The organism is Virgibacillus indicus (assembly GCF_002266285.1).
Classification (GTDB): domain Bacteria; phylum Bacillota; class Bacilli; order Bacillales; family Amphibacillaceae; genus Virgibacillus_K; species Virgibacillus_K indicus.
The window spans coordinates 1-57,120 of record NZ_NPMS01000010.1 but is presented as its reverse complement, the minus strand read 5'-3'; the positions used below and the strand labels follow the sequence as shown (position 1 = coordinate 57,120).

The following is a 57,120-nucleotide window of genomic DNA, read 5'->3' as shown; positions in this document are numbered from 1 at the left end:
GAAATGGATCCAGGTAATCGGCGGCTTCTGGAATTGAAGGAGAAACTGGAGAAATAAAATACTGTAGTTTAGACAAAAGGCAATTCTTAATCAAACGTTTGATTAAGAATTGCCTTTTTTGTGATATTTAATAGATAATCAATATGATATCATTAGGAAATACTGAAAATTCCTGTCATATATATAGATAGTAATTTTAATAAGCAGGGAGAGTATTTATGGAAGAATGGATTATGCAATTTATGGAGGAGTTTGGTTATTTCGGGATTTTTCTGTTAATAACATTGGAAAATCTATTTCCACCCATTCCTTCTGAGGTCATTCTGACTTTTGGGGGATTTATGACAACCCAAACTGAAATGGGGGTACTGGGAGTTGTAGCGGTATCGACAAAAGGGTCAGTATTCGGTGCGATCATACTTTATGGAATTGGGATGCTACTGGATGTCAGCAGGCTGGAGAGGATCGTAGAGAAGTATGGCCTTATTTTAAGATTGAAGAAAAAAGATATCCATAAAGCAGATGAGTGGTTTGATAAATACGGTGTCTGGACAGTATTTTTCTGTCGCTTCATTCCGTTAATCAGAAGCCTGATCTCATTGCCAGCAGGAATGTCAGGTATGAACTTTGTCACTTTTTTATTGCTGACGACACTTGGAACCTTGATCTGGAATGTGGTATTGGTAAGCATCGGTGCTGCGCTGGGTGATTCATGGGAAACGATTGTAGGTTATATGGATATTTATTCAAATGTGGTATATGCAATGCTGGGACTGCTGGCAATTGTATTTGTTGTTTTATATGTGAGAAAGAGGATCATAAAGAATAAATAACGAAGAGGGCTATCAACAGCCTTCATTTTCAAATCAATATTTAAATCTTCAAAAATAGGTCAAGATATCTCATGCTGGTGAATATTTGAGAGTGTGATACAGTGAAAAATAGTGACGAGAGGAAGACAGTTCTTGGGTCCCTCTCTTTATATTTGATATGACAGGAGAATACGATGGAAAAACAGCAGAAACAAGGATTAAAACCATTTATTTCGTTGGTTTTGTCTACAAATATCCCGAAAATGACATTGGTATTTGGATTAATAGGCAGTGTTATTACCATGCTTGTTGGTCTGGCCATCCCACTGCTGACAAAAGAATTGGTAGATGGATTTTCAATAGAGACATTAAGCACCACACTAATCATTATAATTTTTGTGGTGTTTATTTTACAAGCAGTTGTAGATGGGATTTCAACATATCTGCTAGCTGCAGTAGGGCAGAAAATTGTTGCGAGACTCCGGGAAATTATGTGGTTCAAGCTGATCCGTTTGCCGGTTAGCTTTTTTGATAAACATGCAAGCGGGGAATCAGTGAGTCGAGTTGTGAATGATACAGGAATTGTAAAAAATTTAATTTCACAGCATTTTCCGCAGTTTATTACTGGATTGATAACAATTATTGGGTCACTTGTTATTTTACTTATTATGGACTGGAAAATGACATTGCTAATGTTAATTGCGATACCGGTTACCTTCGCAATTATGATGCCGCTTGGACGCAGAATGGCAAAGGTTTCAAAAGGGCTGCAGGACGAAACGGCAACATTTACAGGAGAGATACAACAAACATTGGGAGAAGTGCGTCTAATGAAATCTTCAACTGCTGAACAAGTTGAAGAGGCTAAAGGATTGAACGGTATTAAGAAAATGTATGACTACGGATTAAAAGAGGCCAAAATCTTTGCATTAATTGGTCCATTTATGCAGACCGTTATGATGGTTGTCATTGTTGTTATCATTGGTTATGGGGGAATCCGCGTTGCCGAGGGTTCCATGTCAACAGGTTCACTTGTTGCATTTCTGCTGTACTTGTTCCAAATCATCTTTCCGGTTACGTCATTTGCAATGTTTTTTACTGAACTTCAAAAAGGAAAAGGCGCAACCGAAAGAATTATTGAGATATTGGAAGTGGAAGAAGAAACAGGTCAAGTTGGTATGGAAATGGATATTTCCAATCAGCCGATGCATGTTTCCAATGTTTCATTTTCTTATGAGGATGAGCTCGTTATTGAAAATGTTTCATTTGATGCACGCCCAGGAGAAAAGATTGCATTTGCCGGCCCAAGCGGTGGTGGGAAAACCACATTATTCGGGCTGATTGAAAGGTATTACGAACCAACCGAAGGGGAAATCCGAATCGGAGATACGTTAATCAATGAATTATCATTAAATTCCTGGCGCAGGCAAATTGGCTATGTTTCCCAGGAAAGTGCAATGATGGCTGGAACAATCCGCGAAAACCTGACATACGGGTTAAAAGATGCTGAAACTGTACCGGAAAGCAGGTTATGGGAAGTTGCTGAAATGGCATATGCAAATCAATTTATTAAAGCATTTCCAGAAGGGCTTGATACAAAGGTTGGAGAGCGGGGAGTTAAGCTCTCAGGTGGACAAAGACAGCGGATTAATATCGCACGGGCATTTTTGAGAGATCCTAAAATATTAATGCTGGATGAAGCAACGGCGAGCCTGGACAGTCAATCCGAGCATGCCGTTCAGGAGGCACTGACAAGATTAATGGAAGGACGCACTACTTTTGTAATTGCCCACAGGTTATCAACAATTGTTGACGCAGATAAAATTATATTTATTGAAAAGGGACAAATTACTGGAAGCGGAACGCATAAAGAATTGACGGAAACCCATGTTTTGTATCGTGAATTTGCTGAGCAGCAGCTGACTTAGTGTGAAGAGGTGGTTTTATGTCGGTAGGAAAAGTGATTAATGATGTTAGTCGAGCGCTTGTGGATTTACCTGGTATTGTTGGTGTTGTATTAGGCGGGTCAAGGGCAAGAGGCACAAACAGGCCTGATTCTGATATTGATATAGGTATCTATTATGATGTAGAAGATTTTGATGTAAGTGCAGTAGGTGAGGCAGCTTTAAAGCTGGATGATGAGCATCGGGACAATTTAGTTTCTTCATTAGGAGAATGGGGACCATGGATCAATGGAGGCGGCTGGCTGATTGTTGAAGGTTATCATGTAGACCTTATTTTTCGTGATGTACATCGAGTCGAGCAGGTAATTGAAGATGGTCTGCGAGGTCATGTATCTTCACATTATCATACTGGTCATCCACATGCATTCTTGAATGTGATGTACATGGGTGAAATTGCAATTAGTAAGATATTGACTGATCCAATGAATAAGCTCTCTGTATTAAAAGAAAAGGCAATGCCATATCCAAACACTTTGAAAAAGGCTATTGTTGAGTACTTTATGTTTGAGGCATCTTTTTCGAATATATTCGCAGATGATAATGTGGATAAAAATGATGCTTATTACGTTTCGGGCCACGTCTTTCGTTCAATTTCCTGTTTAAATCAGGTACTGTTTGCTCTAAATGAGGAATATTGCATCAATGAGAAGAAAGCTGTGGCGGTGGTGGATCGGTTCGAAGTTAAGCCCGCTGAATATAAGGATAGGATAGATGAAATCGTTTCATTGATTTCGGCAGATGAGGATGATACAAGAAAGGGTGTAAATTTACTGAAAGAGCTAGTTTCGGATATAGAAAGATTAGTGTAGATTATATCATCCTGCTTTCCATTATAAGGCAGGGTGATTTTCTATTGGGTTAAATAATGATGTCGTATAGAAAGACTCTGATGTGAGAAAATAACTTGTGAAAACTGGCTTTATAGATTCAAAAATTAGAGCAGAATGAAAGCCGGAAAGAAGTGAACATCTGTTGATTCAGCAAATTTTGGAATGGCTTAATTCTATCGGACTGACCGGATTATTTGCGGCAATGTTTTTAGAAGGGTCATCCTTGCCCTTTCCTGGTGTATTTGTCGTACTTTCATTTGGTTATATCCTTTCACCTGGTTATCTGGAGATTGCTGTAATTGCAGTAGGCATGAGTGTTTTTTACAGTATTGCCAGCCTTATCCCATTCTTTTTAGCAGCGAAACTGCAGGGACATCTTCCTAAAAGAATAAATAAAGGATTGGTAAAAGGACAGGCATATTTTAAACGGTATGGAATCTGGAGCATTGCAATATCACGGCCGTTCGGTATTGGAAATTATATTTCTTACGTAGCTGGTCTAAGCAAAGTGAATCCATTTAAATATTTTTTGCTGACCTTAATAGGTATCTATCCATGGTCATATGGCATGATGTTCCTGGGAGATTATTTTAATGGAAGTTACGAAGCGATAAAGCAATTCTTTAGAGAGCAAAGCATTTATGGCTATGCTGCTGCCTTTATTGTGATACTTATTGGACTTTTTTATATTGTGAGGAAATATAGGGCTGCTAAGGAAGAAACTAAATCAGGCGAATCACCTTAGGCATCATATTTGCGTTGCGGGTAATTCGCTGTTTTGTTTGTCGGGGAGGTATGAATATCTTAGAATAGCAGTAAGCAGAATTATAGAGGAGGATATATAGTGGATAAATTCATGGAGCGTGCGGTAGAACTGGCAGCTGAAAATGTACGTGAAGGCGGGCAGCCGTTTGGAGCGGTGCTTGTGAAAGATAATCATATTATAACTGAAGGTGTGAATGAGCTTCATAATAAATATGATGTAAGCGGTCATGCTGAACTATTGGCTATTCGCCGTGCCCAGGAGAAACTGCAAACGAATGATTTATCAGGGTATACCATGTACGCAAGCGGGGAACCTTGTCCAATGTGCTTAACATCGATGTATTTTGCTGGTATTGAAAAAATCTATTACTGCGCATCAGTTGAGGATGCGGTAGAAGCTGGACTAGGCAAATCAAAGGATATTTATGCTGATTTACAAAAAACAAGCGAAGAGCGTATGCTCCCGATGGTGCAAATGTCCTTAGAGAAGAATCAGGAAGATCCGATGAAGCTTTGGAAGGAAAGAAGATAGAAAGCCCAGCGGCATTAAGATCATATCAAGCCATTACTGAATCTTTTTTCTAAGTGAAACGTATAATTAAGTATAGAAAGATAAGAGGATGGTTTGAATATGAAATATGAGACAAAAGTATACGAAGAGCTGCATGATTGGCGAAATAAGGTTTTGAAAAAATCCGGCCTATTTAATCAGTTATCTAAAAAAGCACAAACAAAAATAAATGGAATGATACCAGAAAGAGCTCATAAAATCATCACAGATAGTATCAAGAATATGGTTAAGGCTACATTGGTTGGCTCAACCATTACGACTAAGAAATTACAGCCAGTTAAAGCAGGCTTGTCTGCCAGGGATGAACTGCTTAAAGAGAAATTAACTACCTATCGCAAAACAGCTGTAATTGAAGGAGCTGGAACAGGCGCAGGAGGGATTTTCCTTGGGCTTGCTGATTTCCCGCTTCTATTATCCATTAAAATGAAGTTTCTGTTCGAAGCTGCAGCAGTTTATGGATATGATACAAGTGAATATGAAGAAAGGCTGTTCCTTCTGCATATTTTCCAGTTGGCTTTTTCCAGTGATGAAAAACGAAAGGAAACATTTTATATTATAGAGAATTGGGAAGAAGAAAAAGGGAAACTGGCAGATATGGATTGGCGCGTGTTTCAGCAGGAGTACCGTGATTATATTGACTTGATAAAAATGCTGCAATTGGTCCCAGGATTTGGTGCAATTATTGGAGCATATGCAAACCATAATCTTATGGATACGCTTGGAGAGACGGCGATGAATGTCTACCGGATGCGTTTTTTGACGGTTCAGCCTAAGGATTATTAAGTAAAGATAACTGTTTTATAAGCTGCCTACCTTAAGAGGATATATCAGTGCTATATAAGCCGTTTCAAGTAAACATAAGGCATTGAACGTCACATAGCCAGGTACTATGAGCTGTTTTCAGCAAATATACGGCATCAAACGTCACATAGCCAAGTCCTATGAGCCATCTCAAGCAAACATAAGGCATGAAACGTCACATAGCATTGTAACTGTAATTCAATCGAACAAACATACATCAAAAAACCAATAAGCTACAAAATGAAAAATGCCATATGCTATTATCGCATATGGCATTTTACTACATTTTACTATATTATTTCAAAAAAACCCCAAGCTGTTCTATCCGCGAAATAGCCTCTTTAATCCGTTCTTCATCCATTAAAAGACCAACCCGAATATAACCTTCTCCGTATTCTCCAAAGCCATTTCCTGCTGCAACTGCAACATCCGCTTTTTCCAGGAGAAATTCAGTAAATTCTTCGCTTGTAAAGCCCGCAGGAACTGGCAACCATGCGAAAAATGATCCGCTTTGAGCTGTAACGTCCCATCCAATCCGCTTACATTCAGCCATTAAAACATTACGGCGCTGTTCATAAAGTTTCACGAGATCGTCCACACATGTCTGGTCAGCGGTCAGTGCCACAGCAGCCGCATGCTGCACAGCTGGAAATAAACCTACATAAAGGTGGTCCTGTATAAGGTTGATTGCTTCGATCATTTGTTTATTCCCAACAGCAAATCCAACTCGCCATCCGGCCATATTATATGTCTTGGACATTGTGTAAAGTTCAATGCCATTTTCCTTTGCACCTTCAGCCTGCATGTAGCTTACCGGTTTTTTCCCATCAAACCCAATTGCCCCATATGCAAAATCATGAACGATTTTTATACCGGATTTCTTCGCAAGTTGTATTGTTTCTTCAAAAAAACTCAATGAGGCTGTTGCACCGGTAGGGTTATTTGGGTAATTTAAATACATCAATTTAGCAAGCTGTTTTTGTTCTTCTGTTAGTTTCCTATAATCTGGGAGAAAGTTATTTTCAGCAAGCAACGGCATTATTTCATATTTTACGTTTGCCAAACCTGCACCAGATAAATAGTCGGGATAGCCTGGGTCAGGAAGAAGCATTAATTCACCTTCATTCATCAAGGCAAGGGGCAATTCAACAAGTCCAGCCTTTGCCCCAAAAAGAATAGCTACTTCTGTATCAGGGTCAATCTCTACATCATATTGCCGTTTATAAAAATCACTGGCAGCTTGCCTGAACTCAGGAGTTCCCCGAAAAGGAGAATATTTATGCATTTCAGGTTTTTCAGCGGCCTCCTGTACTGCTTTGACAATATGGGGAGGTGTTGGCTGATCAGGGTTTCCCTGCCCAAGATTAATAATATCTCTTCCCTCTGCAACCGCTGCAGTTACATTCTGTGCCAGTTTAGCAAAGAATTGTGGTGGTAAATTATTTAATCGATCTGAAAATTTCAATGTCTCAACCCCCTAGAATTTTAAACTAATTACATAAATCTTATAATCTTTTAGGAATTTTAGAAAGTGATAGCTATTCCCTTGTTTGAATGGAAATTCGTGACCTTGGAAGGATATTACGGATTCAGAAAGTAACCAAGCGTCATTCCAATTGGAAAGAGCTTGGTTATTTTCAGTAGTTATAATAGATCCTTACTTTTTATCCTTAATAACTTGCTGGCCAATTACACCAACTATTAAGATAATAAACGAAATGGTGCTGTAATCCTTAAATAAGGTGATAAAGGGTATATCCAGAAAATGAAATACCGCAGTAACAATTCTTCCCAGCAATAACACCAGTCCAATTACTGTCATCCAATCAAAAACGATCTTTAAAAAATTCATCCTGTTCTCCTGTGTGAGTACGGTGATAAAATTATTGTATTCAATATTTTAAACTTACATTTTAATTGTTATTCGCTTTGTTAGCAGGCGGATGCCCCATAGTATTACCCCAATTAAGATAATAGATCCTGCTGCAGAGACAGATACTGGCAAACTGATTGAGGAAAAAGGCAGCCAGTTTGATAATGGTTCTCCTAATTCAGTTCCCCATAGTAAGTCGGCAATAATAATTGAGACTAGTGAGATTGCAATAAATCCAAAGCCGATAACCCATCCGAATCGATAATATCCTGAACCAATCAGCCAACCAATAACGTAAAGGGTTAGTATATTCAAGGTGTACATAAGCAGTGATAATAACCAGCTGCTGCTATGAACCAATATGGATGAACTTAAAATTGCCTTTGGAACAAAAATACTGATGCTATTATCCGAACTTTCGATGCTATTGTCTGCCAGAGAGTTGTTAATTGTAACAGGTAAATTTGTTATTTCCAAGACTGCATATTCCAAACCAGTTAATACGGCTGCGATAATAGCAATTGCTGCTGCAATTCCCACCGCAGCCAGTGCTGCCCCAATAAAGTAATCTTTTCTGGTCACTCCATGATTAACATAGAAAGTCAGAAAGGCATAAGAGGAGATAATCCCGATAACAAGCATATATACTTTGGAAGAGCTATGGGAAAAGAATAAAAACTCTCCTAAAACACTGTCTGAATTTATGGAAACAACAATCATTACAATATGTGCAAGGAGAATAAAACTGATAAACCAAAGAGACCAGATGAATTGTACGGAAAACATATCGAAAGCAACTTTAGGGAAAATGGATTTTTGTTTCATACTAAACCTCCTCACTAGTTAAATGAATAAATAAGTCCTGAAGAGAAACTGGTCCAACCTCAAGTCCTCTTTGAAGTGCCTCTTGTTTGTCTTTCTCACTCAAATAACCATATACCATAACAGCCTTTGTATTTCCCAACTGTTGTTCATTCAATTGTGTCATACCACTGACAAAATCATCTACTTCCTCTGCAGCGCCGGTAATGGATGCACCTCTGGAAATAAGTGTTTCATATTCCTCGTGCAGCACAAATGCCCCTTTATCTATGATGATGACTTCATCAAATAAATAATCCATTTCGGAGACAAGATGTGTTGATAGGATCATGGTACGAGGGCGTTCCGCTTGATCTGCCAGTAATTCTTTATAAAATATTTCGCGGGTAGGTGCGTCCATCCCCAAATATGCTTCATCGAAAATGGTTATCGGTGCACGGCTGGCTAACCCCATTGTTACATTTAGCGCAGACTGCATGCCGCGAGATAATTTATTAACTGCCTTATCCAGTGGAAGTTTAAATCGTTTCACCAGATACTGTGCGTATTCGGCATCGAAATTTGGCCGGTATCTTTCAATGATTTCAAGCATGCCTTTCACCTTTTCACTTTCATCTTTATAATCCTTCTCATAGATTAAGTGAACGTTTTGCATGATATCAGCATTTTCAAATGGGTTCTCACCGGTAATTTTAATGGAACCTTTTGTTGATTCTCTGAAAGACGCCAGCAGTGAAAGAAGTGAAGTCTTTCCTGCTCCGTTTCTGCCAAGAAGCCCGTAAACTTTTCCGCCTTCAAGCATAAAAGAGAGATCTTTCAGTGCTTCATAATCATTATATTTTAGGGATAAATTATTTACTTCTACATCAAATTTCATGATAAATCACGTCCTCTTACTTTTTTAACCAGTTCAATGACTTCGCTTTCGGAGATTCCTAACTTATTTGCCTCTTGTACCAGACCCACCACATAATTATCTACAAAAGCTTCTTTTCGTTTTTGCATCAGCTTTTCTTTTGCCCCTTTCGCAACGAACATACCGACACCCCTCTTTTTATAAAGAATCTCCTCATCCACCAGTTGTGTGACACCTTTCGATACTGTGGCATGATTGATTTTATAAAAATTTACTAACTGAGTAGTTGAAGGTGCCTGATCACCTTCTTTCAATTGGTCATTTACAATTTGATCTTCAATACGTTCCCGTACCTGCATGAATATCGGTTTATTATCGTCAAATGCTCTATTCAACGGGGAATCACCACCTTACTGCTTTATACTGCATACTTATATGGTATTATGGTTATATACTTATGTGTATAACCATAACAGTTGATATTTTCTGTGTCAAGATATTTTCCCCAGGGAATAAAAATAAAGCCCCTTTTATGATTTGAAAGGGGCTTTAGTAAAATATTTTAGTCACAACCTGTGCCTTTAATGCTCGATATTACCTTAATATGGCTCCGCGTCACGGCCTTTTTCAACAGCCTGTTCTGGAGCTTTTTCACTATCCTTATTGCCAAGCGGATTTTTGGGAGACCCATCTTTTGGAGCATTTTCCAGCCCTTCACGCAGGCGGCGTCCATATTCTTCGTCTGCCTCTTTGGCAAGTACAACCATCTTATCCTGTAGTTCCTGGGCACACTCGGATAAATCTCCAACTAGATTGGTAATCAATTCATCACGCTCCCAGTCTTCAAATCTGCGATATGTTTCTCCTGCCTGTTTTGTATTGCTTTGACGGTCAATGGATTCTCGCACAAGATTTCCTTCAACCTTTGGAGTATATTCCTTGCTGACCTGCTCTGCTTCTTTTAACCCGCCTAAACTGGAAGGTTCGTAGTTAACATGTGGGTTTTGCCCTGGTGCCTTATCATTGGTATGACGTGATTGCCCACCTTCCTGGTTGGTTGCCACTCTTTTTTTTGCAGCATTAATTGGTAACTGCAAATAGTTGGCTCCTCCACGATATCGCTGTGTATCTGAATACGAAAATGTCCTGCCCTGAAGCATCTTGTCATCTGAGAAATCAAGACCATCAACGAGTACACCTGTCCCGAAAGCGGATTGTTCAACTTCTGTAAAGTAATTCTCCGGGTTTTTGTTCAGTACCATTTTTCCAACCGGCAGCCATGGAAACTGGTCTTCAGGCCATAGCTTTGTGTCATCCAGCGGGTCAAAGTCAAGTTCAGGATGCGGTCCATCCTCCATAATCTGAACAAACAATTCCCATTCCGGATAGTCACCCCGCTCAATTGCATCATACAAATCCTGTGTTGCATGGTTGAAATTAGTGGACTGGATTTCGTTTGCTTCTTTAACGGTTAAATTTTTAATACCTTGCTTTGGCTCCCAGTGGTATTTGACAAGTACTGCCTTTCCTTCATTATTTACCCATTTATACGCATTAACTCCAGAACCCTGCATCATTCGGTAGTTTGCGGGAATTCCCCATGGTGAATACATGAATGTAACCATGTGGAAAGACTCCGGTGAGTTCGCGCAAAAGTCAAAGAAACGCTCACTGTCCTGAATGTTTGTTACTGGGTCTGGCCTGAAAGCATGAATCATGTCTGGGAATTTCATCGCATCCCTGATAAAAAAGATTTTTATATTGTTTCCAACTAAATCCCAGTTTCCATCCTCCGTGTAAAATTTAACGGCAAAACCCCGAGGATCACGCAGTGTCTCAGGGGAATGATTGCCGTGAACAACTGTGGAAAATCGGACAAATACGGGAGTTTGCTTTCCTTTTTCCTGAAAGACCTTTGCCCTTGTATACTTTGATACAGGATCATCGCCCACTGTCCCGTATGTCTCGAAATAACCATGTGCTCCTGCCCCACGTGCATGAACAATCCGCTCAGGAACCTTCTCCCTGTCAAAATGACTTATTTTCTCAATATAATCATAGTTTTCAAGCATTGCTGGACCACGATTTCCGACAGTTCTTAAGTTCTGATTATTCGTGACGGGATGTCCCTGCCTTGTTGTTAATGTGTCTTCATTTTCTATGTTTGTTTGATGCTTTTCGTTGCCTGATGTATTTTTTCCCAACTCTGATCTCCTCTTTTCAGTAGATATTTTGCTCAGAAATTATTAAAATTGAGCCGTTACTATTCTGCCCAAATATCAAGATAATAACCCGGAAATATATATGATAAGTGAGATTTCTGAGATAGGGACTATCCGTTCATCCGGCAGAATATCTGTCCACTCATTCCAATGTCAGCCGGGATTAGTTATAATAAGAGATATCTAGTAAAAATGATACAACAGGGGTATGGATATGCGAGGGAATTTTAAATTAGCCATTATGCTTATTTTTACAATTACTTTAACAATGGGGTGCTCCGATCGTTCTGATACACATCAAGCTGCAGACGAATCTTCAGAAAATGTAGAGTTAACCATTTCTGCAGCTGCTAGTTTAAAGGATGCAATGGATGAGATTCAGAATAATTATGTAAAAGAACATTCGGAAGTGGCTCTCAGAATTAACTTCGGTGGTTCGGGTTCACTTAAACAGCAGATTTATCAAGGTGCACCAGTGGATTTATTTTTATCAGCAGCTGAAGATAAATTTGCTGAATTGGTCGATGAAGGAATGATAGAAGGAAAGGACAGCGCTGATTTACTGGGGAATGAATTAGTATTAATTGTGCCGTCAGAATCAGATATTACAAACTTTCAGGACCTGGAAACAACAGAAGTAAATACAATTTCCATCGGTACTCCGGAAACTGTGCCTGCAGGAGAATACGCCAGGGAGTCACTTGAAAATATAGGGATATGGGAAAATGTTAAACCAAAGACAGTTTATGCAAAAGATGTGCGTCAGGTTTTATCCTATGTAGAGACGGGGAATGTTGATGCGGGGATTGTTTACAAAACAGATGCATTGATTTCCGATAAGGTAAAAATTGCTGCCACTGCCGATCCGAATACATACACTTCCATTACTTATCCGATTGGTATTATCAAAGATTCAGAGCATTATGAAGCGGCCAGTGACTTTTACAGCTACCTTCAATCAGATGCAGCAAGGCAGGTTTTTGAAGAATATGGATTTACTGTTAACTGATATCACATTTGGGGAATTCCTTGATCCAATATGGCTGTCTTTACAAACAGCAGTTGTAGCAGGAATTGTTGTTATTTTGACTGGAACATTAGTTGGACGAGCAATGGCTAGAAGGGAGTTTAAAGGCAGAGCTATTCTGGAAACTGTACTGATGCTCCCGCTCGTTCTTCCGCCAACGGTCGTAGGCTTCTTTCTGATAGTCTTTTTTGGAAGAAATAGCATGGGGGGACAGGTTTTTGAATGGGTATTCAATCAGCCCATTATTTTTACGTGGTGGGCGGCTGTGATTGCTTCAACCGTTGTTGCTTTTCCGCTTATGTACCAGTCTGCAAAATCCGGTTTTCAGGGAGTAGATTCAACAATAGAAGAAGCGGCACGGGTAGATGGGGCGGGGGAATGGAAAATCCTGCTGCTGATTTCCATTCCTCTGGCCTCAAGGGCCCTTATCGCGGGAAGCTTGCTGAGCCTTGCAAGAGCGTTGGGAGAATTTGGTGCTACATTGATGTTCGCTGGTAATATCCCTGGAGAAACACAGACGGTTCCAACCGCAATTTATATCGCAATTGATTCCGGTGATATGACTATGGCATGGGCCTGGGTGATTTCAATTGTAATTATTTCTTTTGTAATGCTGCTGACTGTCCGTGTAAAGCAGAAATAATAATTGAAAAGTAAATCTGCTCGAGGAGGAGAAATAATGGAATTATGGGACCTTTACAATTATGATCGCCAAAAGATTGGAAAAACACATATCCGTGGAGTGCCAATACCCGATAACTGCTATCATTTGGTTGTTCGTATCTGGATCCAGAATGATAAAGGGGAATTGCTGCTGTCAAAACGCCACCCAAATAAAACGTATGGCGGCCTGTGGGAATGCACGGGTGGGTCCGTGCTGACAGATGAGAATAGTCTGGAAGGGGCTTTGAGAGAAACGTGGGAAGAACTTGGCCTGAAATTAAAACCAGCTGAAGGTAAGCTTCTATGCAGTGGTATCCATGATAAATCACACTGGGATCATTGGCTGTTTACATCTAACACCACATTGGATGAACTCTGGTTTCAAGATGGCGAAGTGATTAACGCAAAATGGGCAGATAGAGAAACTTACGAAAAAATGCTTCAAAATAAAGAAATTGTGCCAACACTAAGTTACTTTTTTAATTTGATAATGGCTTGAATTGGCTGAACTCGGTCTGAAGACGTATTGGCTCTACTTTAAAGGTAGGGTTTTTTTGTGTATATATTTCAACCGCGATGCCGAAGACGTGAATCAGATATGATTGTATCCTTAAGTTAACAATTAAGAACAAAAGCGCAAGCGCCCATTTAGCGACGTACGGACTGGACTGAGCCGTAGGAGATAAAGGAAACACGACGACCGTAGGAAGTCGATGTTGACTTATCGTACGGAGGTGAAGGAAGTTCGCTAGTCGCTGGGCGCTGGAGCTGGACGTGGCTGTTCATGTCCAAGAATTAATTGCTGTAAATTTTATACTTTCTTATCAATTTAAAGGAGCGATTATGTATGTATTATTATGACAAGGAAGTTTGCAAAAGTTTATCAGAGGCCCGAATAGAACAATTAAAAAAGATGACTTATGGAAAGGGCATTTTAAAAAAGGTTTCTAAGAATAAATCGAGCAGAAAAGTGAACGGAGTAAAAGCAGTTCCATCCATGTAAAAGATTCATGCACTGCGTAATAGACGGGTGCATGAATCGATCACCAATCCCTGGGGAGCAAGCGAGACACTCCCAAAATTTCAAACCTCAGGCTCTACACTTATAGAAATTTCTTCATAGGGTGTCTCTTCATAGCATTTAATTAATCCGTGGGCAGTTATCGCATGCTTCTCTAATACTTTTTGTTTAAGTTTAACTTCCACTGAATTTTCAAATGGAAATTCACTGATGGAAACAATGTTTTCGCTTGTCCATCTCAATTTTAATGTATTGTGATTAAATCCGTTAAGGTCAGAGGATAGCGGGATGCCATCTTTAAAAAAGGGATGCTCTTTTGCTTTAGAAACCCCTGGTTCGTTTAAACAAATATAAAGAGAGAGATTATCACCAAGCTGAACCAGACTGTAGTGGAATTTGAACTGCTGTTTATCTGCATTTAGTGATTGGAAAATTCGTTCCTGTCTTTGTTCTTCTTCTTTTACAAAAGACTGGGCTTCATCAGATGTGTTATTCAACAAAAAACGCTTATAATGCTCACTGCACAATAGTGCGGCATAGGCATCTTTCTTCTCTACTTCATCAATGCCATTTTTGTATAATACAATCTTCGGGAGGCTGGGGAAATCAACAAAGGTGTAAGGTGCCTGCTTTTCATCATTCCAAAATGGCTGGAGGTCAAATGGCTTCCACCCTAAATCATGATTGTATATAGCGTAATTGACAGATTTCTTAAATGCTGGACCCTTAAACAAAGATTCTTTCCACTTAGTCATAATATCCCCGGAAACTTGTGCATGATTATCCTGCTCAATCAAAACAAATTTATCAGCATGCTCTCTTACAATCATTGTTATCCTTCCTTTCTGACTTTTAGCATACCATCCTTTCCGTTATCAGAAAATTATATTGCATTTTGTAAGGGGAACTATGGATTACTTCACCGTGAATGCAGACTTGAACAATCAATTCTTGATCCAATAATGAATAGGGAAGCATAAGAAAAGACCACTTTAAAGGCGAATTAACCTTTAAAGTAGTCTTTTTATTTATACTAGAGTATTAAATTTCAACCTTTTATTCAGTGCATACATAATCGGCATTCCGATTGCCAATACTCCAAACTCACCAGCTGCAGTTGTCAGCCATGAAAGCATAAATGGCAGTTCCAAAGCCAGGTTCAATTCAAATGCGATGATAAACATATTGAATGAAAAGACGAGTGTTGTAGCAACAAGCAGAACCCAGGTATTTTTAATAAATCGTGCAAGAAAGATAATAATAAGTAATGATATGGCTGAATGGGCTACTCCAAATATAAGATCATAGAGACCCAAAGGTGAAAAAATATTCGTTATAAATACTCCCAGAATAATTCCATAAAAGTATCTTTTGTTGAATACAATCAGATGATTAAACATCTCTGGAATACGAAACTGGATACTTGAAAATGCCAGAGGTTCAACAGCCATTGAAACAGCAATGTAGAGGGCTGCTATCAAGCCATTGGCTACCAGCGTTTTAATATTTATCATGTAAATCTCTCCCTAGTTTTTTTGCGTGGGATGGTCACGAACCACGTGCTGCCTGTTAGTATTCAGGTGCCAATTACATTATAAAGGTTTCTCGCGTGAAATCAATACTCTTTTCCCAGTACTGAATGCCCCGTCTGATTCAGGCCGAAAATACAGATGAGACTGAACAAACCTTGGTTCAGACCGAACGAAACGTGAAGGAGACCGGACAAACTATAGTTTAAACCGAATGAATGGAGAAGTGTATTGACAAGTAAAGTAAGTGCAATTATAATTAGTTACATAAAGTAAGTTAGTTTAAATTTGTAATAAAATAAATTCAATTGAGGAGAACTATTTATGGAAAAGAAATTTTTTGAAAAACCAACCGTATATGTTGGGGAAGTTAATATAAATGTAACAGATCTGAAAAAAGCTCTTACCTTTTATCAAAATATAATTGGCTTTAAAGTGCTGGAGAAAACGGAAGAAAGCGCAGTGTTAACCGCAGATGGTAAAACACCTTTGCTAACGCTGGAGCAGCCTTCTGATGTATTGCCAAAAGAACAAAAGACAACAGGATTGTATCATTTTGCTATACTTTTGCCTTCTCGCAGTGATCTTTCTGCGTTTTTAAAACATATGATTCAGACAAGAACTCCTATTGGAGCAGCAGATCATTATGTCAGTGAGGCATTATATCTTTCTGACCCGGATGGAAATGGAATTGAGGTATACCATGACCGTCCTGCTTCTGAATGGTCATGGACGGATGGGCAGGTGGCAATGGCCACAGAACAGCTTGATGGAGATGATATTCTTGCTGAAAGTTCACAACAGTGGACCAGCCTTCCAGAAAATACAGTGATGGGACATATCCATTTGCATGTAGCCGATTTGAAAGATACGGAGGAATTTTATATAAATGGGCTTGGGTTTCAGGTGGTTACAAACTATCCTGGAGCACTCTTTACTTCAACAGGAGATTACCACCATCATATCGGATTAAATGTATGGAATGGTATTGGTGCCAAAGCCCCCGCTAAGAACAGTGCAGGACTAAATTGGTTTACGCTCATTTTCCCAGATGAGGAAAGCAGGGAAGCTGCAATTAGCCGTTTGCAGGAAGTTGGAGCGAAAGTTTATAAAGAGGGCAACAATGTAAGTACAGAGGATCCATCAGGAAATGTTATACAACTAAGAATTGGTTAATAAAGCAGCGGGGGAGCAATCCCTCGTTTTTCATTTTTTGAAACAATTACCTTTGCGAATTCGTACTATATTCATATCAAATTCATCACAGGAATGTTTCAGGGTAAAATAGGGTATGGATATGATATGTAATGCATCAAATTTAAAATAGAAAAGGGAAGTTTTATGGCATATATTTTACTGATTATTGGATTTGTATTATTAATAAAAGGGGCCGATTTCTTTGTTGACGGGTCATCTAATATTGCGAAACTGCTTCGTATACCCTCAATACTTATCGGGTTGACGATTGTTGCATTTGGTACCAGCTCTCCAGAGGCAACTGTAAGTATCATTGCCGCAATGGAAGGAAGTTCAGATGTTTCGCTTGGTAATATTGTTGGTAGCAATATTTTTAATCTAACTCTCGTCGTCGGGATTGCGGCATTTATATTTCCCTTAAAGGTTGAAAATGAAACGATAAGAAAAGAAATACCTTTTACATTGCTGGCAAGTGCAGTATTGCTCATTCTTATGGGGGATGTTGCGTTACAAGGAATCAGTGATAACCTGCTGACACGCAGTGATGGTTTGATTTTTCTATTGTTTTTAAGTATTTTTATGTATTATGTAATTGAAGTTGCTTTAAAAAGCCGGGGAAAGTCATCAGATGAAAAGATACCTGCAGATATTAAATGGGGAAAGAACATTTTAATTACATTACTGGGGCTTGCTGGAATTATTATCGGTGGGCAAATGGTCGTTACAAATGGAACGGAGATAGCCTATTCTCTTGGAATGAGTGAAACCCTGGTTGGGTTAACAATTATAGCAATTGGAACTTCGCTTCCGGAACTGGTTACATCCATTGCAGCGGCTTTGAAAAAAGAAAGTGAAATTGCACTCGGTAATATCGTCGGGAGTAACATATTCAACATTTTATTTGTACTTGGTGCATCGTCTCTGATTACTCCATTGGCAGTGAACGGAAAAGTGTTTATTGATGTTATTATTATGATCCTGCTGACAGTGCTGCTGCTGGTCTTCTCGAGAACCAATTTCAAGATTGGAAAAAGAGAAGGAATGACGCTCGCGATTGTTTATATTGTTTACCTTGTTTATATTATTTTGCGGAACTAATAAATACCCTATAGAACAGGCCTCTGTCTTTTCGACCTAAAAAACCGTTTTGTACACTGGTGTGCAAAACGGTTATTCGCATGATGGTTATTTGTTTTTATACCATTGTCCAGCTGCCTGAACTTCCTCAAGCGTCAGCTGGTGGCCTCTATTTTCCCAGTGTAATTCAACATTGGCACTTGCGTTTTCAAGTAAGGATTTTAGATCTTCGGATTCCTGAGCCGGACAGATTGGATCATTTGTACCTGCAGCAATAAATACATCTTTTCCAGTAAGATCAGGAAGGTCAACTCCTCTTCTTGGAACCATTGGATGATGGAGAATAGCTCCTTTTAAGGCGTCCTGATAATGGAATAACAGGCTTGCGGCAATGTTCGCCCCATTTGAGTAGCCAACTGCCACCACATTGTTCCGGTCAAATTCATACTTCTCGGAGGCTTCATCAAGAAATTCATTCAATTCTTTCGTACGGAATATTAAATCTTCCTCATCAAATACTCCTTCCGCCAATCTGCGGAAAAAGCGCGGCATGCCATTCTCTGAAACATTTCCTCTTACACTTAAAATGTTTGCATCTGCATCAATTAATTCTGCAAGCGGCAGAAGGTCCTGTTCCGTTCCTCCAGTACCATGCAATAGTAATAGTGTTGGATTTGATGGGCTCTTTCCTTTTTGGAAAATATGTTTCATTAGTTATTATCCCCTTTATTATTTTCTTCTTTCTTTCCAACCTGTTTTAATACATTAATGACTGTTTCCTTATCTTCTGTACTGATATCTTCAAAAATGTGCTCGATTACTTTTTGGTGTTTAGGGAAAATCTCATCCATAAGCTGTTTTCCCTTCTCGGTTATCTCAATGTAAACTACGCGCCGGTCTTCTTTGCAATTGATTCGTTCAAGCAAATCTTTATTTTCCAGTTTATCGATTACATAAGTTATTGACCCAGTATTAATAAGGACTGCTTCAGAAATCTGCCGGATTGTTTGTCTTCCTTTATGATATAATGCTTCTAAAATAGCAAAATCTGAAGTTTTCATTCCAAAGCTGTTAATATCTTTCTTGATTTTATCCTCCACTGATTTAGCTGACTTCATTAATACAACAAATGCTTTTAAAGATAAATTATCACTCATTTTCAAACCCCCTTGAACTCATATAAATAAATTACTTTAAATTAAAGTATTTTGAATTAAATATAATGATAGAACAAAAATTTTCAAATGTCAAATGAAGAACTTGTATAAAGACTGAGTAAATTAAATTAAGCTGTTCCAAAATGAAGCCCAGCTACTTTTGGAACAGCTTTTTAGCTATTATTTGTTTCAGTATCGAGTTTCAACATCTGCATTTGCTTATTAAACAATGTTGGGTAGGATAAAAATCCGAGCATAATACTAGTGACTGCAGCTGTTGTTAATAGCAGGAATAATATAAGCAATTGAAATTGAACAGCCTGAACCGGATCAGCACCTGCGATAATCTGACCGCTCATCATTCCAGGAAGCTGGACAAGCCCGATGGTTTTCTGGCTTTCGATGGTGGGGATCATGCTCGCTTTTATGGAGGCCATTAATGATAGATGAATGGCCTGCTTTGGTGTACCTCCAAGTGAGAGAATTAATTCAGTTTCATTCTGTCTTGTTTCAATCTCTGATGTAAAACGGTTAAGAAAGAGAATGGAAAGCACCATTGAATTTCCAACCACCATACCACTGATTGGAATAATGTATTGAGCTGTCGGCGGGGTAATCTGGAAACCAAGAAGGATAGCCTGTGTCAATACCTCAACAAAAACAAAAGTTCCTATCAGCTTCCAAGTAATACCCTTAATTGCGGCACCTTTCTTTTGAGCATTTTGCGTGGCAGCTGCAATCATAAGAATGACCATTAATGTTATATATATGAAATTCTCCGCATCAAATACGAATGTAAGAACATATCCAACTGCAAGCAGCTGGATGATCGAGCGTACTGTTGCGATAATCGTGTCTTTTTCCAATCCCAGTTTTAATGTTTTGGACAGGAAGATAGGAATTAATACAAAAATAAGAGCTAACGATAACGTAAGATAACTCATTCAGTATCCCCCTTAACAAAATGCTTTACCTTGTCATTTTGAGGGTGACTGAGAAGACTGCTCTCACCGGACTCAACTAGTTCTCCATTCATCATAACCCAGGTGTATTCACCAATAGATAATGCCTGTTGCAGATTATGGGTAATCCAGATAATCGTAACCTGGTAGTTATTATTAATTTTTTTAATCAGTGTTTCAATCTCTTCCTGGGAAACCCTGTCGAGTGAAGATGTAATTTCATCAAGTAATAATATTTTTGGTTTGTTTACCAATGTTCTGGCAATGGAAACTTTTTGCCGCTGCCCGCCAGACAAATCTTTTACATTTCGATGCAGAAAATCTGTGTCAAGACCTACATCTTTTAATAGATCCTTTGCAGCGGCTTCAGAAAACTCCTCACCTTGCAGAGTTAATGGCATGGAGAGGTTTTTATACACACTGCCACTGAGCATTGTTGCACTTTGAAGAGCCAGTCCTGCCATTCTTCTCAATTCAGTCGGCTCATAGCTATTGATATTTTTCCCATTAATTAAAATCTCACCTGAATCAGGAGAAATCAGTCCATTGCATAGCCGGAATAATGTAGTCTTTCCAGCACCTGAGGGACCGACCAATGTTGTGATTTTACCTTTGGGAAAAGTACCGGTGACATTTTTTATAATTTGCAATTCTCCATCAGAATAGGAAACCTGCTTGAATTGCACAGCTGTGTCGTTGAGTGTATTCATTTCCTTGTATTCCTTTCTTATCAATGGAGTTTTTATCTAAAAATGAGGTCTTATTAGATTCTACCAAAATCTCCATTATTATGACATGGATTAACAATGAGCAGAAGGTCAGTTTATAATTCTTCAATCTCTTTTTTTCTTTTTAGCAGGCTTTGAAATTCCGCTTCCAGTGTTTCCGATGGTTCGATGCTCAGCTTGCTTAAAACTTCAGAGATTCTTGTTTCAACTACAAGCAATTCCTGTTCTGTTGAATCGGTTTCCTGTTTTGGAATATATTGTTTAAACGCTTCATAGGTTCCATCAAACAAGGTGAGCTGCTTATCTTTGATTTCCAAAATCCGATCAGCAATAGCTTGGATAAATCTGCGGTCATGGGAAACAAGCAATATCGTACCTTCATAATCAGCAAGAAGCTTCTCCAATGCTTCGACTGCTTCAATATCCAGGAAATTCGTTGGTTCATCCAAAATAAGTGTGTTCATATCACTGACAAATAACTTTGCAAAGGCGACCTTAACACGTTCACCGCCACTGAGTACATCAACTTTTTTATAAACATCATCCCTAAGAAAATGGAGTCTCGCCAGAACTATTCGAATTAAGGTTTCACTCTGACTGGATGTTGAACTGACATTTTCCAGAATAGATTGTTCCTTGTTTAATACATCGAGATTTTGGCTGAAATATCCTATCTTCATTGCTGGAGAGATGGAAATACCGGTGTCACAGTTAACTATTTTTTTCAGAAGGGTAGTTTTGCCGCTGCCGTTATTCCCCAAAATAGCAAGTTTATCGCCACCTTTTATATGAAAACTTGCTTTGTTCCATAGGATGCGATCTCCTGCCATTCCTATAATGTCTTCTGCTCTTAAAACAATTCTGCTTTTAAATGCCTCTTCGTTTGGCAAGTTCATTTTAATCGGAGCAGTTTCCTTTACCTTCTCTACTTCTTCAAGTTTTTCTATGCGTGTTTCGATCGCCTTGCCAGCTTTTCGGAGCTTCTTTTGTTTGTTTGCAAAATAGGGCTTCGCTCCGGTTATCTTAGCTTCTGAGGAGCTTACATTTTTTGGCTTTTTTGTTGCCCGCTGTGCTTTCTGCTCCTTTAATTCCAATGCGCTTTCCAGTTGTTTTTTCTTCTTTATATATTGATCATAAGCATTTTCCTGCTGCTTGATTTCAAGTTCCTTTTGCGACACATAATCAGAATAGTTGCCTTTGTATTCCCTTAACTTGCCTTCATGAAGCTCCCAGATAGTTTTGCATTGCGAATCAAGAAATGCACGGTCATGGGAGACGATGACTATAGCACCTTGTCGCCGTAAAAGCTGTTTTTCAAGCTTTTCAATGTGTGCTGTATCGAGATTCGTTGTTGGCTCATCTGCAAATAATATATCAGCTTTCGTGGCGAGGGAACGGTTGATGTAGGTTTGTGTAACCTCACCCCCGCTTTTGGTTGTGTTTGTATTTTTTAGCTGTGGAAGCAGTTCAAGTGTGGCATCTGATTTTATTGTTCCATCACCTGGCTGTTTCTTCCCAGCAAGTATTTCTAATAATGTTGTCTTCCCGCTGCCATTTACCCCAACTAATCCGATCCGGTCTTTCTCCTGGATTTGCAGCTTTTCCACATCGATTAAAAGGCGGTCCTTCACATATACTTTTAAATGGCTGGCTTCCAATAGAATCATTAATTTCATCCCCCTGTTTCATTTGAATTTTTGGAGACAAAAAAAGCCTCCTGTTCATTTTTCAGAATAGGAGACATAGTTAATGCAGGTTAGGAAAAGAGATTGCTCCCTTTAACCAAGACACAAAAAACTAAAGCCTATTCTGAAAAATCCAGTTAAATGCATGACGAAAAGGCAGATTAAATCTGCTGTTTGACATGCCTTCACTTGAATTTCTGAAAAAATAGGATTAGTATTTCATGTTCTCTTGGTTCACCCTTCCGTTTTTAGTTAGTGCAAGTATAAAGGAAAGTGTTTTAAATGTCCATAATGCAGAAATGAAAACTGGAATTATACCTTGATTATAGTATGGTAAAATGTCATTAGTAAATTGAAGTAGGTAATATTTAGAGGTGAATTTATGATCCTATGGATTAACGGAACCTTTGGGGCAGGCAAGACGACAGTGGCATACGAGTTACATAGAAGAATAAAACATTCATTTGTCTATGATCCTGAGAGATTTGGCTATGTATTAATGAAAAATGTGCCGCAGAGTATTTCAAAGGGTGACTTTCAGGATTATCCATTATGGCGTGAGGCGAATTATAAATTGCTAAAGCAGATTTCTGAGGAATATGATGGAATTATTATTGTACCAATGACACTGACAAATAAAGATTACTTTTATGAAATCATTAGTAAATTGACAAAGAATGGGATTGAAGTAAACCATTTTACCCTTTCAGCTTTCAAACAAACGATTGATCAACGTTTAAGAAGAAGGTTCGAAGGCATGAATTCATGGGCGTATCAGCAAATGGATGAACGCATGAAAAGCTTGGCAGACCCGATGTTTATGGAACATATCCAGACAGACAATATGTCAATAGATGAGGTAGTTGAGACTATCGCAGAATTAGCTTTGATTAAATTGCTGCCTGACAATCGATCGAAACTTAGAAAGTCAGTGGATCGTCTTCGAGTAACATTTAAGGAAATTAACATTTTTAAATGAAAGTATAACAATCATCTTTACAAGACATCATAATTTTTATATAGTATAGATACCTAATAATTCTAGGTAGGTGAAAAAATGTTTAATCGGGAGCTTGTAAAAGGGAGCACTTCACTGCTTGTACTGCAGTTATTAAATGAGCGTGACATGTATGGATATGAGCTGGTTAAGGAAATGGATCAGCGGAGTGACCACCACTTTCAAATGAAGGAAGGGACACTGTACCCAGCACTTCATAAACTTGAAAAACAGGAATATATCGAATTTTACTGGCAAAACCAAGAAAAGGGGCCAGCACGAAAATATTATCGTATAACAGATCAGGGAAAGAGTATTCTTGAGGAACGAACGAGTGAATGGCATCGATATGTTCAGGTGATGAACAATCTAATCGGGAGAAATGAATCATGACGGTTGGGGAACAACGATTTCTCAGGGAATTGGATAAGGAAATCGGTAAGCACCCTGATAAGGTAAATATTATGGCGGATTATGAGCTGCATGTTTATGAGCTTTTAAACGAAGCATCTGTGGACGAGGAAAATATATATACTGAATTGGTCAGCAGACTAGGATCACCTATAGAGATTGCTCAAATGTGGAAGCAGGAAAAGTCCATTACTCCAAGAAAAACACAATGGTTATTTGTAATAATCAACATTTGTCTGTTTCTCGGAGGAATTGTACTTACAGTCAGTTATAATATGTTCCAATGGGCATGGGTGGAATTATTATGGGAAGGTTTAACTGAGGCTACTTCCATAATCATAGTGGTGTATATCTTATTCTGGGGCCTTTTAGGGTATGAAATTGGGAAGGAATTTGGAGATGGCGGGTACAGACTGTTAAGGAAGACTTTTCTATTATCCATTATTCCGAATCTGATATTGATGTACTTAACGATCTTTAAGCTAATCCCTTTTGACTGGTTTCAGCCACTTCTAAGTGTTCCTTTTATTATAATCTGTATTATTGGAACAGGATTTTTATATCCCGTAAGCTGGCTAGGGTTTAAATGGGGCAGAAAAGCCTCTGTTTAATGGGGGCCTGAAAGTGAAGTTAATGAAAACAGCCCCTGTTTAAGTTGTTTTTTTATCTATATACATAGAATTTCTATGTATAAAGAATTCAGATATATAGGAGGGATAAAAAAGTGGAAATTAATATAAGTAAAAGTGATTGGATGTTTTTGCTGGTTTGTTTTGGTTTAGGGGTATTGGGAGAAGTAAGCTTTTTCCATGGCGAAATAGGATTGTCTTATATTGTTTTTATTGCAGTTTTTTATATTGTCCTGTTTCTTCGTTATCGGCTTGCTTTTCAGCATCGTAGAATTGGTTTATTGCTAATGATGGCAATATGGATATTGGCAGGTAGCTATGTGTTCTATGACAATGTTTTATTTTATCATTTGAATTTAATGATCATTCCAGTTCTGATTTATTTCCATATTGTGCTGATAACCAGTCCAAATCACATAAATTGGGCAACACCACGATTTATAAAAATAATGGCGATGAAACTGCAAGAGGGAAAAAATTATTGTGCAGCATTTTTCAATAAAGGTTTTAGGAAGTTCTTTAAAAATATGGATGAAGAAATGCTTCAAACGGTGAAGAGGGTCCTGAAGGGAGTGGTAATTGGTGCACCATTACTGTTTATAATTACAGGACTGCTTATGTCGTCAGATGCAGTTTTTCAGGATGTGATTTTACGTTTGCCGCAGTTCATTATAAACCTAAATTTTCTAGAGAGCTTTTGGCGGGTTGCAGTGGTAATCTTTCTTACACTTTTATTCTTCGGTATTTTCCAGGTTCTGCATGTGAAGTCAGAGCCTGAGGAGAGTTTCAGACCTGTAAAAAGGACAGTTGTTAGCTGGAATAGTATATCTGCCATCACAATTTTAATCATGCTGAATGCAGTTTACGTATTATTTGCAGCTATTCAGTTCCAATATTTCTTTGATGCAGGACTTCAGGAAGGTTATACATTTGCTGAATATGCAAGAAGGGGTTTCTTTGAGCTGATTGTTGTAACATTAATTAACTGGACTATTTTAACGGCATGTTTAAAATTTGTAAGGGAATCATCCAAAGCACTACATTGGATTTTGAAAATAATGTATTCTCTCTTAGTACTGGTGAGTGGTGTTATGCTTGCATCAGCATTTCAGCGATTAAGTATGTATGAAGCTGCTTACGGATATACCTTGGATCGTTTATTGGCACATGCATTTATGATTTTTCTTATTGTGATATTTGCATATACATTCATCAGGGTATGGATGGAGCGCTTATCATTACTGCATTTTTATATGATTGCGGGCCTATTATTTTATACAGCGATTAATGCAGTTAATATGGAACAAATGGTTGTTGATAAGAATCTGGAAAGGTATGAGCAGTCAGGAAAAATAGATATTTATTACATCAGTTCTCTTTCTTACACAGGTTTAAATGGATTGATTGAGCTGTATGAAGCAGACCCGAATTATCCAGAATTAAAAAGGATGCTGGATAACAAACAACAAAGATTAGAGAACCAGACTAAGAAATCCTGGCAAGCTTTTAATTTTACGGAACAAAAGGTAAAAGAAAGACTTAAGAATCTTGAATTTTGATAAATACAGAAAGGATGAAAGCTGATGAATATTCCGGAACATGTTGCAATCATGATGGATGGCAATGGACGGTGGGGGAAAAAGAAAGGTCTCACCAGAAGTCAAGGGCATTATGCGGGAGCGAAAGCAATGGAGAAAATTATTGATGCAAGCAGCGATATAGGTATCAACTATTTAACACTCTATGCGTTTTCCTCAGAGAATTGGAAAAGACCTAAGGATGAAGTGAATTACCTGATGCATTTGCCAGTGAAGTTTTTCAAGCAAAAGCTTCCAGAATTTATGAAGCGGAATATAAGAATACTTGTTTCAGGGAATGTTGCAGCTCTTCCGGAACCTACAAGAAATGCACTATCAAAAGCAGTTGAAAAAACGCAAGGAAATACCGGAATTACTGTTAATTTTGCATTCAACTATGGCGGCAGGGATGATATTCTGCAGGCTGTCCGTAAAATGATTATTCAGGTCAGGCGCAACCATATTGATCCTGATACTATGGATGAGGAAATGTTTCAGCATTTTTTATATACGAAAGACCTGCCGGATCCTGAATTGGTAATCCGTACTGGTGGGGAGAAAAGGGTGAGTAATTTTCTGTTATGGCAATCCTGCATGTCAGAACTTTACTTTACCGATGTATATTTCCCCGATTTTGATAAGGAGCACCTGATTGAAGCTGTTAAGGAGTTTTCGGGGCGGACTTCATTGCGGTTATAGTTTAAAGATATTTTTTAGATAAAAAAAGCAGCTTGGGATACAAGCTGCTTTTTCATTGTATTTCTGCGGATAGCATAGGAATTGGAGAAGGTGCAAAGTTATTGACTTTAGCAGTTTCTCTTTTATAATCTCTAAGTTTCCCCTTATACTCTAATTTGAAATTAGTTGCAGTTTGTAAATCCTGAGGCGTTATTAGTGACAGTGGCTTTTCAAAATGAACACTTTCCCCATGATTCAAAACGGTGGCAACAAATTGGGAGCAAAAGAAGGCATTTTCTCTTGTTAGCTGTTTATTAAACATAACTGCAAATAACCCAATCAGATTATAACGGTAGTTCTCCTTTTGAGCATCTAGTTTTCTAATGAATTGCTGCATTCGTTTAAGATCATCGTCACTTACAGTTAAACTGTAAACTGCACATGTTGCATTTTTAAATAAACCTTTTTTAATATCCTCTTTAACAAATCCACCGATAAACGGATTTCCTGGACTCTTTCTCCCAAAGCTGTAAACTTCCGTTAAATTTTCATCAAAAGCTATCGATGCATGGTTATATGGCTTCCTCGTATATAGTTTTATTGTTTTTGTAAATAGTGTACCTGTATCTGTTAAAAGTACATAAACCTTTTTTTCAGACATAATAAATCTCCCCTATTGTTTATCAAAATTTCCCTTAACCCCAATATATAATCGAAAATATAAGATACCATTAAGTGATTCTAAAGAAAACCTTAAGTTTACATTTAATAGTTATCTAGCTCGGTTACCTAATTTAATAATAAAGAAGTCTGGAAAATTAAATAAGCACCCAGAGAAATATTTAGAAATAGGGCTGGAGGCGTATTTCAATGTTTCTTCTTCAATGCGTTGACAAAAATATACACATGTAATATATTTATTACACATGATAAATTTTTATTTGTCAATGGAAGGAGTGAAGAAAAATGGGAGTGAAATTTATTAAGGTCTCTGTTGTTTATTTTTTAATAGGGGCCACTCTAGGGATATATATGGGAATGGCGGACCTGTTCCAGTTTACATCTGCCCATGCACACATTAACCTGCTGGGGTGGGCATCATTGGCTTTAACGGGATTGATTTATCATGTATTTCCTTTAGCTGGTGAGAATAAATTAGCAGCTGCACATTTTTGGCTGCACATGGTTGGTATACCGTTATTGACATTTTCAATGATATTGTTTGGCCTGGCAAAATTTGAAATTGCTGTTCCATTAAGTGCGGTTGGCGGGATTCTTGTTTTTATAGGTGTCGTACTTTTTGTCATTAATGTGATGAAAAACGTGAAACGAAGTGCAGCATGAATAATCAGTCGAACTTAACAGGGGATAAGCTCCTTGCGCTTTTTGAAGCATTAGCAAACCCGCACCGCTTGAAAATAATTTCTATATTGGCTGGTGACAGGAAATATGTCAGCCAGCTAGCCAGAGAAGCAGAGATGAGTCGCCCCTTACTATATATGCATCTGCAGAAAATGGAAAAGGCTGGGATTGTAAATAATGAAATGGAAGTCTCAGCTGACGGTAAGGCAATGAAATACTATGAAATGGTGGATTTTGATTTTCATATAAATCAGGATCTGATCATGGAAGCTGTAAAAACATTAACAATTAAAAAGAAAGAAGGTAAATAATTATGGATGCAGATACAATTTTTGGTTTGGCAGGAATGGTGTTTGTTATTTTAATTGCAGGGATTGCCGTTATGTTTGTGGTTCCCCTTGCTAAAGCAAAAATAAAAAGTGAAAATGAAGAAGCTTATCAGAAAATGGCTTCAGATGCTATTCAGGTACAAGAGAAATCAGGACAGCAACAGGAGAAACTGGCAGAAGAAATGGGAGAGGTAAAGCAGCGTCTGGCATCAATTGAGAAGATTTTGAAAGAAGTAGAATAGCAGGATTCAGATTATTTGCCGGGTATTGGCCTGCAGGAAATGGATAAGAGATAAAGTTCAGTTAATGGGACTTTATCTCTTTTTGAAATTTTAGTCTAAGAAGGAAAAGATATCATCAATGGAAAAAATAACATTAGGGAAGACAGTAGAAGTGAAAGTTTGATTTTCGCTGGAGTAGACGTCTTCAAGTTGATAGGAATCTCCATGTAATACATATTTTTCGATATTTCGATTTAGATAGTCAATAATCAAATATTCTTCTACACCAGCTTTTTCATAATAATGGCGTTTAAGCAGGCGGTCATTTCGGGCTGTACTAGGGGATAGTACTTCAACAACCAGATTTGGAGCCCCATAACAGCGTTTATTGCGGAGTTTGCTTTTATCGCAGACAATAGAAATATCCGGCAAAACCGTTACATCGTCTTTTCCTTTCTTCTCATCTTTAAATGGAAAGATAACTTGAATGTTGCTTCCAAATACTTGACATGAGTTCCCTTTGAGTCCACTACTGAACTCCCCAATTATATTAGCAATTACACCTTCATGCTCAAAGGATGCTGGTGACATGAAAACAGGAACACCTTCATACAGCTCTGCTCTTTCTTCCTCCTTCACGAGATCAAAAAATTCTTCCAGTGTGTAGTTTTTATTTTTATCCAGCTGGGTCATTACTATCCTCCTTTCTGAGAGTGCTCTTTATTAAGATTTTAGCGAGTATTACATGGGTTCGCAAGTATAATTGTGGGACTTATGAAAGAATATTACGAAAACACATAGAGACTTATCCAAAGGGAGATCCAATCATGTTAGAATAGAATGATAAAAGAAAAAGGAAGGTGATTTAAGTGGGAACATGTAACATCGACCATTCACATGAAGATGTTGTAACGAAGCTCAGGAGTCAGGAAGAATTTCTGCCGGGGGAATTAAGCCAAAAAATACATCACTTTCTGGAGAAGAATCATTCTCAGGAAAAATTAAATGAGGTTTTCCATCTACTGAAAAAATATGATCTTGCTGAAGAATCGGAGCAGGAAGACAGAAATAAAAAGTTTGTTGCGCTAATTGGTTAAAAGCAATGAAAAAGACTCCCATTTTAAAATGATGGGAGTCTCAAAATTGTACTACTTTTGTTTAGCAGCCTGTGTCATCTGATGCCAAATCGATCCTTCTGCTTTTTTGCCGCCTTCAATTCGTGCCAGAGCCATTTTTACTTGCATCCGAACTTCAAATTCGGGGTCATCCAGTGCCTGTTGCAATGCAGGTATCGCTGTCTCGTCTCCAACTTCGTGTAAAAACATCGCTCCACGCCAGCGCACAAGCCGGTTTTTATCTGACAACGTGCTGATCATTTCAGGAATAGCTTCCTTAAATCCAAGGTCTGATAAACAGTCACCAGCTGTACGCCTGACGTTAACTGCTTTGTCCTTCAAAGCTTTATATAGATATGGCAAAGTTTCCGGTTCTTCAATCATTCCTAAATAGGCAGTAGCAAGCCTGCGGACAGACGCCTTTTCATCATCCAATGCTTTATCCAAAACCGGGTAGTCCGCTTCAGTTGGGTCCATTCTATCTAAAGCGGCATAACGATCTTTCCAGTTAGGCTGATCAAGCATCTCAAGTGTAACTTTTTTTCCAGTTCGTTTTTCCTCTGCAGGTTCATTTGAAAAAGCAAGCTTTACCAGGTCAGCTAGACGCTCAGAATCATAGGTTGCTGATAGCTCATCAACAACATCCTGGCCAATTTCTTCTGCTTCTCCATAACGAGGACTTTGTTCTACCCATTTTCTCTCCATTAAATAATTATCGGTTGCACTTGATGCCTCCATTGCGGCATTCATAAATCGTTCTGGAAGTCCAAAGCGCTCTTCATTATCGCCATCCTGTAATTTAACCTGTGTCGGAATATTACGGAACATTTGAATGAGTACCTTAATTTCCCCAAAAGCTTCTTCTGGCTCAGCGGTTTTTTCTGTAGATTCTTCCGCACCCTCTTCAGAGGAACCCAAAACGTTCCTTACTTCAGGAAGGATTTCTTCCCAGGGAACCCTTGCATTACGTTCAAGTGCTATAAAATCTATTACACGATAAAGGCCTTTCACTCCACTAATCTTAAACAGTTCTTTAATATATTCAGGAGCATTATCCAGGTTATCATTAAGCTTATAATTTTCAGTTTTTTCATCAGCCAATTGCTCATCAACATTGATTTTCATTGAATATGGGCTTGGTGTCGGTTCGATAGATACAATCTTCATTTCAAATTCCCCCTTCGACGTTACTCTATACAGATGATGGTAACAAAGAAACTAAGAATTATCCATCGCAGCGTGCTAATGAAAACTTGGCTGGCTATCCAGTTTTCCTTACTAAATCCCTTTTTTCTTTAATCAAATTCACCTGTATAAATAAGAAGCAATAGAGTATTGTAAAAATAATATAGGTTATTCCAACGACGAAGCTTAATGTCCTTGGATCAAACACTTCTAGCAGAAATCCTGCTGCTCCCATTGAGATACCCAGTGCAGTATTGGATATCATTGCCGTCAAGCCAAAAAAAGTGCCATGCTTTGATTTTGGTACAATTTTCATAATAAGTGTGCTTAAGCAAATGTTGCTGATTCCCCCAACAAATGTGATGAATAAGACTGTAAGTAGAGCATAGGAGAAGGCTGGCACAATACTTAAAATCAAATGCCCCACACCTTCTAGAGTTATGAAAATAACAATAAGTGTAATCAACTTTCGCTTTAGCAGATTGGAAAAGAAAGAGCTAAGTACAAACCCCATTCCAAGAAAAGCATAAATAAAGCCGACTCCTAAATCTCCTTTTTGAAAAACATCCAGCGCATATACACTCATTAGTACATTATCAATACCGTTAGCCAGTGGCATGGTCAGCTCAATGATAAGAAATATAATTAATGCAGAGGATCCGAAAATCAGCTTCCATGAAGATGTTTTAAGCTGACCAGACTTATGATGTTTTCCATTCAATTTGCTGGAGGCCATTTCTGGCATCCGAATTTTCAACAAGAGCAATGCTGATATCAGAAAGCTAATCCCATCTAAAATAAAAGATACATGTAATCCAAACAGATATGAAATTACCCCACCGGAACTTGAACCTAAAACCAGAACGCCGCCAACCATAATTTGCTCAATCGCATTAACATACAGCAGTCGGTCCTGCTTCACAATAGCAGGTATCGATGACATCCTGGCCGGAGCGTACAATGCCTCTCCTGCAGCTAGACAAAATGCGCTTATAAATACGATCCATAAATGCTCTGGACCTTGAACGAAGAGAGGAGAGAGCGCAAATGGAATTCGCATCATATCAACAGCAATTAATACTTTCCTTTTTGAAAATCGGTCTGCCAGCATTCCCCCAATTGGTGCCAGCAATAAAAAAGGTGCCATGCGAATAGCAAAGAGTATTCCAATTGCGAAGCCTGAACCGGTGATTTGGTAGAGTAATGTTAGCGTAGCTACTTGTGTAAATCTGTTTCCAATTCCACTGACAGTACCTGCCCAGAACAGTTTTTGATAGTTCCTTTCTTGTTTCCATGCTTTCCAGTTATTCATGTTCATTCACCTAATTTCATGATTATCTAATTAGTTATGTGAAAAGAAAACCTTGGTTAAAATTATCAACCAAGGAACAATTACTAAATCAGCCACATTTCTTTGGGATTCAACTCATACTCACCGTTCTGTCTGTTCATAAAATGGCACATAATAAACTCACGGCGAATCGTTGCATAATCCTCATGAAACTGTTGAATGTGTTCATTTATTTCCTTTTCCTGATAGGTATGACCGATCTTTAACCCCTTAACGAGGTGTTCAAGAATAATAAGCTTTTTCTTCCGCTGTGCCGGAATATTTTTCAGCTTTCCATTCTCATCAAAGAAATTAGTAATGATTTTGTACTTCTCCTCATTCGAAACTATCAATGACTCCACCTTCTCACCCCCGATCTGCAAGATTGCTTTAGCCATAGATTCAAGCTTCTTCTCATTCAAGTGAAAATAAATGGTATTCTTATCCCTGCGCTGATAGATGACATCAATTTCCCTCAGTTTTGTAATGTGGTAAGAGATTGTAGGGGCTGTTAACCCTAACTTTCCCGCCAATGCCTGTCCGTGCAATGGCCCATCTTTTAATAAAGCGATAATTTTGATTCTTGTTTTATCCCCAATTGTTTTATGAAAATTAACAATCCGATCCAGCTGCATAAATTAACCTCCTGAAAAATATCTAATTAGATTATAATCTAATTAGATAAGTATCACAATAGCTAATTATACGAATGCTATTTCCCGGAATAGTTAAGTCATAAAAAAAATTTTGTCGAACAGGTAGTACTGTGTTATAGTTAAATTATCTTAATCGGAAATGGAGGTTTTCCTTGTGTTATATATCAGACTTCGAATCCAAGGATTGAACAAGTAATTGAATATGTTCAATGACTCTGCATGTGTTGCAGGGTAAACGGGATTAGTCTGTCCTTTACAAGGAAACCTTTTTATAAATGTAAAGTAAAAAAGAAGGGGAGAGGTCTACCTTCTTTTTTATTGTCCTAAAAACATAAGGCAAACAAATAAATTAGGGAACTTGCAGCTGACTTGGCGATACAATTATTTTTTCGTATAAATTTTCCCTATGGGAACATATCAGTTGTTAAGGACTGGACTATTTCCCGTTTACTAAAACACAGGCAGGGGTCTGTGTTTTTTTGATATGTAAAAATTGGAGGGAAATAGTTATGAGAAGAAAAGCTGTATTAGTTGGAGTAAATAGTAAAGGTAATCCTGAGGAATTCGAATATTCGATGTATGAACTGAAAAATCTTGCAGCCGCGTGTGGCATTATAGCTGTTGGTGAGATCACACAAAACCTGAACAGGGCAAATCAGGGCTATTATATTGGAACAGGTAAATTAGACGATTTAAAAATAATGATTGAGGAGAAGACTGCAGAGACAATTATTTGTGATGATGAGTTATCTCCATCACAAATTCGCAATTTGGAAGCGGAACTGGATTCGGAAGTAATAGATCGCACGATGCTGATACTAGAGATTTTTGCTAAACGTGCGAAAACGCGGGAGTCCAAATTGCAGGTAGAGGTAGCTCGGCTGAAATACATGCTTCCAAGATTAATAGGGAGCCGCGAGTCACTTGGTCGTCAAGGTGGCGGAGCTGGACTGAAAAACAGAGGTGCTGGTGAAACGAAACTAGAGTTGGACAGAAGAAAGATTGAAGAGAAAATTTCTCAATTAAGCAAAGAACTCGAGAGTTTAGTTAACCAGCGCAAGCTTCAGCGGAAAAAACGTGCGAAAAATGAAATTCCGGTTGTTTCGCTGGTAGGCTATACAAATGCAGGCAAATCAACCATGATGAATGCGGTGTTGGAATCATATAATCAGGGAAAAGATAAACATGTATTTGAAAAGAATATGCTGTTTGCAACATTGGAAACTTCAGTACGAAAGGTGAAGCTCGATACCAATCAAACCTTCCTGCTGACAGATACGGTAGGTTTTATCAATAAGCTGCCACATCACCTTGTAAAAGCATTCCGGTCGACATTGGAGGAAGTAACAGAAGCAGATCTTCTTATTCATGTTATTGATGTTTCAAATCCAAACCACGAAGACCAGCGCATGCTTACCAATGAAATACTGGCTGAAATTGGAGCAGACGATATCCCGGTAGTTTATGCTTACAACAAAGCAGATTTGACAGAGCTAAAATATCCGGCAGTTGACGAAAATACGATTTATTTATCGGCTGGCGAAAAGATTGGAGTAAATCAGCTTGCAAAAATCATCAGTGAACATATTTTCAGTGATTACATTCATTGCGAATTGCTGGTCCCTTATACAGATGGTGAGGTTGTCTCGTATTTTAACGAACATGCCAATGTATTGTTGGAGGACTATGAAGCAAATGGAACAAAATTAATTGTAGAATGTAAAATGGCAGACGCGGAAAAGTTTGCGCAATATGTTATCAAGACAAAAGAGGAGGCATGACCTATGGCATTATCAAGCGAACAAATTATCGAAAAGGCTAAAAGGCATGGCTTGGAAGTAGATCATAATTCACTGAAATATAACGAATCCGGACTTGATTTTCAGGTAGTGTTTGCAACTGATGTCACGGGCGAAAATTGGGTTCTGCGTTTTCCCAGACGTGAAGATGTTCTGCGGAGGGCTAAGAAGGAGAAGGATATTTTAGATTTAGTGGGTAATAAGATCCCGGTTCAAGCACCAGAGTGGACTATATTTTCTTCTGAAATAATTGCCTATAAGCTTTTAAAAGGTATTCCCGCAGGCACAATTGACCCTGAAGTAAAAGCATATGTATGGGGAATTGATGAGAAAAATGTCCCTGCAAGATTTCATGAAACACTGGGTAATGCAATGGCAGCACTGCATAGGATAGATCATGACGAGGCAAGGAAGGCAGGCCTGTCTGTGCTGCGTCCGGAAGATTTAAAGAGTTCGATGAGGGAGAGAATGGAAAAGGTTAAATCTGCTTTTGGTGTGAATGAGAAGCTCATGAACCGTTGGCAGGAATGGCTGGGAAATGACGAACTCTGGCCAAATCAGACTGCACTGATCCATGGTGACCTGCATGCCGGCCATATTCTAATCGATGAAAATGCTGGAGTTACAGGATTCATTGACTGGACTGAAGCTCGTGTAGATGATCCGGGACACGACTTTGTCACACATCTTGCAACTTTCGGAGAAGATGCTCTGAAGGAATTAATTCATGAATACGAAAAAGCTGGGGGATATGTTTGGCCGAAAATGTTCGAGCATATCAATGAGATTTCGGCAGCATTTCCTGTGGCAATTGCTGAGTTTGCCATGGTTTCTGGATTAAAGGAATATGAAGAAATGGCTAAGCAAATGCTTGGTGTTGAGAAGTAATAGAATTGCTGAAACCTGTTTTGACTAAATTCAAAGCAGGTTTTTCTTTATGTTTAAAGGAAATTAATTCATTTTCTAGAATAGTTATTGTAGAGAGATAGAATCAGGGGGAAGCATGATGAAAGAAAGGTTTTTATGGACGGGAATCGTTTTGGTTATCTTAAGCGGAATCGGCAACTATATTTATTTTCAGTCAAAGCAATTGGATGAGCCGATATTTATGGAACATTATTATAAACAGGATATAATGGAGCAGCAAATGGAGACACAGCTTACCTTTTACTATTTAACTAATAAACAAAATCCTTCTACGGTACAGTACGCTAATATAAATGGGATAGAAGTATACCCTTCACCATTTCGTAATGCTTCCTTTTGGGAAGCGGGTAAGCCGCAAATTTATTTTGAAAAGGAATTTACCCATCATTATATTGTTCCAGTCACTTTTGATATTCCAGTTGACCAAATTCCTTTGGATGAGAAAACTGGAGAATGGTCGTTTGGAAAAATGGAGATTGTCTTTTCAGATAACCAGAAATTAAATGCTGATATAGGAGAAGTTGAGATTGTAAAAGAAGAGCAAACGCCAAGTGGTCTTGCTCACATAACAGGAATTTCAAATAATCTTGGGGAAAGCAGCGATACATTAGAAGCTGAGAATACATTGACCGTTGAGGAATTCAGTATCCCTTTTGCAGCTCAGATAGAAGATGAAATGGCGATAAAGCTTACCTCGGGCAAAGCTGTATTAGAGGGACTGGAAGATACTGCGGCACAATTCAAAAGTTCGGAAAAACGATTTAATAAAAAATTTGATTCCAAATGGGATGAGTTTCCAGGAGTATATCTGCAAAACGAATTATTTCCATTTCAGCTCGAGCAGGATGAATACCTGGAAATATCCATGAAGTTTGTACAGAACCGCAGCAGGTATCTGGACTTTCCTATTACTATAAAAGGTACTTCAGGGAATGGAGAATCTTTTCATTCGAGAGTTCATGTAAAGAATTGGCCATCTGTCAGCCAAGAGAAAATCAATGAGATTATTGCTGAAAAGAAAGCAGGTGATTCCAAATGAGGAATTCATTCCGGAAAATATTTTTAGGCTTCCTGCTTGTATTGATAGATATTCATATTTTTATTGATATTTTGCCTAACCCTGTGGGATATTTTCTCATAGGGGCGGGAATTACTGAGCTGCCTGGGAAATTCGCAGCTGGAAATAAAGCCTATTCTATGGCAATCTTTCTCTGTTTGCTATCAATCCCGACTCTTTTCATTCCACAGCATACAATTGAAAATTTGTTGAGCATGTGGGGGATTTACTTTACCCTGCTGGTATTGCTGAAATTGATACTCACGTTTTATTTATTTCAGATCATGATGGAAATTGTTAAAGATAGAAACGAGATGAAACTGGAAAACAGAACAGCAAAGATATTTAAAGAATATATGATCGTTATGTTTGCCATTCAAATAGGAATACCATTTACGATGAATTTATCACGGAATATCCAGTCTGGCTATACAATGATAACGACAATAATTGCTTTAATCCTGGAAGTTATCTTTATGGTTCTGCTGCTCAGTTTCCGGGATGTAGATGATGAAGGGAAGGAATCGATTACTGTGTAAACAAAGAGCGTCCAGATCAGTATGGACGCTCTTTCATATCGGTTTATTTATTTACTTCCGTTGTACCGGCTTTATCCTTCTCAAATAAAACAAGCAATCCTGGCAGCAATACACCCCGGATCAGGAATGTATCCAGTAAAATTCCGACCGCCACAATAAAACCAAAGACAAATAAAAATTCAATTGGCTGTGTCATCAGTACCGCAAAGGTTGCGGCCAAAATAAGGCCTGCAGAGGAAATTACTCCACCTGTATTGGCAACAGCAATTTCAACTGCTTTTTTAACAGGATATTTTTGCCGTTCTTCCATAAACCGCGATATGAGAATGATGTTATAATCAATCCCGAGCGCGACAAGGAAAACAAATGAATACATTGGCACGCGGTTGCTTATATTTTCTATATCAAAAAACAAATTAGTTAAGAACATACCCAGTCCGAGTGCTGCAACATAAGAAACCAGAATTGTACCCATCATATAAATTGGCATTCTGAATGATTTTGTTAAGAAAATCAGCATTACAAAGATTAAAATTGTTTCTATTGTTATAACGACAGCAAGATCCCGCTCATTGACAGATCTGTCATCGATTGCTGTGGCTGTTTCTCCAGCAAAATACAGCTCTCCACTTAGATTATTATTCTCGGTAATTTGTCCTGAATCATTAATAATCGCTTCAAGCGCATCCATTGTTTCATTTGCATATGGGCTCATTTCAAATGTCATGCTGTAGGAAATAACCTTTTCATCCTCAGTCATTCCATCGATTCGAATATTGCTTACAAGCTCCTGTTCAGACAGGCTGCTCATTAATTCATTTCTTTGTTCTTCGCTGATTGATTCATCTGACTCATACAGGACAGTTGTTGGAGCTAAATCTCCAGCTTCAAATTTTTCCTCCAGAATGTCATAACCAACACGAGAAGGCATATCATCAGGGAAGGATTTCAGGTTATCAAATTCATAGCTTGTGTTAAGTACGTTGGTCGCAGATATTATAAGGAAAATACCAATAACAGCAACGGAAATGATAGGTTTTGCTGCTACAAAACGACCAACCCTGCTCCAAAAAGAACTGGTCTTAACATGTTGATCCCCGACACGTGGAATGATAGGCCAAAATGACTTTCTCCCAAAAATCGTAAATAGCGCAGGGACAAGTGTGACAGATGCAAGAATAACGACTGCCATTGTTGTACCGAAAATTGGAGCAAAATTCCGGGAATCTTCATATTCTGCAAAGAACAACACAAGCATCGCTGCCAAAACGGTTGCTCCTGAATAAAATACAGGAATACCTACATTTCTCATCGCAAATCGCATTGCACTGTGTTTATCTTCATGTATCTTCAATTCTTCCCGATATCTTGAAAAAACAAATAAAGAATAATCAATGACCGCAGCAAATAATAATATACTCATAATGGATAAAGACTGGTTGCTTAAAAGCAGACCTCCTTTACCTAGTAAACCCAGCAGCTGGTTTACAACACCGTAAACAAATGCAGCTGCAAATAACGGAATTAATGCAAGTGCAGGAGACCGGTATATGACAACAAGCAATACCAATATAATTCCTACAGTTGACAGAATAAGAACGAGGTCAGCTCTGGAAAATAGATCATTTGTATCTGCTGCAATTCCAGCTGGTCCTGTAACATATAAGGATAAGTCTGTTTGCTCTGCAATATTATAAATTTCATCCAGTGAATTCTGAATATCAGTAGTTTCAAAGGATGGATCAAAGTTTAATGGGACAATTGCAGTAGTACCATCCTCAGAGAAGAAACTTTCCGTTGCCTGTGGAGGCAATTCTCCCAAAGGAACAATTGATTCGATTCCTTCCACATTTTCTTCACTGATGCTTGAAACAATTTCAGTCAAATCGGTCAGTTCCAGCTCATTCTCTTCTGTTTGGAAAACTAAAATTGCTGGGATTCCTTCATTACTTTTAAAATATTCGTCAACCTTACTTTGTGCAACAACAGATTGCGCATCTTCCGGTATCGAATCCAAACTGGAAACTTCGTAATCCTTTGCACCTGGAGCAAATACTGATAATAACAAGGTTGCGGCAAGCCAGATGCTAACCGTAATCCACATTCCTTTTTTTGTGGTCACACAATCGGTAATAAAATTTAAGAGATTTTTCATTATGTAATTCCCTTCTAATTGAGAATGAAAATAATAATGACACTTATGTCACTTTACCATTATCATTCAAAGTAACATAAGTGTCAATTAATTTTCTGTGAACATTCCATGACGTATAACCTCTTTTATTGAAGCATTCCATTTTGCCGTTGGTACACCAAAATGGTTTGGTATATCAACTGTCTGGAAAATAAAACCTAAGATTAGGCTATCGGGAATGGTTTGTTTTAATCGATTTTCATTTCTTCCCAAATCAACAAAACCCTGTAAATATCGATACATGTCCTGATGAAGTGCTTTTATTTGTTCAATATTGGCGCTTACTTTGTTATTGATAGCCGGTATTTCAAAGGCTATGCCACGTATCTGATGAATTTCACTATCTTCCAGAATAATTTCCAATAAGTATTCAAACTGAGCCTGAAATCCTTCATATTCGTCTATTTTCTGTAATTCAATTAGAAATCTTTCCATTTCAAAAACCATATAATCCGTTATTAATTCCTCTTTGTTTTCAAAATACTTATATAAAGTACCTCTCGATACCTTTAGTCGTTCAGCAACTTTTCCAAAAGTAAAACCATCGTAACCATGGTTAAGAAGAGTATCCCTGGTTGTACTGTATAACAATTCTTTGGAGAATTTTCTTTCCCTTGCCATGTGCTCACCTCGGTTCTTATTATAATCTAAAATTACACCTAAACAAAGCTTGGAAATAACATAAAAGAGTATCAGCAGAAAACTATGCTAATACTCTTTTGATTAGTTTCTTTCAATATAAGTTTCACCGAGAATTTCCTTTTGAGTGTACTTTTCAGAAGGAAGTTTTCCTTGAATAAAGTCTTCCACTTCATTTTCCTGGAGGTCATACATTACCTCAATTTCTTTTGAAAACAGCAGATCATCTTTTTCCAGAAGTTTAGTGAGCTCAGGACGCGCTTTTGATTGTATTTCTTTTTCACCCATAACCTGTTTCAGTCCATTTGCATAGTCTTGCAATGAACGTGCACCCACAATTTTCACACCTTTATTCTCTTCATTTACCATGATGATTGTAGGGAATCCTCTTGCACCAAGCTGTCCTGCAAGTGCAAAGTCCTGATTTAACAGATCCTGCCCAGTTGAAAGATTTGCTTCCTTGATAACTTCCTTTCCATCAAGTCCGATCTGATTCACAAGCTCTGTTAATACCTGTTCATCCCCGATGTTTCTATTGAATGCAAAAACAGCTTCTCTTGCTTTCCGTAAAAATACAGGTGCAAGTTTTTCATCGTATTTTTGTACAACTTTAAAAACACGGGATGGTGGAAATGAGGATTGTACTGGGTCTTCATACCATAGTGAACCATCAATTGGCATACGTGAATGTTCGCCCACTTCTCTCCAATGACCAGCGACATCAGCAGGACCGCCAATTCCGTTTTGTACATCCGCGAATCCATCGCCCCATTTATCGAGCAAACCACCCATCACCGTTTTGAAGTTGAAATAATGACCGTATTGTTCAACAAAACGGCGAAGTACTGGTTCCAATGCCCAGCAATGTGAACAAATTGGATCGGTTACATAATAAAGATCAATCGTTTTTTTGGGGTTAAGATCAATCATCTCCATTGTCTCATCACCAGCCTCGCCGCATATTCCTGTTTCTGCATCGCAAACCATTTTATTCTTAATCATTAAATTTTTCCTTCTTAGCTGTAACAGCCTCATCTAAATAAACTTGCGCCCATTTTTGAATAGGCTTCAGTGCATTTGCAAGGGTTCTTCCTTTTTCTGTTAGTTCATATGAAATTGTTACAGGAGAACCACTGGTTATATTCTTTTCTATTAAGCCAAACTCAACAAGCTCGGATAGTTTTATGGAAAGTGCCCTTGATGTAATCCCGGTAAAATCCTTTTTTATTTCAGAAAAATGTGACGTACCATCCTCACAAAGTGATAGATAATGGATGATTTGTCCATTCCATTTTCTGCCTAATATTTGAAATGAAGCTTCAATATATGGACAAGTATTAATCACAATCACCTCCGGATATAATAAGTATATCATGTATAAAAAATATATCAAGTATAAATATTATTTTTAATTGCATTTTCACAGACATTGGCTGGGTGAATATCATGAAATGTAACTATTTTACTTGGGGGAGAGAACTGTGCAAATTCATACTGTAGAAAGCGGAGATACGTTATGGCGTATAGCTCAGCTTTATTTTACAGACATTAACCAGATAATTTTAGCTAATCAGCTGGAAAATCCTAATACGCTTGTTGCAGGGCAGGTGCTTGTTATACCTGAAACTGGCCAGGAATATGTAGTTCAGCCAGGAGATAATTTATGGGTTATTGCTCAAGGGTTTGGTGTTACTGTCGGGGAACTTGCTGCTTTTAATAATATAACGAATCCAGCCTTAATTTATGCTGGACAGATGCTGTTTTCACCATATATTCCGCATGCTATTCAGCCCGGTGAAACACTTTGGGCTATTGCAAATCAATATGGTGTTGCCATAAATGAGCTTATCCGGATAAATAATATATTAAATCCTTCGATGATCTATGCCGGGCAGATTATTCGAGTGCCGAATAGCGATAAACCTGTTACTGAGGTAAATGCATATACAACACAGATGGATGAGCAAGGAAGGCAGGAAGTGCTTCGATTAGGCAGGAATTTCACGTACCTGACACCATTTACTTATAGCATAAGAGCAGATGGATCGATAACTGAATTAGGAGATTCAGCAATCTTGGAGGCAGCGAGGGCAACAAATGTTTCCCCACTTCTTGTACTTACAAATTTTGTTGAAGGCAGTTTTAATTCTGATCTTGCTGCTGCTGTTTTGCGAAATGCAGATCTGCAGGAAACATTGATAACTAATTTATTGAATACAATGCGGCAAAAAGGTTACTCTGGTGTCAATTTTGACTTTGAATATGTTTATCCGGAGGACCGCGAAAACTACAATAACTTTTTAAGAAGGGTTGTTGCGAGATTTCATCCCGAGGGCTTTTCGGTCTCGACAGCATTGGCTCCCAAGATTACCGGTGATCAGCAGGGACTGCTTTACGAGGCACATGATTATCAGGCTCATGGAGAAATAGTAGATTTTGTAGTGATCATGACATATGAATGGGGGTGGGCTGGTGGCAGACCGTGGGCAATTGCGCCAATTAATGAAGTTCGAAAAGTACTTGATTATGCTGTGACTGTTATTCCTCGAAACAAAATAATGATGGGGGTACCGTTGTATGGGCGGGATTGGAACATACCATGGGAAGAAGGGACATTCGCCCGAACAGTAAGTCCTCAGGAAGCAGTGAATTTAGCAGCACGATATGGTGTGGCGATTCAGTATGATGAAACCTATCAATCACCATTCTTCAGGTATACAGATGAAAATGGGCAGCGTCATGAAGTCTGGTTTGAAGATGCACGAAGTATGCAGGTGAAATATGATACGGTGAAGGAATATGGACTGAGAGGATCCAGTTATTGGGTATTAGGCAGTCCATTTCCGCAAAATTGGCCAGTGTTGCAGGATAATTTTACAATCAGGAAATTATGATTGAAATTATGGTGAGCTTTATAGCTGCTCGAGTGTTCCTTTAAAAAGCTCACCAAATTTTTCTCTGTCTTCATCTGTAAATGGTTTTGGTCCTTTCGTCCGTTTTCCACTTTTTCTTGCCATTGCACTTAAATAACGGGTTTGCAGCAGCTGATCAATATTATCGTTCGTATAGACAAAACCTTTATGATGCAGAACAATGCAGCCTTTTGCCAGTGCAAGGGATGCAAGGCCATAATCCTGTGTCACGATGATATCTTCTTTTTGAGCTAGCTTCATAATCCGGTAATCAGCGGCATCCGCACCTGTATCAACATAAATTATTTCCACACCGGGTGGTTGTTCTTCATTCGTAAAATGAGAAAAGCTAGTCACAAGAATGACAGGGATTTCTGCGTTTGAAGCTTGTGAAATAATGATGTCTTTAACAGGACAAGCATCAGCATCAACGTAAACCTTCATCGTAAATTCCTCCACTAATTAGTAATTGTGAACAGTATAGCAGAATTGCTTAATTGTCTACAGTTTAACCCCCCACTGACTATTGCAAATATGATTAAATGAAAATAACACAAATTTTATATTAATATATACTTTACAATAGTGTGTGTCATACAGTATAATATTTTCAGGAGTTGATTAGATGGGTGACGCAAAACAACATATAGATAAATTAATGCAGGAACTTCGAAGGGGAACAATTACAATTGGTGTGTTAAGCCAGCTGTCAGAACCGCAATACGGATATTCACTTGTAACTATGCTTGATGAGAAAGGAATTCAGGTTGAGCCTGGGACCCTATATCCGTTGCTGCGAAGACTTGAAAAACAAGGAATTCTGGACAGTAAATGGGACACGAATGAATCAAGACCAAGAAAATATTATTTATTGAGTGAAACAGGCAAAGAGGTTTTTGAACTGCTGGTAGCGGAGTGGAAAAATATTGTTAGCAGTCTGAATCATTTAATAGAAGATGAAGGGGAGGGAAAGTAATGGAAATGATTGAACGGTATATTTATGCTGTTACACAAAAACTGCCGCAATCACAAAGAGAAGACATTGCAGAGGAGCTGCGTGGTCTCATTGAGGATATGCTGGATGAACGTGCTGAGGGCAGAGATATAACATATAGAGATGTGGAAGAGGTGCTTTTAGAATTAGGGAATCCGAAGCATCTGGCACGGAGATATAGAGGGGACAGAAACTATATAATTGGACCTGAACTTTTTGATTCTTATGTTTTAGTGATGAAAATTGTGATGACTGCTGTGGCTATTGGTATAATTGCCACCTTTGTTATAAAGTCCATCATTGATCCGATTTCTATCCTCGATCACTTTGTTGAATTTATAGTTTCTTCTGTTACCGCGGTTCCATCTGCAATTGGATGGACTACACTCGGATTTGTACTTGCAGATTATTTTGGCGGGGTTAAAGCAGAAGATATGCAATTTGATAAAAAGTGGAAACCATCGGATTTGCCAGCCATTCCAGATACCAAACGGCAAATCAAACGCGCTGACCCGATTGCTGGAATCATATTTTATGTTGTTGCGATCATGTTTTTTTCTTTTTCAAATGAGTTTTTCGGTGTCTGGTTATTTCGCGACAATTTCTCTGGTGTAGTACCATTTTTAAATGAAGAAACTCATGGTAACTATCTTCCATTTATTATTCTCATATTGGGGATCTGTATTTTAAAAGAATGTCTGAAGCTTGTTTATGGAAAGTGGACATCAAAGCTTGTTGTTTATACAGCAGCAGTTAATCTGGTTTCATTAGCTGCTGTAATGCTAATGATTACAGGTTCGGAATTCTGGAATCCGAACTTTATGAATGAACTAGTTGAATCTGGGGTTATAAGTGAGGGCAGCGAGGCATTTGGTACGGTAAGTAAGATTTGGGAACACTCTACAACGTGGATTCTAATCTTTTTGGCGCTTAGCCTGCTATGGGATGTTATTGATAGTATTATTAGATCCAGGAAAAAATAAATAAGACTTTTTAAATAAATTGGAACGCTATTGATTATTTGTAATCAGTAGCGTGTTTTTTTATGCTGATGGGGCTGACGGAGAGAGGTGCGCCTGCTGACTTCACTTAAAGTTGTACAACTTTCTACTTTTGGGTTGGATTTCCGTAAAATGCTGAAATTCTAAAATTTAATGCCAAAGTTCACATTTCATCATTATACTCCATAAACTCAGTTCAGCTTAAGGCGTTTCACTTTCAATGACTTATAGGTGACATGGTACGATTATTCAAGGAGGTTTTGCAATGAAAATAATATTGAATGACTTAACAATTGATGCGGTCCATTTTGATAAAGAAAAGGTAATCAAACAGGGGAAGGAGCTGCAAAAAGTAAAGATTGATTTTAAAGTGACAAGTGATGATTATCATGATGTAACTACATTACTTTATGAGAATCATTTTGTTGTTCGGGTGCCGGAAGAAAACATGGAATTCCCTGCAACGATTCATAACTATTTCACCTCGATCACGAATCTGTATGAAGAGGGTGCGGTTGGAGATTTTAGACTGGAGTTAATAGAAAAAGGGTAGAAGCAAAGTGCCTGATTGGTACAGGCACTTTGCTTCAATAACTTTTCTGGTTACTATTGAGTTTTTTTAACTCTCACTTCACTCAAACCTCGCTTCTTTTTAACATATTTATCACCGAGGCCTGAACCGAGGATGACACTTATAACAATGATTAGAAAAGCAAGAATTTGTTCGATTTTGATCATCTCATTTAAAAATAGATAAGAGCCTGTTAATGCGAAAAAAGGGGTCATGTTTAAAAAGATAGAAGTTTTGCCTGCTCCTACATATTGAATTGCATAATTATATAGAAAATGACCTACTCCTGTCGCTAGAATGCCTGAAGCTAGAAAAGCACCCCAACCGATAACTGTTCCATTTTTTAAACTGGATAGCCCAACTGGTTCCATTATAAGGCTAGTGATAAAGAGTAAAATTGCTCCTATCAGCAATATAAGCCCCGTAATTAAACTTGCTCTCATCGTCTCCGAAGCCCTTTTTATATAAATAAAGCTTAAGGCTTGTGATAAAACAGCAAGGAATATATAGATATCACCAAGATTAACACTCATTTGACCGGAGTTTCCTGCATGGACAACTATGGATACTCCAATTAAACCGAGAATAAGTCCTGAAATTCTTAAAACAGTTAACCTTTCTTTTAGTAAAATAGCCGCAAGAATCGATGTAGCAAGCGGGACTGTTCCGAGTATCACCCCAGTACTGGAAGCAGTTGTCTTCGTTAGTCCAACGGATAAAAAGAAATGATGGCTGAGAACCCCAGTCAAGGCAGCAAGAAAAACATACAGAATCTCTTTGTGTTTTGGCAATCGAATGTGCTTTTGTTTCCATAAAATGATCCATACAACAATAGCAGCTAACAAAATACGCAGAGATGTAATTGTAACAGGGGCAAATTGCTCTACGATAACTTTAATTGCAATAACATTAAAGCCCCATAAAATCATTACAAATATGATCGATGCGTAGACAACTGGCATTCCCATCTAATTCTATCTCCAATCATTAGAACAAATTTTAAATGTATCTTTATAGTGAATAGATTATCAAATATTCGGCTGGAAGCGATGGAAAAGAATTTTTCTACAAGATCTGTAATTCTCGGGAAAAGGAAGTCAGTATTTCAGCTTCGCCATCTTCATTGATATAAACCTCATCTTCAATACGAATTCCCCCATAATCAGGGATGTAAATACCTGGCTCGATTGTAAAGAGCAGGCCACTTTCAGCTATCAGTTCATTGTTCTCATGGATTGATGGCTCTTCGTGAACTTCGATGCCTAGGCCATGCCCAACACGATTGTTAAAGTAATCTCCATAGCCATTTTCTTGAATGACATTTCTTGCTTCAATATCAAAGGTTTTTAGTGGTACTCCTGCTTTTACTGCTTTTATGCCGGCTTGATTCGATTGGAGTACGATGTTATAGATTTCTTTCTGTTTCTCAGATACCTCTCCAATAATGAAAGTCCTCGTAATATCTGAACAATAGCCTTCTTTTGTTATGACTCCAAAATCAATTAACAAAAAGTCACCATTCTGAAATTTACGTTCTCCTGGAGTCCCGTGTGGTAAAGCCGCTTTTTCACCGGAGAGAACAATCGTAGAAAAAGACGGACCGGCTGCACCGAATTTCTTCATTAAGTATTCTAATTCTGCTGTTAATTCATTTTCTGTCATACCGATTTTAACCTTTTTAATCCCCGCGGCCAGTACTTTCTCAATAATATCAACAGCCTTTTGCATATATACCAGTTCACTTCTGGACTTTTTCAGCCTTTGTTCATTAATGATTGGCTGGAGGTCATGGTAGGTAACATTTGGAAATACAGATGACAATTGCTTGTGCTGAAACATGGTTACCGATTTCATTTCAAGTTCGATGCGCGTAACATCCTCGCCCAGCTTTTCTTTTAGTTTGGTGAATGGGTCTTCCTCATCGGATATAGGGATAATAGTTTGAATGTAAGATTCATTAGCTGCGATTTCCTCATCCAACGCAGGTACAAATAGGATGAATTCATCGGTACGGCAATCAATAATTAAAGCCATGAACCGCTCATGCGGGTCAGAATTAAATCCGGTGAAATAGAAAATATTTGCTGGTGAAGTAATCATTGCTGCTTCCGCATTGCTTTTAATTAAGCTGTCTTGTAGTTTTTTTAGTCGGGTATTGTAGTTAATTGCCATTGAATGACCTCCAATTTTTTGCTATTAGATATAGAAGCAAAGCACCTGATTAGTTCAGGCACTTTGCTTCAGCGATTTTTCCGGTTTTCTTGAAGTAATAATAGCTAGAAGCACCGCACTGATTCCTCCGGTAAGTTTTCCAATAATCATTGCAAATACCATTTCCTTTTCGATTCCAGCGACAAAGCCCAAGTGGCCACCAAATACAAAAGCACCGCTGACTGCAAAAGCTACATTGATCACTTTTCCTTTAGGGTCCATATCCTTTAATAATGTCAGCATTGGGATGTTATGGGCAAGTGACGCCACAAAGCCAGCTGTTGAAACATCATTAATTCCGAGACTTTCCCCTATTTTATCCAGTGGTTTTTTAAATACTTTAGAAATAAACAAAACCATTGGAAATGCTCCAGCAAGAAATATCGCGATTGAACCGACAATCTGAATGCCTTCACTGATTGGTGCCATGTTCGGGATAACGACAATGCCTGTTAATGTTTCAATAATGATGGCGGTTAAACCTATAATGGCTATGATTTCCACAAACCGGCCAAAGATTGAAAAACCGGTTATCATTTTTTCTGGTTTTTTCCATAATCCGATGGCAATAAATATGGAAAAAAGAATGGTTGGCAATAAATTCTTTAGGATCATTACAATATTTAAGTTTGCAGCCAATCCACCAACGAGACAGCCTATGGGAATAGTGATTAGTCCCAATAAAACTCCTTTTGCAAAATAGGGATGATCTTCCTTTTCTATAATTCCAAGTGCGACCGGGATCGTAAAAACAATGGTTACACCCATCATTGTTCCTAAAAACACCCATGAGAACAAAGCTGCATCCGGGGTTTCTCCCATTTCTTGCGCTAATGAATAGCCGCCCATATCTATTGCTAAAATAGTATTCGCAAATGAAGCAGGATCTGCTCCAATCAGACCGTAGACCGGGGCGATTACGGGAGTTAAAACAGATGCGATAACAGGTGCCAATGATATGATTCCGACCATAGCCAGAGCAAGCGGACCCATCGCCTTAAAGCCATCTGTGAACCGCTCACCAAAACCCAGTTTATTCCCTAAACATTTATCAATTGCCCCTAAACAAACAAAACCTGCTACGATGAAAATAATAATATCGTTAATACCCATAACTCTTCCCCATTCTCAAGCATACTCATCTAACCGAAAACTATTGCTTTAAAAGTCAATGTATCAGAAAACTAAATGAGTTCCAATTATAACAAGCTGGCAAAATATATTCTATAGAATCAAATGTTCTTTAAAGTACCATTTAGATATCTCCCACATACACTGCATGGGGAGGTATCTGTATGAATAATGAGCTTTCAGATTTTGTAAAGCAAATAATTGCGAATTGGCCAGAGAAGCAGAAAGAAGGGGCAATGAAAATTATTGAGAAGTACGGAGTTCCACAGGAGGCGACAGCAAGCAGGCTAATTTGGCATAACAACGGCCCATGGAAGCGAACAATTGTCCATCGTGATGCTGTACCACATAATTTTCCAACACCGCATCCGGATTTTTTGGAGCAGACAATTAATTATAGAACACCAGTCGATTTGTTTGATGACATTGCATTTTACGATGGAAGCTGTTATCCGGACCGTACAAGGGGGGAAGTCACAGCTATTTGTGATAAGGAAGAAATGAATATGCTGTCAATAAACCTATTCAATGATATCGTGACCGGCAAGCGGACTGCGGAAGATGCCAAAGTGTGTATGATTGAGATAGGCGCTAACTTTCTGCTTCATAATATCTCTTCTCCTTATGTTGAGCGGTTTCTTTTCCCCGAACAGCATAACACAGGAGATCCTGATTATCCGTATTTCTAATTGACTGGTCCAGTGAATCCTTTCACTTTTTCATTCAGCATGCGATAATGAGGAAAAAGCGAGATAGGATGAAACTATGAAGCCGGTAATCGATTTGAAAGTAAAAGGAAATTTTATAAACAAATATAAAAGCGGGTATCCACTGATAAGCAAAGATGCCATCACTAACCCAAATGTCTTGAAAGAAGAAGGCAGAATTATTCACCTACTGGATAAGAATAACCAGTTCATTGCGAAAGGCTATTATGGAAAGCAAAACAAAGGACTTGGCTGGGTGTTAACTGAGAAACAGGGAGAAAAAATTGATTTTACTTTTTTCAAAACAAAAATTCTGACAGCAATCAATAAAAGGCAGTCGTTTTATAAGGATGAAAATACCAATGCTTTTCGCGTCTTCAATGGGGAAGGTGATGGTATTGGCGGACTGACAATTGATTATTTTGATGGGTATTATTTAATCAGCTGGTACAGTGAAGGAATTTATACATTTAAGGAATTGGTAATTCGAGCAATTGACGAACTTGGAGATTATAAAGCAATTTATGAGAAAAAGCGCTTTGACACAAAAGGCCAATATATTGATGATGACGATTTTCTGAAAGGTGAACGTGGAGAATTCCCAATAATTGTAAAGGAAAACGGAGTAAACTATGCAGTTTATTTGAATGATGGTGCAATGGTTGGGGTTTTCCTGGATCAGCGTGATGTTCGAAAGGTGATACGGGATAAATATGCAAAGGATAAAAATGTGTTAAATACATTTTCCTATACAGGAGCCTTTTCTGTCGCTGCTGCACTTGGTGGAGCTATGAAGACAACAAGTGTCGATTTGGCGAAACGCAGTAAAGCTAAGACAATCGAGCAGTTCAGTGTGAACGGTATTGATTTTGAGCAGCAGGATATAATTGTGATGGATGTCTTTGACTATTTTAACTATGCAAAGCGGAAGAATTTGAAGTTCGATTTGGTTATTCTGGACCCGCCGAGTTTTGCCCGTTCAAAAAAACGTACGTTCAGCACAGCAAAAGATTACCCTTCACTCATTAAAGACACAATTGAAATAACGGAGAAAAACGGTGTCATTATTGCTTCAACGAATAATGCGACATTTGGCATGAAGAAATTTAAAGGTTTTATACGTGAGGCATTCAGTGACATGAATGTTAAATATAAAATCCTTGAAGAGTTTTCGCTGCCAGCAGACTTCCAGGTGGACCGAAACTTTCCACAGGGAAATTATTTGAAAGTGCTGGTAGTAAAGAAAAGTGGATGAAAAGTTTAGGTCTGTTTTGATATTTTTTCAAAGCAGACTTCTTAATTTGTATATTTGAACTAAAGCTCTTCAGGGAGAATAATATTCACACCCTAGTCGAGCAAAATCTTTTTGTTCCATGTAATGACAGGACTGTTTAGTTTTTGGATGATAAGGTAAAATAAAAGAGCTGTGGATTATTCCACAGCTCTACCCAACTATTTTATAACTTGAAGACCATCCCGATCAATTTCCAAAGTTTTAACCTGATAATCCCCAAACGCTGTCTCCATATGTTCAGCAATGGCTTGTCCTTCTCCATTGGGAGCGAAGGAAATCATTGTCGGTCCTGCCCCGCTAATTACTGTGCCGTACACACCAGATAGCTTGGCCTCTTTTTTAATGCGCCCGAAATTTGGGATGAGATTTGCTCTAAATGGTTCATGAAATAAATCCTTTTCCATCATTTTTCCAGCTAAAACGTAATCACCGGTTAAGAGAGAGGCAATCATAACATTGCCTATACTGCTTGCAGAAGTAGCCTGTTCCCTTGAGTAATTTGCCGGGAGTACATTTCTTGCTTCTTCTGTTTTAAGTTCAAAGTTGGGAATATATACAATAACATCCAGATTAAAGTCCGCTAATCGAATCCAATCGATTTCATTAGCCGATGTGATTACTGAAAAGACTATTCCACCCAGCAATGCTGGGGCTATATTATCAGGGTGACCCTCGATTTCAGTTCCATATTGCAACTTTTCTTTTGGAGACAGTGAAAGCTTGCATGCCTGATTTGCCAGCTCGATACCAGCCACAATGGCGGAAGCACTGCTGCCAAGACCGCGTGCCAGTGGAATTTCGCTAGTAACGATCACTTTACATGCTGGAAGCTGTTTATCATGACGCTCTGCTGTTTGTTTAGCAATTTTATAAATGAAATTATCCTCGTAATGTGTATCTGCAGGCAATAATGGGGAGCGCTGTTCAAACTCCCAATTATCCGCTTCTGATACTTGTAAAGTTAAATAAAGATTTAAAGCGCCACCTGCTGAATCAAAGCAGGGACCTATGTTCGCAGTGCTTGCTGGAACCTTGATGGTAAAACTGCTCATTGGCTCACCATAGATTCCACATAATCCATTACTGCTTTTTCATCATTTGGCAATGATACAGGATTAACATCAAGCTGGTCAATAGCTGTTTGCGGATCTTTCAGTCCATTTCCAGTAAGAACAGCTACTACTTTACTGCCTTTCTCAATTGTTCCTTTTTCACATTGCTGGATAAGTCCTGCGATGGAAGCGCAGGATCCAGGCTCGGCGAAGATCCCTTCCTTGCTAGCCAATAGTTTGAATGCATTCGCTATTTCTTTATCAGTTACGGAATTAATTGCCCCATTGGATTCATCTCTTGCTGCAATTGCGAGCTCCCAGCTGGCTGGATTCCCAATTCGGATAGCGGTAGCGATAGTTTCAGGCTGTTCAATTACTTGGTTTTTTACAATTGCAGCAGCGCCCTCAGCTTCAAAACCAAATATTTTAGGCAGGCCTGTCTGTTTTAATTCATGGTATTCCTTAAATCCTTTCCAGTAAGCACTGATATTTCCTGCATTGCCTACAGGAATAGCAAGAATATCAGGTGCAATTCCGAGCTGATCACAGACTTCAAATGCTGCTGTTTTTTGGCCTTCTAAACGGTATGGATTGACTGAATTTACCAATGTTACGTCAGTTTTCTTACTGAGTTCTCGCACCATTTTTAAAGCATCATCGAAGTTTCCATCTATCTCTACGATCTCTGCACCATACATGATTGCCTGAGCAAGCTTGCCCATTGCAACCTTCCCTTTTGGAATCACGATAATAGCACAGATGCCAGCTTTTGCTGCATAGGCAGCAGCTGAAGCAGAAGTATTACCAGTAGATGCACAGATTACGGAATTGCTTCCTTCTTCAATCGCTTTAGCTACGGCCATTACCATTCCACGGTCCTTAAAAGAACCGGTTGGGTTGGCACCTTCTACCTTTCCGTACAGTTCGATACCCAGTTGCTCAGAAAGATTTGGAAAATGGACAAGTGGTGTATTACCTTCTTTCAGTGTAAGCTCAGGTGTTTTTTCAGATACCGGTAAATATTCGCTGTAATGTTTAATCAGCCCTGCCCAATTCATTATTCAGCATCTCCTTCGACTTTATAATAGCTGCTTATGTCCAATACCCCGTCTAACTGATGCAGCTCTTTCAAGGTATTACGGAAATTTTCCAATGATGTTTGATGTGTCACTAAAACTATTTCTGCTAAACCATCTTTAAATGGTGTTTGCAGGATATGTTTAAGGCTGATTTCAAATTTATTAAATAATGATGAGATTGCAGAAAATACGCCGGGCGCATCATTGGCATGCATCCGTACGTAATATTGTCCCACTCTTTCAGCAGGTGTTTTCAGCTGTTTGTTAAAATGTGGCTCCACAAGTTGATTTCCGGTTACACCCAAAAGCATGTTTTTAATCGCAGCAACAACATCGGAAACTATTGCTGTGGCTGTTGGAAGGCTTCCTGCTCCCGGGCCGTAAAACATTGTCTCCCCGACAGCTTCACCATATACATACACAGCATTATATTCATTTTTTACATCGGATAAAGGATGTTCTTTGGAAAGCAATGTAGGCTGAACATCCACTTCCAGCTGTTTATTGGAAAAATTGGCATTACCTATCAGTTTCATTGTATAGCCAAGCTTGTTTCCATGTTGTAAATCTTCCAGTGATATATTTTTAATGCCGGAAACTTCCACATCCTCAAGGTCAACATCAGTAGAGAACGCCAATCGACCCAGAATAGCCATTTTTCTTGCAGCATCCAATCCTTCTACATCTGCGGTAGGATCTGCTTCAGCAAAACCCAGTTCCTGAGCTTCCTTCAATGCGTCTTCATAGCTCATTCCATCATTATCCATCTTTGTCAGTATATAGTTTGTTGTACCATTAACAATTCCCATTACCTGCTGAATACGATCGGAAGAAAGACCTTCCGTAATTCCACGTAAAATTGGGATGCCACCAGCGACACTTGCCTCATAATAAAAATCACATTTATTTTGACTTGCAGCTTTTTGCAGTTCCTGACCATGCAGTGCTACTAAATCCTTATTTGCTGTTACTACGTGTTTTTTCGCGGAAAAAGCCTTTAAAATATGCTGACGGGCCTCATCAATGCCACCCATTACCTCTACAATGACATCAATTTCGGGGTCGTTTAATACATCATCTGGATTTGTGGTAAGAAACGTCCGGTCTGTATTAACATCACGCTGTTTTTCAAGATCTCGAACCAACACACTTTTCACCTGCACATCACAGCCGAGCTGGTGAACAAGCTTTTCCTGATGATTTTCAATAAGTTTTATAACTCCAGAGCCTACTACGCCTAATCCTAACAGGCCGACAGACACTTTGTTTCCCACAAGATCACCTCATATGAAATTTTATCTAAATAAATATATTTTTGTAATTGTTTATTAGTCATTTAAACACGAATAATGAAGTATAGCAATAGCGAATTTTTAGAATTATTCATAAAAACGCTTACAATATTGCGGTTTTGAAAAAACTCACTGGATTGCTGATTAACCAAAGTGTTCCTTTCCTAATAAACTAGTTATTATACAAAACAATGGGGTGTCAAAATGGAATATGCCGGAGCTGGTTTTACATTTGCTGTTTGTTTATTTTTGGGTGCTGGAATCGGATTGTTACTTGGCAATTTGGAAGCTGGAGGGGCAGTCGGCCTTGGGGCGGGTATCATATCTGTTGTACTTTTTCGGAAAAAAAGGTGATGTTTTCTTCCCTTTGCTGTCGTATGGAATTCTGTAAAAGCAGAGGGGAGAAGTAAGTCTTTTATTTCAGCGATAAATACTTTTAGAGGTGCAGGACCGGACAATGCTTGGATTAGACCGGACGAATTGTACATGCGACCGAATGAATACATGATTAGGCCAGATAAAGTGCTCTTTTGACTGAATAGTCTTTATAAACTTTCCCGTTTCTGCACCTTGGCCAGCCAATAACATATTTAATATAAGTTATTGGCTCTTATTTAGAGTAAATTAACCAAAAAATCTTGTATACTGTCTTTTGCTGGAGTATATTTTCATATAAAATAGAAGAAAAGGATGAGCATTTATTGCAGATTCAAAGGAGTTGACTTAATTTGAAAACTAAAGTGAAGATTTCAGAGATTGTAGATGGAATGGAGATGCAATTTGAGGGAAGCAGCAGTTTATTAAACATTAAAACTGGCGAAGTGACTTTCATTCCTACTGAATATTTGCGGGAGGCGGAGGAAGGAGAGGCCTTTGAAGACTTAGAGGATTGGCAGCAGGAAGAATTGGAAGAGGCATATGATGTTATTGAAAATGAGGAAAACTATGTGGAACTTCCAACAGAATTTGATATTCATGAATATAGAATGATCGAGAACTTTAGCTATTCAGTTGAGGCCCCAAAAGCAAGGAATAGTTTACTTCGGGCAATTCAGGGCAGGGGAGCTTTTAGAAGGTTTAAGGATCGAGTTTTTGAACTGGATCTGGAAGAGGACTGGTATGCGTATCGAGATGAATGCTATAAACAAATCGCGATAGAATTTTGCGAACAGCACGATCTGGATTATACAAAATAGGAAGGGTATTTCATGAGTGAAAAGAAAATTGAAAAGAGAGTTCGGAGGCATGCAGCAGAATTAATGACTGAAAAAGGATACATCAGCCCGGTGGACCTTCTTATTAAAATGGAAAGGCTTACTCCCAAGCAGATGGAAAATTGGCGTTTTAAAAGAATTTCTTATTTAGAAAAAGTAACAGTTGGAAATCTTGCCAAACTGAATCATACACTAAAGACATTAAAGAAAGTTGCAAAGGAGCAAAATCTAAAGCCATCCACCACTGTATATAAATCCTGGGGAAAAGGGCCAAAGAAACGCCTGCGCTTTTCGAAGTCGGACAGTCCCTATATGGAAGAATTGTATTCTACGCATTATGTGCGGGCTAAAAGTAAGGGGAAATAGAACAATTCTATAGAAATGAAGAGATTAGAACTTTTAAAATTAAAGGGATGGATGGGAAATGGCAAAAATCACTAAAATCAAAATTCCTGAATTAAAAAAGAAACTCAAGGAATACGACAAAAGGAGCTTATCCGTTTAGTTGCTGAACTCTATAAGCTCGATCCAAATGTACAGCAATACCTATCTGTGAAGTTCTTGGGAGAAGAAACGATTCATGATTTGTATGAAAGTACAAAGAAAGAAATAGAAGATGAATTTTTCCCGAATAAAGGATTTGGAAAAATGCGTTTGGCAAAAGCTAAAACTGCAATTACTAACTTTAAAAAGTTAACAAATGATCACTTGAGAACAGTTGACTTAATGTTAACTTATGTTGAGGTTGGAACAGAATTTACAAATACATACGGTGATATTGATGAAAAATTCTATTCCAGTATGTACTCCATGTACGACAAAGTTGTCACGGAATGTGAAAAAGACGAAGAACTATTTAAGGAATTTGGGGATCGACTATATTCAGTAGTCATTGAATCAGATGGTATTGGCTGGGGATACCATGATGGACTTGCGGACTTGTACTATTCAATCAGTTGGGTTGAATAATAGATGAATTACAGGTCAGATTATTATTTAATAATTTCACTGATTCTTGAAAACACATTAATGATAGGATAGCAACGGTACACCATCCTATCATTAATGTGTTGATTTTTTTCGGGAGTTGAAATTAAAATATGCCAATCCAAGATCCGATAACTGTCAGCGAAATGGACAAGATTGTTACGCTAAACAATATAGTGCACAGCCGATAGCTAGATTTGCATTGAAGAAATTACATGCAAGTCAGGCAAGTAAAACAGTAAATGCGGGTGTGAGGTAAATAAAAAGCTTGTTTTCACTAAATGAGAGCAAACTTTTTTTATAGCTTTTCGAAAGAAGTCTCCCTCTTCAAGCACGTGAAAGGTGTAACCCAGTGGTAAGGGGGAGATGAATTTCGATTTGCGGCAGCAAAACGCTTGACGAACACAAACGTTTGTTCTATACTGGAAGTAAGAGGTGAAGCTGATGCTGCTGAATCAAAAATATGAA

General features: G+C 38.4%; 65 protein-coding genes, 1 pseudogene and 1 riboswitch (1 of these 67 only partly in view). Of the genes and pseudogenes, 36 read left to right on the top strand and 30 right to left on the bottom strand.

Annotation, left to right across the window (positions count from 1 at the left end):
- The 7 genes from CIL03_RS16650 to CIL03_RS16620 form a co-directional block, all read left to right on the top strand.
- Positions 1-57: the end of an FG-GAP repeat domain-containing protein gene (locus CIL03_RS16650; protein WP_133087839.1), read on the top strand. It extends 732 nt beyond the left edge of the window; only the last 57 of its 789 coding nucleotides appear in the window; its start codon lies beyond the left edge, outside the window; the stop codon is at positions 55-57.
- Between the two features lie 161 nt (positions 58-218).
- Entirely contained in the window at positions 219-833 is a 615-nt protein-coding gene (locus CIL03_RS16645) for a DedA family protein (protein WP_094887018.1), read from the top strand.
- Positions 834-1,006: 173 nt separating this feature from the next.
- Positions 1,007-2,740, top strand: coding sequence for an ABC transporter ATP-binding protein (locus tag CIL03_RS16640; RefSeq protein WP_094887017.1), 1,734 nt, complete (start codon positions 1,007-1,009; stop codon positions 2,738-2,740).
- A gap of 17 nt (positions 2,741-2,757) precedes the next feature.
- On the top strand, positions 2,758-3,585 hold the full coding sequence (locus CIL03_RS16635; RefSeq protein WP_094887016.1) for a nucleotidyltransferase domain-containing protein: 828 nt from the start codon (positions 2,758-2,760) through the stop codon (positions 3,583-3,585).
- A 163-nt stretch (positions 3,586-3,748) separates the two neighbouring features.
- Positions 3,749-4,351 (top strand): DedA family protein, encoded by a 603-nt coding sequence (locus CIL03_RS16630; protein WP_094887015.1) that lies wholly within the window; start codon positions 3,749-3,751, stop codon positions 4,349-4,351.
- A gap of 99 nt (positions 4,352-4,450) precedes the next feature.
- Complete coding sequence (locus CIL03_RS16625) at positions 4,451-4,903, top strand: nucleoside deaminase (RefSeq protein WP_094887014.1); 453 nt, start codon at positions 4,451-4,453, stop codon at positions 4,901-4,903.
- A 99-nt stretch (positions 4,904-5,002) separates the two neighbouring features.
- Entirely contained in the window at positions 5,003-5,725 is a 723-nt protein-coding gene (locus tag CIL03_RS16620; protein ID WP_094887013.1) for an EcsC family protein, read from the top strand.
- A gap of 313 nt (positions 5,726-6,038) precedes the next feature.
- On the opposite strand, the gene CIL03_RS16615 is transcribed toward CIL03_RS16620, so the two are convergent.
- The 6 genes from CIL03_RS16615 to CIL03_RS16590 all read right to left on the bottom strand — a co-directional run bounded on the left by CIL03_RS16615 (position 6,039) and on the right by CIL03_RS16590 (position 11,498).
- Positions 6,039-7,208: a pyridoxal phosphate-dependent aminotransferase gene (locus tag CIL03_RS16615; RefSeq protein WP_094887012.1), complete on the bottom strand. Its 1,170-nt coding sequence runs from the start codon at positions 7,206-7,208 to the stop codon at positions 6,039-6,041.
- Positions 7,209-7,400: 192 nt separating this feature from the next.
- The gene (locus CIL03_RS16610; RefSeq protein WP_094887011.1) at positions 7,401-7,595 is read right to left on the bottom strand and encodes a hypothetical protein; all 195 of its coding nucleotides are present in this window, start codon (positions 7,593-7,595) and stop codon (positions 7,401-7,403) included.
- 54 nt (positions 7,596-7,649) lie between these two features.
- Positions 7,650-8,441 (bottom strand): hypothetical protein, encoded by a 792-nt coding sequence (locus CIL03_RS16605; protein WP_094887010.1) that lies wholly within the window; start codon positions 8,439-8,441, stop codon positions 7,650-7,652.
- 1 nt (position 8,442) lies between these two features.
- On the bottom strand, positions 8,443-9,315 hold the full coding sequence (locus tag CIL03_RS16600) for an ATP-binding cassette domain-containing protein (RefSeq protein ID WP_094887009.1): 873 nt from the start codon (positions 9,313-9,315) through the stop codon (positions 8,443-8,445).
- The gene (locus CIL03_RS16595; protein ID WP_420855426.1) at positions 9,312-9,653 is read right to left on the bottom strand and encodes a GntR family transcriptional regulator; all 342 of its coding nucleotides are present in this window, start codon (positions 9,651-9,653) and stop codon (positions 9,312-9,314) included. The genes CIL03_RS16600 and CIL03_RS16595 overlap by 4 nt, the downstream gene beginning before the upstream one ends.
- A 240-nt stretch (positions 9,654-9,893) precedes the next feature.
- Positions 9,894-11,498, bottom strand: coding sequence for a catalase (locus CIL03_RS16590; RefSeq protein ID WP_094887007.1), 1,605 nt, complete (start codon positions 11,496-11,498; stop codon positions 9,894-9,896).
- Between the two features lie 232 nt (positions 11,499-11,730).
- Here CIL03_RS16590 and modA point away from each other — a divergent pair, with 232 nt between their 5' ends.
- The 4 genes from modA to CIL03_RS19920 all read left to right on the top strand — a co-directional run bounded on the left by modA (position 11,731) and on the right by CIL03_RS19920 (position 14,209).
- Positions 11,731-12,525, top strand: a complete 795-nt coding sequence (gene modA / locus CIL03_RS16585; RefSeq protein WP_094887006.1) for a molybdate ABC transporter substrate-binding protein — start codon at positions 11,731-11,733, stop codon at positions 12,523-12,525.
- Positions 12,506-13,186, top strand: coding sequence for a molybdate ABC transporter permease subunit (modB, locus tag CIL03_RS16580; protein ID WP_094887005.1), 681 nt, complete (start codon positions 12,506-12,508; stop codon positions 13,184-13,186). The genes modA and modB overlap by 20 nt, the downstream gene beginning before the upstream one ends.
- A gap of 36 nt (positions 13,187-13,222) precedes the next feature.
- Positions 13,223-13,705: an NUDIX hydrolase gene (locus CIL03_RS16575; RefSeq protein ID WP_094887004.1), complete on the top strand. Its 483-nt coding sequence runs from the start codon at positions 13,223-13,225 to the stop codon at positions 13,703-13,705.
- 348 nt (positions 13,706-14,053) lie between these two features.
- The gene (locus tag CIL03_RS19920) at positions 14,054-14,209 is read left to right on the top strand and encodes a hypothetical protein (RefSeq protein ID WP_165767991.1); all 156 of its coding nucleotides are present in this window, start codon (positions 14,054-14,056) and stop codon (positions 14,207-14,209) included.
- Positions 14,210-14,289: 80 nt separating this feature from the next.
- On the opposite strand, the gene CIL03_RS16570 is transcribed toward CIL03_RS19920, so the two are convergent.
- Complete coding sequence (locus CIL03_RS16570) at positions 14,290-15,057, bottom strand: DUF3891 family protein (RefSeq protein WP_094887003.1); 768 nt, start codon at positions 15,055-15,057, stop codon at positions 14,290-14,292.
- 198 nt (positions 15,058-15,255) lie between these two features.
- On the bottom strand, positions 15,256-15,738 hold the full coding sequence (locus CIL03_RS16565; protein WP_094887084.1) for a QueT transporter family protein: 483 nt from the start codon (positions 15,736-15,738) through the stop codon (positions 15,256-15,258).
- Positions 15,739-15,747: 9 nt separating this feature from the next.
- A riboswitch (PreQ1 riboswitch) is annotated at positions 15,748-15,792 on the bottom strand.
- Positions 15,793-16,080: 288 nt separating this feature from the next.
- On the opposite strand from CIL03_RS16565, the gene CIL03_RS16560 reads away from it, so the two are divergent.
- On the top strand, positions 16,081-16,932 hold the full coding sequence (locus CIL03_RS16560; RefSeq protein WP_094887002.1) for a VOC family protein: 852 nt from the start codon (positions 16,081-16,083) through the stop codon (positions 16,930-16,932).
- Between the two features lie 165 nt (positions 16,933-17,097).
- Positions 17,098-18,051 carry a calcium/sodium antiporter gene (locus CIL03_RS16555; RefSeq protein WP_094887001.1) on the top strand — a complete coding sequence of 318 codons (954 nt, stop codon included), beginning with the start codon at positions 17,098-17,100 and terminating at the stop codon, positions 18,049-18,051.
- Between the two features lie 87 nt (positions 18,052-18,138).
- Here the strand turns inward: CIL03_RS16555 and CIL03_RS16550 are convergent, their stop codons facing one another.
- The 5 genes from CIL03_RS16550 to CIL03_RS16530 all read right to left on the bottom strand — a co-directional run bounded on the left by CIL03_RS16550 (position 18,139) and on the right by CIL03_RS16530 (position 22,544).
- Positions 18,139-18,741 carry an alpha/beta hydrolase gene (locus tag CIL03_RS16550; RefSeq protein WP_094887000.1) on the bottom strand — a complete coding sequence of 201 codons (603 nt, stop codon included), beginning with the start codon at positions 18,739-18,741 and terminating at the stop codon, positions 18,139-18,141.
- On the bottom strand, positions 18,741-19,187 hold the full coding sequence (locus tag CIL03_RS16545; protein ID WP_094886999.1) for a MarR family winged helix-turn-helix transcriptional regulator: 447 nt from the start codon (positions 19,185-19,187) through the stop codon (positions 18,741-18,743). The genes CIL03_RS16550 and CIL03_RS16545 overlap by 1 nt, the downstream gene beginning before the upstream one ends.
- Before the next feature lie 173 nt (positions 19,188-19,360).
- On the bottom strand, positions 19,361-20,131 hold the full coding sequence (locus CIL03_RS16540) for an ABC transporter permease (RefSeq protein WP_094886998.1): 771 nt from the start codon (positions 20,129-20,131) through the stop codon (positions 19,361-19,363).
- Positions 20,128-20,859, bottom strand: a complete 732-nt coding sequence (locus CIL03_RS16535) for an ABC transporter ATP-binding protein (RefSeq protein ID WP_094886997.1) — start codon at positions 20,857-20,859, stop codon at positions 20,128-20,130. The genes CIL03_RS16540 and CIL03_RS16535 overlap by 4 nt, the downstream gene beginning before the upstream one ends.
- A gap of 113 nt (positions 20,860-20,972) precedes the next feature.
- Complete coding sequence (locus CIL03_RS16530; RefSeq protein WP_094886996.1) at positions 20,973-22,544, bottom strand: Vga family ABC-F type ribosomal protection protein; 1,572 nt, start codon at positions 22,542-22,544, stop codon at positions 20,973-20,975.
- A gap of 400 nt (positions 22,545-22,944) precedes the next feature.
- On the opposite strand from CIL03_RS16530, the gene CIL03_RS16525 reads away from it, so the two are divergent.
- From CIL03_RS16525 to CIL03_RS16505, 5 genes are all read left to right on the top strand, one after another.
- Entirely contained in the window at positions 22,945-23,541 is a 597-nt protein-coding gene (locus tag CIL03_RS16525; protein ID WP_094886995.1) for a tunicamycin resistance protein, read from the top strand.
- Between the two features lie 78 nt (positions 23,542-23,619).
- Positions 23,620-23,952: a PadR family transcriptional regulator gene (locus tag CIL03_RS16520; RefSeq protein WP_094886994.1), complete on the top strand. Its 333-nt coding sequence runs from the start codon at positions 23,620-23,622 to the stop codon at positions 23,950-23,952.
- Positions 23,949-24,581 (top strand): HAAS signaling domain-containing protein, encoded by a 633-nt coding sequence (locus CIL03_RS16515; RefSeq protein WP_094886993.1) that lies wholly within the window; start codon positions 23,949-23,951, stop codon positions 24,579-24,581. Before CIL03_RS16520 ends, CIL03_RS16515 begins: the two co-directional genes overlap by 4 nt.
- Before the next feature lie 113 nt (positions 24,582-24,694).
- The gene (locus CIL03_RS16510; RefSeq protein WP_094886992.1) at positions 24,695-26,158 is read left to right on the top strand and encodes a DUF4153 domain-containing protein; all 1,464 of its coding nucleotides are present in this window, start codon (positions 24,695-24,697) and stop codon (positions 26,156-26,158) included.
- Positions 26,159-26,182: 24 nt separating this feature from the next.
- The gene (locus CIL03_RS16505) at positions 26,183-26,875 is read left to right on the top strand and encodes an isoprenyl transferase (protein WP_094886991.1); all 693 of its coding nucleotides are present in this window, start codon (positions 26,183-26,185) and stop codon (positions 26,873-26,875) included.
- 52 nt (positions 26,876-26,927) lie between these two features.
- On the opposite strand, the gene CIL03_RS16500 is transcribed toward CIL03_RS16505, so the two are convergent.
- A complete protein-coding gene (locus tag CIL03_RS16500; RefSeq protein ID WP_240508115.1) occupies positions 26,928-27,515 on the bottom strand; it encodes a hypothetical protein in 588 nt (195 codons plus the stop codon).
- 305 nt (positions 27,516-27,820) lie between these two features.
- Here CIL03_RS16500 and CIL03_RS16495 point away from each other — a divergent pair, with 305 nt between their 5' ends.
- From CIL03_RS16495 to CIL03_RS16485, 3 genes are read left to right on the top strand one after another with little or no spacing between them, the layout of a single operon-like run.
- Positions 27,821-28,198 carry a cytochrome-c oxidase gene (locus CIL03_RS16495; protein WP_094886990.1) on the top strand — a complete coding sequence of 126 codons (378 nt, stop codon included), beginning with the start codon at positions 27,821-27,823 and terminating at the stop codon, positions 28,196-28,198.
- Positions 28,195-28,527, top strand: coding sequence for an ArsR/SmtB family transcription factor (locus tag CIL03_RS16490; RefSeq protein WP_094886989.1), 333 nt, complete (start codon positions 28,195-28,197; stop codon positions 28,525-28,527). The genes CIL03_RS16495 and CIL03_RS16490 overlap by 4 nt, the downstream gene beginning before the upstream one ends.
- A gap of 2 nt (positions 28,528-28,529) precedes the next feature.
- Entirely contained in the window at positions 28,530-28,787 is a 258-nt protein-coding gene (locus CIL03_RS16485; RefSeq protein ID WP_094886988.1) for a hypothetical protein, read from the top strand.
- A gap of 90 nt (positions 28,788-28,877) precedes the next feature.
- On the opposite strand, the gene CIL03_RS16480 is transcribed toward CIL03_RS16485, so the two are convergent.
- Positions 28,878-29,459, bottom strand: a complete 582-nt coding sequence (locus CIL03_RS16480) for a Uma2 family endonuclease (protein ID WP_094886987.1) — start codon at positions 29,457-29,459, stop codon at positions 28,878-28,880.
- 176 nt (positions 29,460-29,635) lie between these two features.
- On the opposite strand from CIL03_RS16480, the gene CIL03_RS16475 reads away from it, so the two are divergent.
- Positions 29,636-29,863 (top strand): group-specific protein, encoded by a 228-nt coding sequence (locus CIL03_RS16475; RefSeq protein ID WP_094886986.1) that lies wholly within the window; start codon positions 29,636-29,638, stop codon positions 29,861-29,863.
- Between the two features lie 51 nt (positions 29,864-29,914).
- Here CIL03_RS16475 and CIL03_RS16470 read toward each other — a convergent pair whose 3' ends face one another.
- From CIL03_RS16470 to CIL03_RS16460, 3 genes are all read right to left on the bottom strand, one after another.
- Positions 29,915-31,048 carry a conserved virulence factor C family protein gene (locus CIL03_RS16470; protein WP_094886985.1) on the bottom strand — a complete coding sequence of 378 codons (1,134 nt, stop codon included), beginning with the start codon at positions 31,046-31,048 and terminating at the stop codon, positions 29,915-29,917.
- A gap of 94 nt (positions 31,049-31,142) precedes the next feature.
- Entirely contained in the window at positions 31,143-32,378 is a 1,236-nt protein-coding gene (locus tag CIL03_RS16465) for an MFS transporter (RefSeq protein ID WP_094886984.1), read from the bottom strand.
- 83 nt (positions 32,379-32,461) lie between these two features.
- Positions 32,462-33,031, bottom strand: coding sequence for a DUF2087 domain-containing protein (locus tag CIL03_RS16460; protein WP_094886983.1), 570 nt, complete (start codon positions 33,029-33,031; stop codon positions 32,462-32,464).
- Between the two features lie 530 nt (positions 33,032-33,561).
- Between CIL03_RS16460 and hflX the strand changes: the two genes are divergently transcribed.
- From hflX to CIL03_RS16440, 4 genes are all read left to right on the top strand, one after another.
- The gene (gene hflX / locus CIL03_RS16455; RefSeq protein WP_094886982.1) at positions 33,562-34,833 is read left to right on the top strand and encodes a GTPase HflX; all 1,272 of its coding nucleotides are present in this window, start codon (positions 33,562-33,564) and stop codon (positions 34,831-34,833) included.
- A gap of 3 nt (positions 34,834-34,836) precedes the next feature.
- Positions 34,837-35,739, top strand: a complete 903-nt coding sequence (locus CIL03_RS16450) for a macrolide 2'-phosphotransferase (RefSeq protein WP_094886981.1) — start codon at positions 34,837-34,839, stop codon at positions 35,737-35,739.
- Positions 35,740-35,857: 118 nt separating this feature from the next.
- Positions 35,858-36,817: a hypothetical protein gene (locus CIL03_RS16445; RefSeq protein WP_094886980.1), complete on the top strand. Its 960-nt coding sequence runs from the start codon at positions 35,858-35,860 to the stop codon at positions 36,815-36,817.
- Complete coding sequence (locus tag CIL03_RS16440) at positions 36,814-37,374, top strand: hypothetical protein (protein WP_094886979.1); 561 nt, start codon at positions 36,814-36,816, stop codon at positions 37,372-37,374. Before CIL03_RS16445 ends, CIL03_RS16440 begins: the two co-directional genes overlap by 4 nt.
- A 43-nt stretch (positions 37,375-37,417) precedes the next feature.
- On the opposite strand, the gene CIL03_RS20405 is transcribed toward CIL03_RS16440, so the two are convergent.
- The 5 genes and pseudogenes from CIL03_RS20405 to CIL03_RS16420 all read right to left on the bottom strand — a co-directional run bounded on the left by CIL03_RS20405 (position 37,418) and on the right by CIL03_RS16420 (position 41,549).
- The gene (locus tag CIL03_RS20405; RefSeq protein WP_420855425.1) at positions 37,418-38,134 is read right to left on the bottom strand and encodes an MMPL family transporter; all 717 of its coding nucleotides are present in this window, start codon (positions 38,132-38,134) and stop codon (positions 37,418-37,420) included.
- A gap of 330 nt (positions 38,135-38,464) precedes the next feature.
- Positions 38,465-39,478: pseudogene (locus CIL03_RS20400) on the bottom strand (MMPL family transporter); the annotation flags it as partial.
- A 138-nt stretch (positions 39,479-39,616) separates the two neighbouring features.
- Positions 39,617-40,189, bottom strand: coding sequence for a TetR/AcrR family transcriptional regulator (locus CIL03_RS16430; RefSeq protein ID WP_094886977.1), 573 nt, complete (start codon positions 40,187-40,189; stop codon positions 39,617-39,619).
- A gap of 102 nt (positions 40,190-40,291) precedes the next feature.
- Positions 40,292-41,209: a DsbA family protein gene (locus CIL03_RS16425; RefSeq protein WP_094886976.1), complete on the bottom strand. Its 918-nt coding sequence runs from the start codon at positions 41,207-41,209 to the stop codon at positions 40,292-40,294.
- A complete protein-coding gene (locus tag CIL03_RS16420; RefSeq protein WP_094887083.1) occupies positions 41,202-41,549 on the bottom strand; it encodes a winged helix-turn-helix transcriptional regulator in 348 nt (115 codons plus the stop codon). The genes CIL03_RS16425 and CIL03_RS16420 overlap by 8 nt, the downstream gene beginning before the upstream one ends.
- 139 nt (positions 41,550-41,688) lie before the next feature.
- Here CIL03_RS16420 and CIL03_RS16415 point away from each other — a divergent pair, with 139 nt between their 5' ends.
- A complete protein-coding gene (locus CIL03_RS16415) occupies positions 41,689-43,101 on the top strand; it encodes a glycoside hydrolase family 18 protein (protein WP_094886975.1) in 1,413 nt (470 codons plus the stop codon).
- A gap of 18 nt (positions 43,102-43,119) precedes the next feature.
- On the opposite strand, the gene CIL03_RS16410 is transcribed toward CIL03_RS16415, so the two are convergent.
- Positions 43,120-43,563 carry a YaiI/YqxD family protein gene (locus CIL03_RS16410; protein WP_094886974.1) on the bottom strand — a complete coding sequence of 148 codons (444 nt, stop codon included), beginning with the start codon at positions 43,561-43,563 and terminating at the stop codon, positions 43,120-43,122.
- A 181-nt stretch (positions 43,564-43,744) separates the two neighbouring features.
- On the opposite strand from CIL03_RS16410, the gene CIL03_RS16405 reads away from it, so the two are divergent.
- The 3 genes from CIL03_RS16405 (at position 43,745) to CIL03_RS16395 (ending at position 45,667) form a co-directional block, all read left to right on the top strand.
- Complete coding sequence (locus CIL03_RS16405) at positions 43,745-44,095, top strand: PadR family transcriptional regulator (RefSeq protein WP_094886973.1); 351 nt, start codon at positions 43,745-43,747, stop codon at positions 44,093-44,095.
- A complete protein-coding gene (locus CIL03_RS16400; RefSeq protein WP_094886972.1) occupies positions 44,095-45,096 on the top strand; it encodes an HAAS signaling domain-containing protein in 1,002 nt (333 codons plus the stop codon). Before CIL03_RS16405 ends, CIL03_RS16400 begins: the two co-directional genes overlap by 1 nt.
- 283 nt (positions 45,097-45,379) lie before the next feature.
- Complete coding sequence (locus tag CIL03_RS16395; protein WP_094886971.1) at positions 45,380-45,667, top strand: DUF3219 family protein; 288 nt, start codon at positions 45,380-45,382, stop codon at positions 45,665-45,667.
- 53 nt (positions 45,668-45,720) lie between these two features.
- Here CIL03_RS16395 and CIL03_RS16390 read toward each other — a convergent pair whose 3' ends face one another.
- The 3 genes from CIL03_RS16390 to eutH form a co-directional block, all read right to left on the bottom strand.
- Positions 45,721-46,653 (bottom strand): DMT family transporter, encoded by a 933-nt coding sequence (locus CIL03_RS16390; protein ID WP_094886970.1) that lies wholly within the window; start codon positions 46,651-46,653, stop codon positions 45,721-45,723.
- Between the two features lie 97 nt (positions 46,654-46,750).
- On the bottom strand, positions 46,751-47,857 hold the full coding sequence (locus tag CIL03_RS16385) for a M24 family metallopeptidase (RefSeq protein WP_094886969.1): 1,107 nt from the start codon (positions 47,855-47,857) through the stop codon (positions 46,751-46,753).
- 54 nt (positions 47,858-47,911) lie between these two features.
- Positions 47,912-49,009, bottom strand: coding sequence for an ethanolamine utilization protein EutH (eutH, locus tag CIL03_RS16380; RefSeq protein ID WP_094886968.1), 1,098 nt, complete (start codon positions 49,007-49,009; stop codon positions 47,912-47,914).
- Positions 49,010-49,191: 182 nt separating this feature from the next.
- Here eutH and CIL03_RS16375 point away from each other — a divergent pair, with 182 nt between their 5' ends.
- Together CIL03_RS16375 and CIL03_RS16370 are read left to right on the top strand one after the other, a co-directional pair.
- The gene (locus tag CIL03_RS16375) at positions 49,192-49,716 is read left to right on the top strand and encodes a hypothetical protein (RefSeq protein WP_094886967.1); all 525 of its coding nucleotides are present in this window, start codon (positions 49,192-49,194) and stop codon (positions 49,714-49,716) included.
- A 76-nt stretch (positions 49,717-49,792) separates the two neighbouring features.
- On the top strand, positions 49,793-50,989 hold the full coding sequence (locus CIL03_RS16370) for a class I SAM-dependent rRNA methyltransferase (protein ID WP_094886966.1): 1,197 nt from the start codon (positions 49,793-49,795) through the stop codon (positions 50,987-50,989).
- A gap of 197 nt (positions 50,990-51,186) precedes the next feature.
- Here CIL03_RS16370 and thrB read toward each other — a convergent pair whose 3' ends face one another.
- From thrB to CIL03_RS16355, 3 genes are read right to left on the bottom strand one after another with little or no spacing between them, the layout of a single operon-like run.
- Positions 51,187-52,080 carry a homoserine kinase gene (gene thrB / locus CIL03_RS16365; protein WP_094886965.1) on the bottom strand — a complete coding sequence of 298 codons (894 nt, stop codon included), beginning with the start codon at positions 52,078-52,080 and terminating at the stop codon, positions 51,187-51,189.
- On the bottom strand, positions 52,077-53,138 hold the full coding sequence (gene thrC, locus CIL03_RS16360; RefSeq protein WP_094886964.1) for a threonine synthase: 1,062 nt from the start codon (positions 53,136-53,138) through the stop codon (positions 52,077-52,079). The genes thrB and thrC overlap by 4 nt, the downstream gene beginning before the upstream one ends.
- Positions 53,138-54,433, bottom strand: coding sequence for a homoserine dehydrogenase (locus CIL03_RS16355; protein ID WP_094886963.1), 1,296 nt, complete (start codon positions 54,431-54,433; stop codon positions 53,138-53,140). Before CIL03_RS16355 ends, thrC begins: the two co-directional genes overlap by 1 nt.
- A gap of 222 nt (positions 54,434-54,655) precedes the next feature.
- On the opposite strand from CIL03_RS16355, the gene CIL03_RS19915 reads away from it, so the two are divergent.
- From CIL03_RS19915 to CIL03_RS19995, 4 genes are all read left to right on the top strand, one after another.
- Complete coding sequence (locus CIL03_RS19915; RefSeq protein ID WP_165767990.1) at positions 54,656-54,805, top strand: hypothetical protein; 150 nt, start codon at positions 54,656-54,658, stop codon at positions 54,803-54,805.
- 374 nt (positions 54,806-55,179) lie between these two features.
- On the top strand, positions 55,180-55,647 hold the full coding sequence (locus tag CIL03_RS16350; protein WP_094886962.1) for a UPF0158 family protein: 468 nt from the start codon (positions 55,180-55,182) through the stop codon (positions 55,645-55,647).
- A gap of 12 nt (positions 55,648-55,659) precedes the next feature.
- Positions 55,660-56,031, top strand: a complete 372-nt coding sequence (locus CIL03_RS16345; RefSeq protein ID WP_094886961.1) for a hypothetical protein — start codon at positions 55,660-55,662, stop codon at positions 56,029-56,031.
- A gap of 90 nt (positions 56,032-56,121) precedes the next feature.
- Entirely contained in the window at positions 56,122-56,634 is a 513-nt protein-coding gene (locus CIL03_RS19995; RefSeq protein WP_338061897.1) for a DUF6155 family protein, read from the top strand.
- The last annotated feature ends 486 nt before the right edge of the window (positions 56,635-57,120 follow it).

Coding starts and splice junctions, on each gene's coding strand:
- CIL03_RS16450 (WP_094886981.1), top strand. CDS start 34,837: ATGGCATTATCAAGCGAACAAATTATCGAAAAGGCTAAAAGGCATGGC.
- CIL03_RS16430 (WP_094886977.1), bottom strand. CDS start 40,189: ATGGCAAGGGAAAGAAAATTCTCCAAAGAATTGTTATACAGTACAACC.
- CIL03_RS16535 (WP_094886997.1), bottom strand. CDS start 20,859: ATGAATACACTCAACGACACAGCTGTGCAATTCAAGCAGGTTTCCTAT.
- CIL03_RS16640 (WP_094887017.1), top strand. CDS start 1,007: ATGGAAAAACAGCAGAAACAAGGATTAAAACCATTTATTTCGTTGGTT.
- CIL03_RS16405 (WP_094886973.1), top strand. CDS start 43,745: ATGGGTGACGCAAAACAACATATAGATAAATTAATGCAGGAACTTCGA.
- CIL03_RS16605 (WP_094887010.1), bottom strand. CDS start 8,441: ATGAAACAAAAATCCATTTTCCCTAAAGTTGCTTTCGATATGTTTTCC.
- modB (WP_094887005.1), top strand. CDS start 12,506: ATGGATTTACTGTTAACTGATATCACATTTGGGGAATTCCTTGATCCA.
- CIL03_RS19915 (WP_165767990.1), top strand. CDS start 54,656: ATGGAATATGCCGGAGCTGGTTTTACATTTGCTGTTTGTTTATTTTTG.
- CIL03_RS16505 (WP_094886991.1), top strand. CDS start 26,183: ATGAATATTCCGGAACATGTTGCAATCATGATGGATGGCAATGGACGG.
- CIL03_RS16345 (WP_094886961.1), top strand. CDS start 55,660: ATGAGTGAAAAGAAAATTGAAAAGAGAGTTCGGAGGCATGCAGCAGAA.
- CIL03_RS16390 (WP_094886970.1), bottom strand. CDS start 46,653: ATGGGAATGCCAGTTGTCTACGCATCGATCATATTTGTAATGATTTTA.
- CIL03_RS16610 (WP_094887011.1), bottom strand. CDS start 7,595: ATGAATTTTTTAAAGATCGTTTTTGATTGGATGACAGTAATTGGACTG.
- CIL03_RS16460 (WP_094886983.1), bottom strand. CDS start 33,031: ATGCAGCTGGATCGGATTGTTAATTTTCATAAAACAATTGGGGATAAA.
- CIL03_RS16445 (WP_094886980.1), top strand. CDS start 35,858: ATGAAAGAAAGGTTTTTATGGACGGGAATCGTTTTGGTTATCTTAAGC.
- CIL03_RS16490 (WP_094886989.1), top strand. CDS start 28,195: ATGAATAATCAGTCGAACTTAACAGGGGATAAGCTCCTTGCGCTTTTT.
- CIL03_RS16575 (WP_094887004.1), top strand. CDS start 13,223: ATGGAATTATGGGACCTTTACAATTATGATCGCCAAAAGATTGGAAAA.
- thrB (WP_094886965.1), bottom strand. CDS start 52,080: ATGAGCAGTTTTACCATCAAGGTTCCAGCAAGCACTGCGAACATAGGT.
- eutH (WP_094886968.1), bottom strand. CDS start 49,009: ATGGGTATTAACGATATTATTATTTTCATCGTAGCAGGTTTTGTTTGT.
- CIL03_RS16570 (WP_094887003.1), bottom strand. CDS start 15,057: ATGATTGTAAGAGAGCATGCTGATAAATTTGTTTTGATTGAGCAGGAT.
- CIL03_RS16555 (WP_094887001.1), top strand. CDS start 17,098: ATGGCATATATTTTACTGATTATTGGATTTGTATTATTAATAAAAGGG.
- CIL03_RS16425 (WP_094886976.1), bottom strand. CDS start 41,209: ATGATTAAGAATAAAATGGTTTGCGATGCAGAAACAGGAATATGCGGC.
- CIL03_RS16470 (WP_094886985.1), bottom strand. CDS start 31,048: ATGAAGATTGTATCTATCGAACCGACACCAAGCCCATATTCAATGAAA.
- CIL03_RS16525 (WP_094886995.1), top strand. CDS start 22,945: ATGATCCTATGGATTAACGGAACCTTTGGGGCAGGCAAGACGACAGTG.
- CIL03_RS16495 (WP_094886990.1), top strand. CDS start 27,821: ATGGGAGTGAAATTTATTAAGGTCTCTGTTGTTTATTTTTTAATAGGG.
- CIL03_RS16465 (WP_094886984.1), bottom strand. CDS start 32,378: ATGAATAACTGGAAAGCATGGAAACAAGAAAGGAACTATCAAAAACTG.
- CIL03_RS16395 (WP_094886971.1), top strand. CDS start 45,380: ATGAAAATAATATTGAATGACTTAACAATTGATGCGGTCCATTTTGAT.
- CIL03_RS16500 (WP_240508115.1), bottom strand. CDS start 27,515: ATGTCTGAAAAAAAGGTTTATGTACTTTTAACAGATACAGGTACACTA.
- CIL03_RS16400 (WP_094886972.1), top strand. CDS start 44,095: ATGGAAATGATTGAACGGTATATTTATGCTGTTACACAAAAACTGCCG.
- CIL03_RS16410 (WP_094886974.1), bottom strand. CDS start 43,563: ATGAAGGTTTACGTTGATGCTGATGCTTGTCCTGTTAAAGACATCATT.
- CIL03_RS19920 (WP_165767991.1), top strand. CDS start 14,054: ATGTATTATTATGACAAGGAAGTTTGCAAAAGTTTATCAGAGGCCCGA.
- hflX (WP_094886982.1), top strand. CDS start 33,562: ATGAGAAGAAAAGCTGTATTAGTTGGAGTAAATAGTAAAGGTAATCCT.
- thrC (WP_094886964.1), bottom strand. CDS start 53,138: ATGAATTGGGCAGGGCTGATTAAACATTACAGCGAATATTTACCGGTA.
- modA (WP_094887006.1), top strand. CDS start 11,731: ATGCGAGGGAATTTTAAATTAGCCATTATGCTTATTTTTACAATTACT.
- CIL03_RS16515 (WP_094886993.1), top strand. CDS start 23,949: ATGACGGTTGGGGAACAACGATTTCTCAGGGAATTGGATAAGGAAATC.
- CIL03_RS16485 (WP_094886988.1), top strand. CDS start 28,530: ATGGATGCAGATACAATTTTTGGTTTGGCAGGAATGGTGTTTGTTATT.
- CIL03_RS16595 (WP_420855426.1), bottom strand. CDS start 9,653: ATGCAGGTACGGGAACGTATTGAAGATCAAATTGTAAATGACCAATTG.
- CIL03_RS16620 (WP_094887013.1), top strand. CDS start 5,003: ATGAAATATGAGACAAAAGTATACGAAGAGCTGCATGATTGGCGAAAT.
- CIL03_RS16440 (WP_094886979.1), top strand. CDS start 36,814: ATGAGGAATTCATTCCGGAAAATATTTTTAGGCTTCCTGCTTGTATTG.
- CIL03_RS16480 (WP_094886987.1), bottom strand. CDS start 29,459: ATGACCCAGCTGGATAAAAATAAAAACTACACACTGGAAGAATTTTTT.
- CIL03_RS20405 (WP_420855425.1), bottom strand. CDS start 38,134: ATGACTGAGGATGAAAAGGTTATTTCCTACAGCATGACATTTGAAATG.
- CIL03_RS16385 (WP_094886969.1), bottom strand. CDS start 47,857: ATGGCAATTAACTACAATACCCGACTAAAAAAACTACAAGACAGCTTA.
- CIL03_RS16545 (WP_094886999.1), bottom strand. CDS start 19,187: ATGAGTGATAATTTATCTTTAAAAGCATTTGTTGTATTAATGAAGTCA.
- CIL03_RS16540 (WP_094886998.1), bottom strand. CDS start 20,131: ATGAGTTATCTTACGTTATCGTTAGCTCTTATTTTTGTATTAATTCCT.
- CIL03_RS16645 (WP_094887018.1), top strand. CDS start 219: ATGGAAGAATGGATTATGCAATTTATGGAGGAGTTTGGTTATTTCGGG.
- CIL03_RS16600 (WP_094887009.1), bottom strand. CDS start 9,315: ATGAAATTTGATGTAGAAGTAAATAATTTATCCCTAAAATATAATGAT.
- CIL03_RS16530 (WP_094886996.1), bottom strand. CDS start 22,544: ATGATTCTATTGGAAGCCAGCCATTTAAAAGTATATGTGAAGGACCGC.
- CIL03_RS16560 (WP_094887002.1), top strand. CDS start 16,081: ATGGAAAAGAAATTTTTTGAAAAACCAACCGTATATGTTGGGGAAGTT.
- CIL03_RS16635 (WP_094887016.1), top strand. CDS start 2,758: ATGTCGGTAGGAAAAGTGATTAATGATGTTAGTCGAGCGCTTGTGGAT.
- CIL03_RS16370 (WP_094886966.1), top strand. CDS start 49,793: ATGAAGCCGGTAATCGATTTGAAAGTAAAAGGAAATTTTATAAACAAA.
- CIL03_RS16375 (WP_094886967.1), top strand. CDS start 49,192: ATGAATAATGAGCTTTCAGATTTTGTAAAGCAAATAATTGCGAATTGG.
- CIL03_RS16550 (WP_094887000.1), bottom strand. CDS start 18,741: ATGAAACATATTTTCCAAAAAGGAAAGAGCCCATCAAATCCAACACTA.
- CIL03_RS16520 (WP_094886994.1), top strand. CDS start 23,620: ATGTTTAATCGGGAGCTTGTAAAAGGGAGCACTTCACTGCTTGTACTG.